Genomic DNA, 57,671 nt, shown 5'->3' with positions numbered 1-57,671 from the left:
CGTTCCGCCCAACTGTCCGGCAGCAATCTGATCGTTCTGCACTTTCAACTGGTTAATTACATCAACCGGTGTCAGCTTATATTTGTTCAGCAGATCGGCGTCCAGCCAGATACGCATCGCATACTGTGCGCCAAAGAGTTGCACGTCACCAACGCCATTCAGGCGGCTAAGCGTATCTTTAACGTTAGAGGCCACATAGTCCGAGATATCGTCCTGTGTGGTGTCTGGGTTATCAGAGACAAAGCCCGCCACCATGAGATAGCTGCTACTGGACTTTTCAACGCTGATCCCCTGCTGTTGAACTTCCTGCGGCAGCAACGGCGTAGCGAGCTGGAGTTTGTTCTGCACCTGCACTTGCGCGATATCTGGATCGGTTCCGGACTGGAAGGTGAGGGTAATTGTCACGCTACCGGCGGAATCGCTGGTCGAGGACATATACATCAGGTTATCGATACCATTCATATTCTGTTCGATAACCTGCGTCACCGTATCCTGTACGGTCTGCGCATCAGCGCCCGGATAGTTTGCCGAAACAGAAACCGCAGGCGGCGCAATGGTTGGGTACTGGGCGACGGGCAATTGTAGGATCGCCAGTGCGCCCGCCATCATCAGAATAATGGCCAGCACCCATGCAAATATCGGTCGTCGAATAAAAAAGTTTGCCATGTCAGATTGCCTTACTTCGATGCAGTATCTGCGGGGATATCGGTAGTGGCTTTAACCTGCTCTCCCGGGCGCGCTTTTTGCAGGCCGCTGACAATGACTTGATCGCCAGATTTCAGCCCTTCGCTAATCAACCATTTATCGCCAATCGCCTGGCTGGCAACGACAGGACGCGCTTCAACCTGACTTTTATCGTTAACAATCAGCACGGTTGCGTCACCACGCGGTGTGCGGCTAACGCCTTGTTGCGGGATAAGAATGGCATCGGGTTGTACACCTTCATTAATCCGTGCGCGCACAAACATACCCGGCAAAAGCGTATGTTGTGGGTTAGGGAAGACGGCACGTAGGGTTATGGAGCCGGTGCTTTCATCAACGGTCACATCGGAGAATTGCAGTGTGCCTTTCAGGGGATAGGTTTGACCGTTTTCCATGACCAACTCTACGTTGCTGGTGGCGTTTTCCTTATGCAAATTCCCTTGCACTACGGACTGCTTCAGCCTCATAAAATCGTTGCTGGATTGGGTAACATCGACGTAGATAGGATCGAGCTGCTGGACAGTTGCCAGTTCGGTCGTTTGCCCGTTAGTGACGAGCGCACCTTCGGTCACAGTAGATTTGCCGATACGTCCGCTAATTGGCGCAGTCACTTTGGTATAAGCGAGATTGATTCGGGCGCTTTCGACGGTGGCTTTTGCCGCAATCACGGCGGCATCGGCCTGGCGAGCATCAGCAATGGCTTGATCGTACTCCTGCTGACTAATGTATTTCGTTCCCACGAGTGGAACGTAACGTTTTACCGTCAAATGCGCGATGGCGGCGGCGGCTTCACTTTTCGCCAGTTCGCCCTTCGCGCTGTCATAACTTGCCTGATAGGTCGCTGGATCGATCTGGTACAGGGACTGTCCTGCCAGCACATCGCTACCTTCAGTGAAATTACGATTCAGTACGATCCCACTAACCTGTGGGCGAACTTCAGCGATACGGAAAGCGTTGGTGCGGCCTGGTAATTCAGTCTTAACTTCTAGCGGGGCCGTTTTCACAACATGAACGGTAACCTGCGGTTCACCGACGTGAGCTTTCTCTTCTCCCTTATCGTTACAACCTGCGATTAAAGCAGCGGAGAACAGGATAAAGGAGGGCAGGAGGAAAAACCTGGCATGTTTCGTCATTACTATTCCTCAAAAAACCAAAAGCGCGTTATTTACCCGAAAAGGCAACGCGTTAACTCGCAGAAAGAAAAATACAGTTCGCTATCCTACAAATTATCATTCGTCGATGTAAGGAATAGTTATGAATACTGGCGTCTAAGGCACATAAACACAAAAAAAGATTAATATTCTAATGTTTTGTTTTGCCGTTAATTGAAATGAGATGAATTACTTTCACTTAAAATGAAATATGCATTCATTAAATGAATGCATATTGGCTAAATGATAGGTTTGAATTATTTGACGATTTATAGCAACTCAATATTAGCCTCTCGTATAAATATGCGTTAGGTGATAGATTACCCTTCGCTATTTTCTCATCCTGTGTCGAATATATTTATTTTCTGAATAATTAATCATGGCAAAAAGAACCAAAGCCGAAGCCCTGAAGACCCGGCAAGAACTGATTGAAACTGCCATCGCCCAGTTTGCGCAGCATGGTGTAAGCAAGACGACACTCAACGACATTGCCGACGCCGCTAACGTCACACGTGGCGCTATCTACTGGCACTTCGAAAACAAGACCCAACTGTTTAATGAGATATGGCTGCAACAACCATCATTGCGGGAGTTAATCCAGGAGCGACTGGCGGCAGGGTCAGACCATAACCCGTACCAGCAATTGCGTGAAAAACTGATTGTTGGCTTGCAATATATTGCCGAAATTCCCCGCCAACAGGCATTACTACAAATCTTATATCACAAATGTGAATTTAATGATGAGATGCTGGAAGAGGCAGTAATACGCGAGAAGATGGGCTTTAATCCGCAGACTCTGCGCGAAGTATTGCAATCATGTCAGCAACAAGGGTATGTAGCTAAAAGCCTCGACTTAGACGTCGTAATGATTATTATTGATGGTGCCTTCAGCGGTATTGTTCAAAACTGGTTAATGAATATAGCGGGTTACGATCTTTATAAACAAGCACCCGCATTAGTCGATAATGTATTAAGAATGTTTATGCCAGATGAAAACACAACGAAATTAATTCATAAAACAAATGAATTAGGTATCGTATAAAGTTACATTCTATTGTGAAAATCCAGTTCGTCACAGTTAACCAGTTTTAGCGGATTAACCGAGTTCATATTGCGACATTTGTCTGTTTCTGTTGCCAGTAGTTCAATCCACTGCATCAGTAAGGTATCAAACAGAAAAACGGAGACAGCGAAAACGACGAGCCACCAATACTTGCGAATCATTACCTGAGCCTGTGCATGTTTAACCAAGTCTGGCAGGAAATATACACGAAATGAATAATCTGAAAACCAGGCTTACACTTCCTTTACTTTGCAATGAGATCGGGGTCAACTTCGCTGATCCGGCTTCGTTTTGACAGGTTGCCGGTCTTTCTTTTTTTCACTTTCGCCAGATCTTCCACGGAGTAATGTGACACGACATCCAGCCGTCGAAGTCCCATCTTGATGTACTCGCTGTTAATCTCAATACCAATGAATTTTCGCCCGCTGGCGACGGCTACGGCACCGGTAGTAAAGCTACCGGCAAACGGGTCGAGAACGACATCGCCAGGGTTGGAAGAGGCGAGAATAATGCGCTTCAGTAATGCTTCCGGTTTTTGCGTCGGATGGTTTTCATATTCATCCATCAAATAACGCACGCGCGGAAAATCCCAGACATTACCCGGTACTTTTTGGTGATTGTAAGGCTGTGGAGGATTTTTGCGATAATCGATCAACGCGCGTTGCGCACCGGTTTTAGCTTCAACCAGAATAGCATCACCGTTGAACGTGTAGTTCTTTGCATCTTTCACCATCATCAGGATGGGTTCGTACATGGAGCCATAGTGTTTCTTCGCCTGCACCCCAGAACTGTCATATGACCAGACGATGCGACTTTTGATGGTAAAGAACTTGCGGCACTGGATATCGATAAAGGGCATGTTTTCCGTGCTGTTCATGATGTACATACTGCCCTGCTTTTTCAGAACGCGGTGGCACTCTGCAATTACTTCAAACAGCCAGTCGATAAACAGATCATCTTTCCAGGCTTCGATCAGACCATCAAAATTTTTACCGATGTTATAAGGTGGGTCGGCAAAGATCAGATCGATGCTTTCGGTGGGTAGTTTTTTAAGCTCGGCAAGCGCATCACCGTGAATAATGGTCTTAGCTTCATTACCAAACCGGGTCGGTTCACATCCTGTTCTCATGGTCACTCCCTTTGTGACACCTATAAAAAAGGCGCTTCCCCATGCCGAGTAGCGCCTTTTTAATCAAGCATTTAGCTAACCTGGATTAGTTCATGCCGTACTTTTTCAATTTTTTACGCAGCGTACCACGGTTGATGCCCATCATCAGCGCAGCACGGGTCTGGTTACCACGGGTGTATTGCATCACCATGTCCAACAGGGGCTGTTCTACTTCAGCCAGTACCAGCTCATAGAGGTCATTCACATCCTGACCATTCAGTTGAGCAAAATAGTTCTTCAGTGCCTGTTTAACCGAGTCACGCAGGGGTTTTTGGGTTACCTGATCCTGAGAGTTAACGGTAGAAACGGTCAGTACGTCAGAATTTACGCGTTGTTCGAACATAGTTCTGTCAGCTCTTTATTTCTGTTTACGCAAAATTTTCGAAGTATGCCTCCAACGCCTCCAGCTGTTCGCTGGCATCCTCAATGGCGTTGAATGTGCGCCGAAACTGGTCATTTGGAGCGTGTTCCTGGAGATACCAGGAAACGTGTTTACGTGCAATTCGGTATCCTTTTGCCGGACCATAAAAGTCATGCAGTTCCCGAACGTGCGCGCAAAGCAAGCGCTTAACCTCTGCCAAAGGCAGCGGGGGCAGCAACTCCCCAGTGTCCAGATAATGCTGGATTTCCCGAAAGATCCAGGGTCTTCCCTGAGCTGCACGGCCTATCATCAGAGCATCCGCCCCTGTATAGTCGAGCACAGCTCTGGCTTTAAGCGGGTCAGTAATGTCGCCATTCGCGATAACCGGAATGGAAACTTTCTGCTTAACTGCCCGAATACTGTCGTACTCAGCTTCTCCATTGAACAAACAGGCGCGTGTACGGCCATGAATGGTCAGAGCCTGAATGCCACAGTCTTCAGCCAGTTGGGCAATCTCTTCACAGTTACGGTGTTCCGGCGCCCAGCCGGTGCGAATCTTCAGGGTAACAGGAACGTCCACTGCATTGACGACCTCGGTAAGGATCGATTTAACGACATCCGGGTACTGCAAGAGGGCTGAACCTGCGAGCTTGCGATTCACTTTTTTAGCCGGGCAACCCATATTGATATCAATAATCTGGGCACCGCTTTCCACGTTAATACGTGCTGCATCTGCCATTTCTTTCGGATCGCTACCGGCAATTTGCACGGTACGAATACCGGGTTCATCAATGTGCACCATCCGTAAACGAGATTTGTCGCTTTCCCAAACCTGAGGGTTAGAAGACATCATCTCGGATACTGTCAATCCGGCTCCCATCTCGTAGCACAACGTCCGAAAAGGTCTGTCTGTAATGCCAGCCATGGGCGCTGCGATCAGGCGATTTCTGAGCTGATATTGTCCGATGCGCATGAGTTAAGAAATGACCATACTGTGACTGCAAGGCGGCGTATATTACGCATTTTTTGCACGAGATGAAAGGCCAAACTTTGACCAATCCTCTGAGATGGATCAAAGAATTGCATTTAAAATGAGCGTGGCGCGATAATTACTTATAAAAATCATCATATTAGAAAATAGTGACTAAAATTTACACTCCAAGAAATTTGAGTAAGTTCTCAATTTTTCTTTATGAATGAAAATTTTGGCACGCAAAATTGCGTAAATAATCAGCAAATTTACGTGCCTTTTGTGACCTTGCTCGCACTTTGCTCTGCATCACCATGCGGTGATGCGAAGGTTAATTCTTACGACCGGTAATGCGGCACCACTCTTCTTTTTCCACGACCGGGTCCAGTGCGAAGCTGTCAGCATAAGCTTCACAAACGCTCTCTGCCTGGCTTGCCAGAATACCGGAAAGGCCCAGCAAACCGTCTGAAACCGGCAGGACGCTGATTAACGGTGCCAGTTCACGTAATGGGCCTGCAAGGATGTTAGCGACCACCACGTCGGCTTTCATTTCTTCTGGCTGATCTTTCGGTAAGTAGAGTTCCAGACGGTCAGAAACGCCATTACGTTCGGCGTTGTCGCGGCTGGCCTGAATCGCCTGCGGATCGATATCAATACCAATGGCTTTTGCTGCACCTAACTTCAGCGCCGCAATAGCCAGAATGCCGGAACCGCAGCCAAAGTCGATGACCGTTTTACCAGTTAAATCGAGGCTGTCGAGCCATTGCAGGCACAGAGAGGTAGTTGGATGAGTCCCTGTACCAAACGCCAGCCCTGGGTCTAACATCACGTTGACGGCGTTTTCGTCCGGCACATCACGCCAGCTTGGGCAGATCCACAGTCGTTCACCAAAGCGCATCGGGTGGAAATTATCCATCCATTCGCGCTCCCAGTCTTTATCTTCCAGTTGTTCGATTTTATGCGCGAAGCCTGCGCCGAGCAGTGGATGGTTTTCCAGAATCGCCACCACGTCGTTCATATCGGTTTCAGCATCGAACAGACCAATCACATCGGTGTCGCCCCACAGGCGCGTTTCGCCCGGCAGCGGCTCAAATACTGGCGTATCGTGGGTATCCTGAAAAGTGATAGAAACGGCACCCGCTTCCATCAGCGCATCGCTAAGATCTTCCGCGTTCGCGCCGGTGGTGTTCAGTTTCAGTTGGATCCAAGGCATGGCAAAACTCTTTATTTATCAGTAGTCAAAACGGTAGCTTGCGGGACGGATGTACCGAAACGGTTTCCGACCAGGAAAGCCAGCAAACTTAGCAGTAACGAGGGCACGATAGGGTGGAAGCCCAGGTACTGAATATTCAGCGTCGCAAGTACGGCATACAGCACGCCGCTGACGATCATCGCACTTAGCGCGCCTTTGGCGTTGGCGCGTTCCCAATAAAGACCTAGCACCAGCGGCCACAGGAAAACGGCTTCCAGTCCACCGAAGGCCAGCAAATTCAGCCAGATGATCATTTCTGGCGGCTTCCAGGCGGCAAGCAGCAGCAACGCGCCGAGAACTAACGTAATTACTGCCGACATCCGCTTCAGACGCGTCTCATTTTGCATTTGATCCGGACGGATATTCAGATAGAGATCTTTAATGATCGTAGCGGAACTTTGCAGCAATTGGGCGTTGATTGTTGACATGATCGCAGCCATTGGTGCAGCAAGGAAGATCCCGGCAGCAAACGGTGGCAGCACTTTTACCATCAGCGTCGGGATCACCAGATCCGGCACGGTGAGATCGGGGATCACTGCACGACCTAACGCTCCGGCAAGGTGCATTCCAAACATCAGGATCGCCACTACAACCGTACCAATGATGATCCCACGATGTACTGCTTTACTGTCTTTATAAGAGATGCAGCGTACCGCAGTATGTGGCAGACCAATCACGCCAAAGCACACCAGCACCCAGAACGACGTCATAAAGGCAGGTGACAGAATATCGTCAGCACCTTGTGGCGTAACCAGTTGTGGATCGATGGTTTGCAGCGTCTCTACTGCGTTGCTTAAGCCGCCAGCAGCATGAACCACGCCGACCAGCAGCACAATGGTGCCAATCAGCATCACCAGTCCTTGCATGGTGTCGTTCAGCACGCTGGCGCGAAAGCCGCCAAAGGCGGTATACAACGCAATACTAATACCGAAAATCAGCAGCCCGGTTTCATAAGGAATACCCGCAGCGGTTTCCAGCAGGCGCGCACCGCCGATAAACTGCACGGTCATTGCACCAACGAACGCAACCAGCAAACTCAAACTCGCCAGCCACACCAGAAGACGGCTCTGGTAGCGGGCAAACAGCATATCGTTCAGCGTCACCGCATTGTAGCGGCGCGCGAGAATCGCGAACTTTTTGCCAAGAATACCGAGTGAAAGCCATACCGCAGGCAACTGGATCATCGCCAGCAACACCCAGCCCAGCCCGTATTTATAAGCAGCACCTGGCCCGCCGATAAACGAACTGGCACTGATATAGGTTGCGGTGAGCGTCATCGCCAGCACAATACCGCCCATAGAACGGCTGCCGAGGAAATACTCATTAAGGAACGTGCCCGCGCTCCGTTTACGCATCGCGTAGACAGAGATCCCGAACACCACCACCAGATAGGCGACCAGCGGTAGAATTACTTCAAGCTGCATCGTCATCCTCCAGCGGGATATCGCGATAGATAAATTTTACCATTGCCCAGCACAGTCCAATAAACAGCAGCGGCGTCAGGATGCAGGCCATCTCAAACCAGCGCGGAAAGCCGGTAAAACCGGGGGCAACGCCAGGTAAGTAAGCGGCTACTAACCATACTGCCAGATACAAAAGGGTCAGCCCCAGCGCCCAGCGCGCCTCTTTATGGGCCTGAACAAAACGAGTGTCCACGGAAGGGGTCCTCCTCATGGGGGGATACGAGAAACGGGCAATTCTACGGCAAGTCTTCAGGCAGGGAAAACAATCTGACAGAAAATTGCCGTTCAGTGCCGTTGCAAAAAGTCTTCAATGTCAGCCAGTGAGGATATCCCTTCCATCGGGCCTTGCTGCATTACGGCGAGTGCGCCGCTGGCGTTAGCATATTGTAACGCCTTGTGTGCCGGGAAACCCGACAAGAAAAGAGTGACAAAAGTAGCGCCAAAGCAGTCGCCAGCACCGGTTGGATCGATGATTTCGCTATCGTGGCCTGCAATATGCTGGGCGTGTAATGTCCCGTTTTTTAGTTGGTAATAGCTGGCTCCACGCTGGGCGCGTTTTATCGCCACATGTTTTACGCCGCCGTGGAGAAGATCGCTAATAATCTGTTCTTCTGACAGATTTTTGTGACGGGCGAAGAAAGGGAGTTCGCTTTCGCTTGGGATAAAGATATCTGTATATTCAATTAAATAATCGAGAGCCTGCGCCATTTCGGGAATACTCAGCATCTCTTTGCGAATATTGGGGTCGAAAGAGACGGTGCCGCCAGCAGATTTGATCGTTGTTATCGCTTTGCGCATGACATCGATCATACGAAATGAGAACAGTGATGAACCCACAATGTGCAGATGATTACACTGTCTTAGCAAATCCTTATCAATGTGCCCGGCAGTAAACAAACCGCAGGCACTATTAGGAATATTAAAGACGAAATCCCGTTTCTGCGGATTTTGATAACTGACAAACGCTGTGCCTGTTACAGCATTGTTCATTATGTGGATACCATCGGTAATGACACCTTCATGACGCAGGCGTTCAATAATGAGACGGCCAAAATCATCGTTACCAACGCAACCGAAGAAAATAGCCCGCCGGGACAATTTTGCCACCTGTGCAGCAAAGATTGCTGGTGCGCCGCTGGGAAATGGCCCGATAAACTCCCCTGGCTGAGTGAATTTTTGTTGTGGGTTGCGGGACAAAAACTCGGCCAGCAATTCTCCCATAGCGCAGATGGTTATTGTCACAAAACCCCTCTCATTCCTGAAGTCTTTCGCGATTGGACCAGGTAAAGCAGTCATTGCTGGTATAAAGAATAACGAAATCAGCAGACTGCAATTGCTGCTGATATCGTTCGTTCATGCTGCGACTGACAATCACATTTTCTGCCTGATGAAGATGTCCGATAGCAGCCGTCGATGAATCGGTATTGGCAGTGACGATTACTGTCTTATTCTGGGCATTGTCAAAACAGAGTTGCCAGGCGGCGGCAACTCTGGGGGTATTGATATTCAGAGTACCATCTGCATCCAGATGACTGATTTCCAGAATGCTATGGGTAATGGTGAAATGCTGAAGCGCCTGTTCGAGCGGTTTTCCCGCCAGTGCGGTGTCAGGGCGCAGCATTTCACTGCCAGCCAGAATTATTTCGCCATCAATAAACTGATTTGCCAGCAGCGCATGTTCGGGATCGTTAGTGATCAGACGCAGTTTTTTTACTTCGCTGAGTAATGGAATGATCTTGCGGCAGATTGTTCCATGTCCAAGAAATAGCGTGTCACGATCGCTGATAAGGCGGGCACAATGCCGCGCAATTTCCATTTGTTGGGTCAGAGACAATATCGTAATGGGTGGTGCCGATTCAGGTTCAGGGGCGAGTGGTGTCGCAATGGCACCACCAAAAGAACGCTTTAAATACCCCTGTTGCTCCAGATAACTGAGATCGCCACGGATTGTCACGCCAGAGACGCCAAGTTGAGCAGATAAGTCATCAACTTTGATTTCACCCTGGGTAGCAACAATTTCTGCAATTTTTAATCTTCGTTTCAGTAGGTTAGATGATTTTCTCGGCACGTTAACACTCATCATTGGCCTTTAATGCGTAACACTATAGCCCCTTGTATTTTTCTTTGAAAGTTACCCTTCAACGTTATCTACATTTTGAAAACAAAATATTGGATAAAAAAACAGCAACGCAATGTATTTAATTTATTGAAATTAATAAGAAATATTTTTATTGAGATATTTTTGTGATGGTTTCGTTTATAAAGTAAAAACCAACTTTAGTTATATCTTGTAAGTTATTTTGACGATATTCGACATGCATCACGCTTTTTGGCGCTTTTGCTGTGCTACTTTGCTTTCAAAATGAAAGTAATAATTCTCTTTCTTCGTTTTGTAAGAAGAACGCCGAAAAACAGGAGCCGCGATGTACATCATTTCAAGCAAAAATATGCTGAAAAAAGCCCAGTCAGAGGGATATGCCGTCCCCGCTTTCAATATTCATAACCTTGAAACATTACAGGTTGTCGTTGAGAGCGCCGCACAACTTCGCTCTCCCGTTATGCTGGCGGGAACACCCGGTACTTATCGTTATGGCGGAGTGGGAAGTTTAATTTCGTTAGTACAATCTCTGGCTCATGAGTACCGCCTGCCATTAGTCCTGCATCTCGACCACCATGAAGAGCGCGATGATATTTTTAACAAAGTACGCGCAGGGATTCGTTCAGTCATGATTGATGGTTCTCATCTGCCGTTTGAAGAAAATATAGCGCGGGTGAAAGAAGTCACTACGTTTTGCCACAGCCTTGATGTCAGCGTCGAGGCTGAACTGGGCCGCCTTGGCGGGCAGGAGGATGATCTGCTGGTGGATGAAAAAGATTCGGCTTATACCTCACCTGTTGCAGCCGCAGAGTTTGTACAACGCACACAAATTGACTCCCTGGCGGTAGCAATAGGCACTGCACATGGCTTGTATGCGAATGAACCACGTCTGGATTTTGCCCGGCTGGAACAAATTCGTCAGTTAGTGGATGTTCCGTTGGTGTTGCATGGCGCTTCGGGGTTATCGGAACAGGACATTCAGCACTGTATCCGCAGCGGTATCTGCAAAGTGAATGTTGCGACAGAACTGAAAATTGCTTTTGCCGATGCGTTAAAAGGATATTTCTACAACAATCCGGCGGCGAATGATCCTCGCCATTATATGCAGCCAGCAAAAGCCGCTATGAAGGAAGTCGTTACGCGCATTATCGGCGTTTGCGGCAGTGAAGGAAAAATTTAATACGTTGTACCCTACAAAAACAATGAGGACTGTTTATGAAAAATATTAAATTACTTGGCTCGGCAATGTTGGTGAGTCTGGCGTTGTTCTCACAAAGCTCATTAGCAAAAGAGTATAAAATTGGTGCATCATTATTAACGCAACAACATCCTTTTTATATCGATCTTGCGAATGCAATGAAAGAAGAAGCTAAAAAAGATAATGTCAATTTAAGCGTTTCTATTGCCAACCAGGATTTAAATAAGCAACTTTCAGATGTCGAAGATTTTATTACTAAAAAAGTGGATGCCATTATTATATCTCCAGTGGACTCTAAAGGTGTACAGGCTGCGATAATTAAAGCCGACAAAGCTGGTATCCCTGTTATCACTGTTGATGTTGCTGCGGAAGGTGTTCCGGTAGTATCGCATGTTGCGACCGATAACTACGCGGGAGGTGTTGAAGCGGGCAAGTTAATGGGAAAACTATTGAACGGCAAAGGGTCTGTAGCCATTATTTCTTACCCGGCACTGCAATCGGTAGTTGCGCGCGTCGATGGTTTTAAAAAAGGGTTAAGCGATACACCGGAGATTAAAATTGTTGCTGAGCAACCGGGTATTACGCGTGCTGAAGCGTTAACGACGGCACAAAATATTATGCAGGCAAACGCCAACCTGAATGGGCTGTTTGGTTTTGGTGATGATGCCGCACTGGCAGCGGTTATAGCGGCGAAATCTGCGCATAACGACAATATCAAAATTATCGGTTTTGATGGCATGAAAGAAGCGCGCGATGCCGTAGACAGTGAAAAAACCTTTGCCGCAGTGATTCGACAATACCCGGATCAAATGGGCGCTAAAGCGATTGATGCCGCTGTGGATCATCTCAATGGTAAACCGGTAGAAAAAATGATCCCGGTACAACCCGGCGTTTATACAGGTAAATAATAAACATCTTCAACTCACAACAAAACGTCATCGGCGTTTTGTTGTGACACCGATGTCATTATGACGGATGTTATTCTTGATGTTTCGCATATTGCGAAGACATTTGGTCATGTTCAGGCGTTAAAAGATATTACACTCTCCTTACGCAAAGGGCGGGTGCATACTTTATTAGGCGAGAATGGAGCGGGTAAGTCGACATTAATGAAAATACTCGCTGGAGTTTATCCGCCAACTCAGGGAACGATAAAACTACGTGGTGAAACCATCACCATTAATAATCCACAACATTCACGCCAGTTAGGGATTGCTATTATTTTTCAGGAATTAAGCCTGAGCAACAATATGACAGTGGCGGAAAACATTTATGCCAATAATGAACCACGCCGTTTTGGCATTATTAACGATAAAAAAATGCTCGCAGATTGCCAGAGTCTGCTCGCGGAACTGGGCATCCCACTGGATCCGCTGGAAATGGTCGGCAATATGTCGATGGCGCATCGTCAACTGGTAGAAATCGCCAAAGCATTAAGCTACGCGGCGGATGTCGTGATTATGGATGAGCCGACATCTTCGCTCAGTGATAACGAAGCAGAGATTTTGTTTAATATTATTGAAAAGTTAAAACAGCGAGGATGTGCGGTTATTTACATCTCTCACCGCATGGATGAAATTATGCGGATTTCGGATGATATTTCAGTGATCCGCGATGGTGAATATATTGCAACGCATGAAAAGAAAAACAGTGATATCCAGCATTTGATTGCCCAGATGGTTGGGCGGGAAATGAAAAATATCTGGCCAGCACGTCTTGGGGAAAAGCCGGATGAAAATGTTCCTGCAAAACTGGAAGTAAAAAATCTTTCCCATCCTTCGCTCTTTAAGGAGGTTAATTTTGCTGTTCGCCCGGGGGAAGTGCTGGGATTTTTTGGCCTTGTAGGTGCCGGGCGTTCTGATGTTATGAAGGCGCTGTTTGGCCTTATTCCGTACCACGGAACAGTGTTGATTGATGGCAAAGAGGTCAGGATCGCTAATCCCAAACAGGCCATTGATCATGGAATTGCTTTCGTAACGGAAAACCGCAAGGAAGAAGGGTTGGTGCTGATGCACGACGTCAATATGAACACGCACCATGTAGCGTTTCAATATAACGCTTCGCGGATGGGACTCATTAATCACCGGCAAGAAGAGGCGAGAACGGTTAAATCTGTCGCCAGAATGAACACAAAAGTGAGTTCCGTACATCAGGCTGTGGGGGCGCTGAGCGGCGGCAATCAACAAAAAATCGTATTATCGAAATGGCTGGAGAAAACCCCGCGAATTTTATTGCTTGATGAGCCAACGCGCGGTGTGGATGTCGGCGCAAAATTTGAAATTTATAACGTGATACGCCAACTGGCGGCGGCGGGGACGGCCATTATTCTGGTGTCTTCTGAACTGCCAGAGGTTATGGCGCTAAGCGATCGTCTGGTGGTGATGCGTAATAAAACAATTGCCGATATTTATTCATGTGAAAATTTAACGCAGACGCAAGTAATGACCGCTGCAACAGGAGTGCGCTAAATGACAGAGAAAACTCTCTCCAGTCCAAAACGTTCTGAAATTCCCATCGCAAATAGCTTTAAAAAAGTCTTCAGGCAATATGGTGGTATCCTCAGTGGAATGGTGGTGTTAATCATTCTGTTCAGTTTTATTAATGACAGTTTTTTTACCACCAATAACATCACCAACATCATTCTTCAGGTGTCGATAATTGCAATTACCGCCTATGGAATGACTTATGTTCTTTTACTTGGCGATATTGATTTATCGGTCGGTTCAACTATTGCATTGATTGGTACATTTGCTGCTCTTGGGGCTTCATGGGGAATTCCATTTATTTTATTGGTTCCATTATCCATTATTGCAGCACTGGCTCTGGGGATGATAAATGGTGGCTTGACGGCTATAGCGGGTATCCCTTCGTTTATTGTCACCGTTGCTACTATGGGGATCTTCCGTGGGATCGCTTATATAGTGACTGACGGTATGCCTGTCATGATTAAAGATGATGCCTTTCTGGCGCTGGGGAACGGTGAATTTCTCTATATACCTATTCCTATCTGGATATTAATCATCTTATTGCTGGTTAATCATTTTATTCTTACTAAAACAACCTTTGGTCGGAAAATATATATTACCGGCGGTAATAAAGAAGCGGCAATCTATTCGGGTATTAATGTAACTCGCCTAAAAATTAAAGTCTTTATGATTACGGCGGTGTTGGCAGGCATTAGTGGGATGATCCTCGCCTCGCGCCTTTACTCAGGGCAGCCGAATTCCGCACTTAGCTACGAGTTGGATGCCATTGCTGCTGCCGTATTGGGGGGCACCAGTCTCAACGGTGGTTATGGCACGGTGGTGGGTACGGTGATCGGCGCATTAACCATAGGCATTATTAATAATGGTATGAACTTAATGAACGTTCCCTACTTCTACCAGATGGTGGTTAAAGGATTAGTCATTCTGGTAGCCGTTTATTTTGACGTAAGAAATAAAAGAAAACGCAGCTAATCATTTCAAGGAATTAATCATATGAATAAGGTCTTCACAATTGGAGAAATTCTGGTTGAAATTATGGCGAGTAAAATCGGCCAGCCATTTGACCAACCTGGCGTCTGGAACGGCCCTTATCCCAGTGGCGCGCCTGCTATTTTTATTGACCAGGTAACACGTCTGGGGGTTCCATGCGGTATCATTAGCTGTGTGGGGAATGATGGTTTTGGCGATATTAATATTCATCGCCTGGCGGCTGATGGTGTTGATATCCGGGGAATTTCCGTCTTACCTCTGGAAGCTACCGGTAGTGCTTTTGTGACGTATCATAAGTCAGGCGACCGTGATTTTATTTTTAATATTAAGAATGCCGCGTGCGGTAAATTATCAGCGCAACATGTTGATGAAAATATTCTGAAGGACTGTACCCATTTTCATATTATGGGCTCATCACTGTTTTCATTTCATATGGTCGATGCGGTAAAGAAAGCGGTAACTATCGTAAAAGAGAATGGTGGTGTTATTTCTTTCGACCCTAATATTCGGAAAGAGATGCTCGATATTCCAGAAATGCGCGACGCCCTCCACTTTGTTCTTGAGTTAACGGATATCTATATGCCCAGCGAGGGCGAAGTGTTGCTCTTGTCGCCACATTCGACGCCGGAGCGTGCAATCGCTGGTTTTCTTGAAGAAGGTGTTAAAGAGGTGATTGTGAAGCGCGGCAATCAAGGTGCCAGTTACTACTCCGAGAATGAGCAGTTTCATGTTGAGAGCTATCCGGTGGAAGAAGTTGACCCGACCGGTGCGGGAGACTGCTTTGGTGGTGCGTGGATTGCCTGCCGCCAGCTAGGGTTTGATGCCCATCGGGCATTGCAATACGCCAACGCCTGCGGTGCACTGGCGGTAACCCGACGCGGCCCGATGGAAGGGACTTCCCGGTTGGCGGAGATCGAAGCGTTTATCCAGTGCCATAGCATGACTATTCGGGAAGCCGCGCAATGAATAATGAAATATGGCCGTGGATAGGCGATCTCTCGCAGGTTGCCGGGATTAAACACTATGAATTACGTAGTGGCAGAGCAAAGGGCACGGAAGCGTTTGATGTCCGCACAGGTGCGGGGCTGGCGTTTACGGTGGTAAAAGATCGTGCGCTGGACATTGCCTGGGCCAGCTATAAAGACACGGCGCTTTCTTTCATCACCCCCAACGGCATCGTCGCGCCAGCTTTTTTTGAGCCGCATGGCAACGGTTTTTTGCGTAGCTTCTATGCGGGATTATTAACCACCTGCGGGTTAAGCTACATCGGTACGCCCTGTGAGGATAATGGTGAAACGTTAGGATTACATGGGCGCCTGGCTGCGACACCAGCTGAAGAGGTGGGGTATCGCACAGAACGAACTGACGACGGTATTGAATTTATCATCAATGGAAAAGTGCGGGAAACGCGGCTGTTCGGTGAAAATCTGACGCTTGAGAGAACCATTCGCTGCCGCTATGGCGAAAATGTGCTGCGCATTGAAGACAGGGTTACTAATCAAGGTTTCACCCGCCAGCCGCTACAAATTCTCTATCACTTTAATTATGGCTGGCCTTTATTATCGCCACGGGCCGAAATATTGCTGTCAGCGAAAAGCGTGACGCCACGGACTCCGCGCGCGGTGGAAGGGTTAGCCAACCATCTGGAGATTTGTGCTCCGCAGCCAGGTTTTGACGAGCAGGTTTACTATCTCACGTTGAATAGTGACGATGACGGAATGAGTAAGGTTGCGTTGGTGAATGCCGAACTGGGATGGGGAATTTACGAAAAATTCGACACCCGGCAGCTACCCAATTTTATCCAGTGGAAAAATTTAGGCGCGGGTGAATATGTTATGGGACTGGAGGTCAGTAATAGTTTTCCTGACGGGCGTGATAAAGAACGAGCGCAGGGGCGTCTGCCCTTTATTGAGCCAGGGGAAACAAAGACATACAGCTTTGAGCTGGGAATTGTTGATGGCGATGCTGAAATTAGTGCGTTGAAAGCGGAAATTGCAGGCTACCGTTAGCGGCAATAAAAACACCGGGCAGTGTTAACAGGCCCGGTGTGAATGCATTCATTGTTAAACGCGATGAAAGCACCGCGCATCACAATTATTTTTCCTGAAGACCGAGTTTTTTCTCCAGATAGTGGATGTTAGTGCCACCATGCTGGAAGTTCTCGTCGTTCATGATGCGGATCTGCAGATCAACGTTGGTTTTGATACCGTCGATGATCAGCTCCTGCAGCGCATTCTTCATGCGAGCAATCGCCACGTCACGGTTTTCACCGTAGCAAATCAGTTTACCGATCATTGAGTCATAGTACGGCGGCACGGTGTAGCCAGCGTAGATATGAGACTCCCAACGCACGCCAAAACCGCCAGGTGCGTGGAAACGGGTGATTTTGCCCGGGCTTGGCAGGAAGGTATTCGGATCTTCGGCGTTGATACGGCATTCCACCGCATGGCCGCGAACGTGAACTTCTTCTTGCTTGATCGACAGCGGTTGACCTGCCGCGATACGCAGCTGTTCTTTGATCAGGTCAACGCCGGTGATCATTTCAGTAACCGGGTGTTCTACCTGAATACGGGTGTTCATTTCGATGAAATAGAACTCGCCGTTTTCGAACAGGAACTCGAAAGTACCTGCACCGCGATAGCCGATATCAACACACGCTTTAGCGCAACGTTCGCCGATGTAACGACGCAGTTCTGGGGTAATGCCCGGTGCTGGTGCTTCTTCGACCACTTTCTGGTGGCGGCGCTGCATGGAGCAGTCACGTTCCGCCAGATAGATAGCGTTGCCCTGACCGTCCGCCAGTACCTGGATCTCGACGTGGCGAGGATTTTCCAGGTATTTCTCCATGTAAACCATATCATTGCTAAAAGCAGCTTTTGCTTCCGCACGGGTCATGGAGATAGACTGCGCCAGTTCAGCGTCGCTGCGCACAACGCGCATACCGCGACCGCCGCCGCCACCGGAGGCTTTGATAATCACCGGATAACCAATGCGTTTTGCAATGGCGCGGTTTTTATCCATATCGTCGCCCAGCGGGCCGTCAGAACCCGGTACGCAAGGAACGCCAGCTTTTTTCATTGCTGCAATTGCAGACACTTTGTCGCCCATCAGGCGAATAGTGTCTGCTTTCGGGCCGATGAAGATAAAGCCAGAGCGTTCAACCTGCTCGGCAAAATTGGCGTTTTCGGAAAGGAAGCCGTAACCCGGATGGATTGCTACTGCGCCGGTGATTTCAGCGGCGCTGATGATAGCCGGGATGTTCAGATAACTTTTTACTGACGGAGCCGGGCCAATACAGACCGTTTCATCTGCCAGTAATACGTGTTTTAAATCGCGATCCGCGCTGGAGTGCACAGCGACAGTCTTAATGCCCAGTTCTTTACAGGCACGAAGAATACGCAATGCAATCTCGCCACGGTTGGCAATAACAATTTTATCCAGCATGTTCGCCTCGTTACTCGATGACGACCAGCGGCTCGTCAAATTCTACCGGTTGTCCACTTTCGACCAGAATTGCTTTCACAGTACCGGATTTGTCTGCTTCGATCTGGTTCATCATTTTCATGGCTTCAACGATGCACAGGGTATCGCCCACGTTCACTTTCTGACCCACTTCGATGAACGCTTTCGCGTCCGGGCTTGGGGTGCGATAGAAAGTACCAACCATTGGGGAACGTACGATGTGACCACTGATTTCCGCTGCTGCTGGCGCTTCCATGGAAGGAACGGTCGCCGGAGCGGCTGCGTTAGATTGAGCTGGCTGCTGCATCATCGGTGCAGCGTAAGCTTGTTGCATCATCGGGAAACTAGCGGCAGGTGCTGCACGGCTGATGCGTACTGACTCTTCGCCTTCAGAAATTTCCAGTTCAGAGATGCCTGATTCTTCAACCAGCTCGATCAGTTTTTTAATCTTACGAATATCCATGAGTGGGTTCCGTACTCTTTGTTTAGTGTGATTGTGACAGGCGTTTCACCGCCGTCTGTAAAGCGTATGCCCCGACAGCTGTATGCATAGCGATAAATTCCAGCTGACCGGGACGCCGGTCTATTTTGCCCCAGAGCGTCAATGTGAGACTTGACGGACATTGTGCAGCGATCTGCTGCTATCCTCCGGCAAAAAACAAAATATACCTTCGTTGCGCCATTGTCACCTTTTCCGCAGCTTAAAAACCGCGTTAGGGAGAACGAAGTCGCACATTATAACGATTTCGTAGCAATTGGCAGCTAAATACTGGTCTTATCAGGGAAGATAATCAACAGCTAACATGTAAATAACTTTCAACGCCGCGCATTTTGCAACAAGCCGCACAGTTCATGAAATTAGCGCCACCATTGACGGAACTTCTTAAAACGTAAGGCTAAAAGTAATAAAGCCAGCCCGGCGTAGATAACCGGCTGTGGTGAGATAATCTTCACTGACCACAGATAATGTATGGGAGCCAGGATCGCGACCAGATAGACGAAGTTATGCAACTGTTGCCAGCGTTTGCCTAATTTTCGCTGCATCGCCTGCGTGGAAGTCAATGCTAAAGCCAGTAAAATCAGCCAACTGACAATTCCGAGCGTTAAATAAGGTCGGGTGATTAATTCCTGACCGAATAACGTCAGATTATTCACGCCCAGTTCCAGTAAGGCATAACTGGTTAAGTGCAGCGTTGCCCAGACGAAACACCATAAACCCAGCAGGCGGCGGGTGCGTATCAATAAGGGCTGTTTAGCATAGCGCGCTAGTGGCGTAATTAATAAGGTCGCCAGCAAGAATTTCAGCGCAGTCCGACCGGTAAAATGTTGAATATCTTTCACCGGGTCGGCGCTTAATCCGCCATGATTAATTGCCCATACCAGCCAGACAAACGGCAAAAATCCGGCAAGATGCAGGCAAACTTTCAACCATGTCACTTGTTTTGCTGTCAGTCGCACTTAAAAATTCTCCCGTAAATCCAGGCCACGATAGAGCGACGCCACTTGATCGGCGTATCCGTTAAACAGCAGCGTTGGCTGGCGTTGTACATCCAGAATGCCGCCTGAACCAATCAAACGTTCGGTAGCCTGCGACCAGCGGGGATGATCAACATGCGGATTGACGTTGGCGTAAAAGCCATATTCATTGGGCGCTGCCAGATTCCAGGTGGTTGGCGGACGTTCACGGGTCAGCTTAATACTGACAATCGATTTAATCCCTTTAAAGCCATATTTCCACGGCACAATCAGCCGCACCGGCGCACCATTTTGTGGCGACAACGCCTTGCCATAGACACCGACGGTCATCAGCGTGAGTGGATGCATCGCTTCGTCGAGACGTAATCCTTCTATATAAGGATATTTCAGGCCACCGCCAATAAACCGATCCTGCTGGCCTGGCATCTGTTCCGGCGCATAAATGGTTTCGAAGGCGACGTATTTCGCGTTACTGGTTGGTTCCGCCAGTGCCAGTAATTTGTGCAGCGGGAAACCAATCCACGGTACTACCATCGACCACGCTTCCACACAGCGCATACGGTAAATCCGCTCTTCCAGCGGGAAACGATGGGTTAAGGCGTCATGGTCGAGCGTTAATGGTTTGGCGACTTCACCACTGATGTTCAACGTCCACGGATCGGTTTTCAGGCTGCCGGCATTTGCCGCTGGATCCGCTTTATCCAGCCCGAACTCATAGTAGTTGTTATAGCCGGAAACTTTATCTTCCGGCGTGAGCGGCAGGTTATTTTGCCAGGCGGCAGGTTTACTAAACTCCAGCGGCTTCCCGGCTGGCGCGGGCGGACGATCGTTGCCCTTAAACCAGCTAAGCAGGTCGGCATGTGTAGTGGTTGGCAGAGAAAGTGCAGCTGCGCTGATGCCTAACGTTTTCAGAATCTGCCGACGTTGCATAAAAAAAGCCGATTCGGCAGTGACATCGGCTTCTGTAAATTGACGAATTTTTTTCATAACAGACTCCCGGTATGCTCCTGATTACTATGGCAGGGAGAATGTCAAAGTGCTGCTAAAATTCGTTAGTTATATGTAAATTATTTTGTACGAAATCTTAACTTATTTTTACCAGAGTGCGCCCCTGCACCTGGTTATTAATAATGGCTTCGGCAAACTTCGGTGCCTCTGTCAGTGAGATTTCTTTTGCTGCTTGTGAATAGAATGATTCCGGTAGATCGGCGACCAGACGCTGCCAGGCCTGCGCCCGACGAGCTGGTGGCGTCATGACTGAATCCACTCCTTGCAGACGAACGTTGCGCAGAATAAACGGCATTACCGTGGTTGGCAGAGCAAAGCCACCCGCCAGACCACAAGCCGCCACGCAGCCGCCGTAGTTCATTTGTGCCAGCACTTTCGCCAGTACTTTGTCACCAACAGTGTCAATTGCGCCTGCCCAGAGTTGTTTTTCCAGGGGACGGGACTCAGCAAACTCATCGCGGGGCAGAATACGGCTGGCTCCTAAACTTTTCAGATATTCATGGGTACTTTCGCGACCAGATACAGCAACGACCTGATAACCCAACTTATGCAGCAGCGCCACAGCCGTACTGCCGACGCCGCCGCTGGCGCCCGTCACCACAATCTCGCCATCCTGCGGACGAATACCGGCATCTTCCAGTGCCAGTACGCACAGCATGGCGGTAAACCCGGCAGTACCGATAATCATCGCTTTACGCGCGTCCAGACCTTGCGGCATCGCAACCAGCCAGTCACCTTTTACGCGCGCCTGTTGTGCCAGCCCGCCCCAGTGGTTTTCACCGACGCCCCAACCCGTCAGTAACACTTCCTGACCGGCATGAAAACGAGGATCTTCACTGGCGCGTACAGTTCCGGCAAAGTCAATACCAGGAATCATCGGAAAATTACGGATGATTTTTCCTTTACCGGTAATCGCCAGCGCATCTTTATAATTCAGACTCGACCAGTGGACATCGACCGTCACATCGCCTTCCGGCAGGCGACTTGCGTCCAGAGTCTGTACAGATGCGAGGGTTTTACCGTCCTGCTGTTCTAAAAGTAACGCCTGCATAAGAGATCCTCATGTGCATGATGGATTGGAAAATAATTTCTGAAGACTATACTCGCTAATGGAAAAGCAAAGCCGATGAAGCGCAATAAATTGCGAGATAAATCTGATTTGCTAGTATGCCCGCGTCCTCACTATCGGAGTTAACACAAGGATGAGATTAACGACGAAATTTTCGGCCTTTGTCACGCTGCTCACCGGGTTAACAATTTTTGTGACCCTGCTGGGCTGCTCGCTTAGTTTCTATAACGCCATTCAGTATAAGTTTAGTCATCGTGTTCAGGCAGTGGCGACGGCGATCGATACTCACCTTGTATCGAATGACTTCAGCACATTGAGGCCACAAATCAGCGAACTGATGATGTCTGCGGATATCGTTCGCGTGGATCTTTTGCACGATAAAAAACAGGTTTATACCCAGTCCCGCAATGGTAGTTACCGTCCGGTGGGAACCAGCGATCTGTTTCGCGAACTGACTGTGCCGTTGATTAAACATCCGGGGATGTCGCTGCGTTTGGTTTATCAGGACCCGATGGGCAACTATTTCCACTCGTTGATGACCACCGCACCGCTCACCGGTGCGATTGGATTTATCATTATTATGCTCTTCCTGGCAGTACGCTGGTTACAGCGGCAACTTGCCGGGCAAGAATTGCTGGAAACCCGCGCCACACGTATTTTAAATGGCGAGCGTGGCTCGAATGTGTTGGGAACCATCTATGAATGGCCGCCCAGAACCAGCAGTGCGCTGGATACGCTGCTTTGTGAAATTCAGAACGCACGCGAACAGCACAGTCGTCTTGATACACTGATCCGCTCCTATGCTGCTCAGGACATCAAAACCGGCCTCAATAACCGACTCTTTTTCGATAATCAGTTAGCAACGTTACTGGAAGATCAGGAGAAAGTGGGGACTCACGGGATCGTGATGATGATCCGCCTGCCGGATTTCAATATGTTGAGCGACACTTGGGGGCACAGCCAGGTTGAAGAACAGCTCTTTACCCTGACAAATCTGTTATCGACATTTATGATGCGTTATCCCGGGGCGCTATTGGCGCGTTATCACCGTAGCGATTTCGCCGTGCTGTTGCCACATCGGACATTAAAAGAGGCGGAGAGCATTGCCGGGCAATTGATCAAGGCGGTCGATACCTTACCGACGAATAAAATGCTCGATCGTGATGATATGATTCACATCGGCATCTGTGCCTGGCGTAGCGGGCAGGATACCGAACAGGTGATGGAACATGCGGAATCCGCCACGCGCAATGCGGGATTACAGGGCGGCAATAGCTGGGCTATTTACGATGACTCGTTACCTGAAAAAGGACGCGGTAACGTTCGCTGGCGGACGCTCATCGAGCAAATGCTGAGTCGCGGAGGCCCGCGTCTTTATCAAAAACCGGCGGTTACTCGTGAAGGGCTGGTTCATCATCGCGAACTGATGTGTCGTATCTTTGATGGTAACGAAGAGGTCAGTTCGGCGGAATATATGCCGATGGTGTTGCAGTTTGGCTTATCGGAAGAGTATGACCGTCTGCAAGTCAGTCGCCTCATCCCGCTGTTACGCTATTGGCCACAAGAAAATCTGGCGATTCAGGTCACCGTTGAGTCGTTGATTCGCCCGCGTTTCCAGCGTTGGCTACGTGATACGCTGATGCAGTGTGAAAAATCACAGCGAAAACGCATAATTATTGAACTTGCAGAGGCTGATGTTGGTCAACATATCGGTCGCTTGCAACCAGTCATTCGTTTGATGAATGCTTTAGGGGCTCGGGTCGCCGTCAACCAGGCTGGTTTGACGCTGGTAAGTACCCGTTGGATCAAAGAACTTAATGTTGAATTACTCAAGCTCCATCCGGGGCTGGTAAGAAACATTGAGAAGCGAACAGAGAATCAATTGTTGGTTCAGAGCATGGTAGAAGCGTGTTCCGGGACCAACACCCAGGTTTACGCTACTGGTGTACGTTCGCGAAGCGAGTGGCAGACCCTGATTCAGCGTGGGGTTTTGGGTGGGCAGGGAGATTTTTTTGCGTCCTCACAGCCACTTGATACTAACGTGAAAAAATATTCACAAAGATACTCGGTTTAACCTGCCGTTTGATCCGTTTTCACGTAGAATAACGCGCGCTGCGTTTCACGGGAGCGTGCTTGTCTGTTCGCCAGATTGTTGCAGCACATATGCAGATTAATGACCTTACGCAGTTGCAAACAGGCGAGGAATGCATGCTGATGCATTTAGCCTCTCTGGACTCAGGTAGAGATTTGTAACAAAGGAAACAAACTGCACTAATTTTCACCGTAGCAGATGATTTTTGCGCCTTGTCGCTGCTGCGTGTGGTTGGTAAAGTAAGCGGATTTTCTTTTCCGCCCCAGCTTTCAGGATTATCCCTTAGTATGTTGAAAAAATTTCGTGGCATGTTTTCCAATGACTTGTCCATTGACCTGGGTACTGCGAATACCCTCATTTATGTAAAAGGACAAGGCATCGTATTGAATGAGCCTTCTGTGGTGGCTATTCGTCAGGATCGTGCCGGTTCACCGAAAAGCGTAGCTGCAGTAGGTCATGACGCGAAGCAGATGCTGGGCCGTACGCCGGGCAATATTGCTGCCATTCGCCCAATGAAAGATGGCGTTATCGCTGATTTCTTCGTGACTGAAAAGATGCTCCAGCACTTTATCAAACAAGTGCACAGCAACAGCTTTATGCGTCCAAGCCCGCGAGTTCTGGTTTGTGTGCCGGTTGGCGCTACCCAGGTTGAGCGTCGTGCTATTCGTGAATCCGCGCAGGGCGCAGGCGCCCGCGAAGTATTCCTGATTGAAGAACCGATGGCAGCAGCAATCGGTGCCGGCTTGCCGGTATCTGAAGCAACCGGCTCCATGGTGGTTGATATCGGTGGTGGTACTACTGAAGTTGCTGTTATCTCTCTGAACGGTGTAGTTTACTCCTCTTCTGTACGTATTGGCGGTGACCGCTTCGACGAAGCGATCATCAACTACGTTCGTCGTAACTACGGTTCTCTGATCGGTGAAGCGACTGCAGAACGTATCAAACACGAAATCGGTTCTGCTTATCCGGGCGATGAAGTCCGTGAAATCGAAGTTCGTGGCCGTAACCTGGCAGAAGGCGTGCCACGCGGCTTTACATTGAATTCCAACGAAATCCTCGAAGCGCTGCAAGAACCGCTGACCGGCATCGTTAGCGCGGTGATGGTTGCGCTGGAGCAGTGCCCGCCGGAACTCGCTTCCGACATTTCCGAGCGCGGAATGGTGCTCACTGGCGGTGGTGCGCTGCTGCGTAACCTTGACCGTTTGTTAATGGAAGAAACCGGCATTCCAGTTGTTGTTGCTGAAGACCCGCTGACCTGTGTGGCACGCGGTGGCGGCAAAGCACTGGAAATGATCGACATGCACGGCGGCGACCTGTTCAGCGAAGAGTAATCGGATGCAGGCAGGGGGAACATCTGTTTGCCCTGCCTGGTCTGATACGAGAATACGCATAACTTATGAAGCCAATTTTTAGCCGTGGCCCGTCGCTACAGATTCGCCTTATTCTGGCGGTGCTGGTGGCGCTCGGCGTTATTATTGCCGACAGTCGCCTGGGGATGTTTAGTCAAATCCGTACCTATATGGATACCGCCGTCAGTCCTTTCTACTTTGTTTCCAATGCTCCTCGAGAATTGCTGGATGGCGTATCACAGACGCTGGCCTCGCGTGATCAACTAGAACTTGAAAACCGGGCGTTACGTCAGGAATTGCTGTTGAAAAACAGCGAACTGCTGATGCTTGGACAATACAAACAGGAGAACGCGCGCCTGCGCGAGCTGCTGGGTTCTCCGTTGCGCCAGGATGAGCAAAAGATGGTGACCCAGGTTATCTCTACGGTTAACGATCCGTATAGCGATCAAGTCGTTATCGACAAAGGCAGCGTTAACGGAGTTTATGAAGGCCAGCCGGTCATCAGCGACAAAGGTGTTGTTGGCCAGGTGGTGGCGGTCGCCAAACTGACCAGCCGCGTGTTGCTGATTTGCGACGCGACCCATGCACTGCCAATTCAGGTACTCCGTAATGATATCCGCGTAATTGCTGCGGGTAACGGTTGTACTGATGATTTACAACTTGAGCACCTGCCAGCGAATACTGATATTCGTGTTGGCGATGTATTGGTGACATCTGGTCTTGGTGGACGCTTCCCGGAAGGTTATCCGGTGGCGGTCGTCTCTTCTGTGAAACTCGATACCCAGCGCGCTTATACCGTGATCCAGGCGCGTCCGACTGCGGGACTGCAACGTTTGCGTTATCTGCTGCTGCTGTGGGGCGCAGATCGTAACGGCGCTAACCCGATGACGCCGGAAGAGGTGCATCGCGTTGCTAATGAACGTCTGATGCAGATGATGCCGCAGGTATTGCCTTCGCCAGACGCGATGGGGCCAAAGTTACCTGAACCGGCAACGGGGATCGCTCAGCCGACTCCGCAGCAACCGACGACAGGAAATGCAGCTACTGCGCCTGCTGCGCCGACACAGCCCGCTGCTAACCGCTCTCCACAAAGGGCTACGCCGCCGCAAAGTGGTGCTCAACCGCCTGCACGTGCGCCAGGAGGGCAATAGTGGCGAGATATCGTAGCCAGGGGCGCTGGGTTATCTGGCTCTCTTTCCTCATCGCCTTGTTACTACAAATTATGCCCTGGCCGGATAATCTCATCGTTTTCCGGCCAAACTGGGTATTGCTCATCTTGCTGTATTGGATCCTGGCCTTGCCCCATCGCGTAAATGTGGGCACAGGTTTTGTGATGGGTGCCATACTGGATCTGATCAGTGGCTCTACGCTCGGTGTCCGGGCGTTGTCGATGAGTATCATTGCTTATCTGGTAGCACTGAAATTCCAGCTTTTCCGCAACCTGGCATTATGGCAGCAGGCGCTGGTCGTCATGTTGCTTTCGCTGGTAGTGGATATTATTGTTTTCTGGGCAGAGTTTTTAGTGATCAACGTCTCTTTCAGACCCGAAGTGTTCTGGAGTAGTGTAGTCAATGGTGTGCTCTGGCCGTGGATTTTCTTGCTGATGCGCAAAATCCGTCAGCAGTTTGCAGTGCAATAAAGGTTTCTATGACTTCTCTGTATTTAGCTTCCGGTTCTCCGCGTCGTCAGGAGTTACTTGCGCAACTTGGCGTGACCTTTGAACGTATTGTTACGGGCATTGAGGAACAGCGCCATCCGCAGGAGAGCGCGCAGCAGTATGTTATGCGTCTGGCGCGTGAGAAAGCGCAAGCAGGTGTTGCTCATACTGCGCAGGATCTCCCGGTACTGGGAGCGGATACCATTGTTGTCCTGAATGGGGAAGTGTTAGAGAAACCGCGCGATGCAGAACATGCGGCGCAGATGTTGCGCAAATTATCGGGACAGACTCATCAGGTAATGACGGCGGTGGCGCTGGCAGACAGCCAGTACATTCTCGATTGTCTGGTGGTCACCGATGTGACGTTCAGAACGTTAACAGACGAAGACATCGCGGGCTATGTTGCCAGCGGTGAACCGTTAGATAAAGCAGGTGCATACGGTATTCAGGGGCTGGGTGGTTGTTTTGTCAGGAAGATAAATGGCAGCTATCACGCCGTAGTCGGCTTACCGCTGGTTGAAACGTATGAATTATTAAGTAATTTTAACGCACTGCGTGACAAAAGGGATAAACATGACGGCTGAATTGTTGGTAAACGTAACGCCTTCGGAAACACGAGTGGCGTATATTGATGGCGGTATTCTGCAGGAAATTCATATTGAACGTGAGGCGCGACGCGGAATAGTAGGCAATATCTACAAGGGTCGTGTAAGTCGTGTACTTCCGGGTATGCAGGCGGCTTTTGTAGATATTGGGCTGGATAAAGCCGCGTTTCTTCATGCATCCGACATCATGCCACACACCGAATGTGTGGCGGGTGAAGAACAAAAGCAGTTCACGGTGCGCGATATTTCGGAGCTGGTGCGTCAGGGACAAGATCTGATGGTGCAGGTGGTGAAAGATCCGCTTGGCACCAAAGGTGCGCGTCTGACCACCGATATCACGCTGCCGTCTCGCTATCTGGTGTTTATGCCAGGGGCTTCTCACGTTGGGGTTTCCCAACGCATTGAAAGTGAATCTGAACGTGAACGCCTGAAAAAAGTGGTCGCAGAGTATTGCGACGAGCAGGGCGGATTTATCATCCGTACTGCGGCGGAAGGGGTTGGCGAAGCGGAGCTGGCCTCCGATGCTGCCTACCTGAAACGCGTCTGGACCAAAGTGATGGAACGTAAAAAGCGTCCACAGACCCGTTATCAACTGTACGGCGAACTGGCGCTGGCGCAGCGTGTTCTGCGTGATTTCGCCGACGCTGAGCTGGATCGTATTCGCGTTGACTCGCGCCTGACTTACGAAGCGTTGCTTGAGTTCACTTCGGAATACATTCCCGAGATGACCAGTAAGCTGGAACATTACACCGGACGCCAGCCAATTTTCGATCTCTTTGATGTCGAAAACGAAATCCAGCGGGCGCTGGAACGCAAAGTAGAACTGAAGTCCGGCGGCTATTTGATTATCGACCAGACCGAAGCAATGACCACCGTGGACATCAATACCGGGGCGTTTGTTGGTCATCGCAATCTGGACGACACCATCTTCAATACCAATATTGAAGCGACGCAGGCTATCGCTCGCCAGTTACGGTTGCGTAATCTGGGCGGGATTATCATTATTGATTTCATCGACATGAATAATGAAGATCACCGTCGCCGCGTACTGCATTCGCTGGAACAGGCGTTGAGCAAAGACCGGGTGAAAACCAGCGTTAATGGTTTTTCGGCGCTGGGGCTGGTGGAGATGACGCGTAAACGCACCCGCGAAAGCATTGAGCACGTACTGTGTAATGAATGCCCAACCTGTCACGGTCGCGGAACGGTTAAAACCGTGGAAACCGTATGCTATGAAATCATGCGCGAGATTGTTCGTGTCCACCATGCTTACGACTCCGACCGTTTCCTGGTCTATGCTTCTCCGGCAGTAGCTGAAGCCTTGAAAGGCGAAGAGTCACACTCGCTGGCGGAAGTGGAAATTTTCGTTGGCAAACAGGTTAAAGTACAAATTGAACCGCTCTATAACCAGGAGCAGTTTGACGTCGTAATGATGTAAACAGATGCTGGGCCGCCATCCGGCAAAGGGTTTTTGAGTCACATTTTTAGCAGACAAGGAGTGACGGGTGAGGCGATTGCCGGGGATTTTACTGCTTACTGGAGCCGCGTTCGTTGTGATCGCTGCCCTGCTGGTTAGCGGCCTGCGTATTGCTTTACCGCATCTTGACGCCTGGCGTCCGGAAATCCTCAACAAAATAGAATCCGCGACTGGCATGCCGGTAGAAGCCAGTCAGCTCTCAGCCAGCTGGCAGAATTTTGGCCCGACGCTTGAAGCACACGACATCCGTGCAGAACTAAAAGATGGCGGCGAATTTTCGGTTAAACGCGTTACTCTGGCGCTGGATGTCTGGCAGAGCCTGTTACATATGCGCTGGCAGTTTCGCGACCTCACTTTCTGGCAGCTGCGTTTTCGCACCAACACTCCTATCACCAGCGGTGGTAGTGATGACAGTCTGGAAGCCAGTCACATCAGCGATCTGTTTCTTCGTCAATTTGACCATTTCGATCTCCGCGACAGTGAAGTCAGTTTCCTGACGCCATCCGGTCAGCGCGCCGAGCTGGCGATCCCACAACTCACCTGGCTGAACGATCCACGTCGACACCGTGCGGAAGGTCTGGTAAGCCTCTCCAGCCTTACCGGACAGCACGGCGTGATGCAGGTGCGCATGGATTTGCGCGATGATGAGGGGTTGTTAAGCAATGGTCGCGTCTGGCTCCAGGCGGATGACATCGACCTGAAGCCGTGGCTCGGTAAATGGATGCAGGACAATATTGCGCTGGAAACGGCACAGTTCTCCCTTGAAGGCTGGATGACGATCGACAAAGGCGATGTAACCGGCGGTGACGTCTGGCTGAAACAGGGCGGTGCCAGCTGGTTGGGCGAGAAGCAAACGCATACGCTGTCGGTGGATAATCTGACCGCGCATATTACGCGTGAAAATCCGGGCTGGCAGTTCTCTATTCCCGATACACGGATCACGATGGACGGCAAACCCTGGCCGAGCGGAGCATTGACGCTGGCCTGGATACCGGAACAGGACGTTGGCGGCAAAGACAATAAACGCAGTGACGAACTCCGGATTCGCGCCAGTAATCTGGAGCTGGCAGGCCTGGAGGGCATACGCCCGCTGGCCGCGAAACTTTCACCTGCACTGGGTGATGTTTGGCGCTCCACACAACCGAGCGGCAAGATTAACACTCTGGCGCTGGATATCCCGCTTCAGGCGGCAGACAAGACCCGTTTTCAGGCATCGTGGAGCGATCTGGCCTGGAAGCAATGGAAATTATTACCGGGTGCGGAACACTTCTCCGGGACGCTTTCCGGCAGCGTTGAAAATGGTTTGCTTACTGCGTCGATGAAGCAGGCAAAGATGCCTTACGAAACGGTATTCCGTGCGCCACTGGAAATCGCCGACGGCCAGGCAACTATAAGCTGGCTGAACAATGACAAAGGTTTCCAGCTGGATGGGCGTAATATTGACGTTAAAGCCAAAGCCGTCCATGCGCGCGGCGGTTTTCGTTACCTGCAACCTGCTAACGATGAACCCTGGCTGGGTATTCTGGCTGGCATCAGTACCGATGATGGTTCACAAGCCTGGCGCTATTTCCCGGAAAACTTGATGGGTAAAGACCTGGTTGATTACTTAAGTGGCGCGATTCAGGGCGGTGAAGCGGATAACGCGACGCTGGTTTATGGTGGCAATCCGCAACTCTTCCCCTATAAACACAACGAAGGTCAGTTTGAAGTGCTGGTGCCGCTGCGCAACGCGAAGTTTGCCTTCCAGCCGGACTGGCCTGCATTAACTAACCTTGATATTGAACTGGACTTTATTAACGACGGTTTATGGATGAAAACCGATGGCGTTAATCTGGGCGGCGTGCGCGCGAGTAATCTCACAGCAGTGATCCCTGACTACTCAAAAGAAAAACTGCTGATTGACGCTGACATTAAAGGTCCGGGTAAAGCCGTTGGCCCTTACTTTGATGAGACACCGCTGAAAGATTCTCTGGGTGCGACCCTGCAAGAACTCCAGCTCGACGGCGATGTGAATGCTCGCTTACATCTTGATATCCCGCTGAACGGCGAGCTGGTAACCGCGAAAGGTGAAGTGACGCTGCGTAATAACAGTCTGTTTATCAAACCACTCGACAGCACCCTGAAAAATTTGAGCGGTAAATTCAGCTTTATCAATGGCGATCTGCAAAGTGAACCACTGACAGCAAGCTGGTTTAATCAGCCGTTGAACGTGGATTTTTCCACCAAAGAAGGGGCAAAAGCCTACCAGGTAGCGGTAAACCTCAACGGTAACTGGCAACCGGCGAAAACCGGCGTTCTGCCTGAAGCGGTGAACGAAGCATTAAGTGGCAGCGTGGCGTGGGATGGTAAAGTGGGCATTGATCTGCCTTATCATGCTGGCGCGACCTATAACGTAGAGCTGAACGGCGATCTGAAGAATGTGAGCAGTCACTTACCTTCACCGTTAGCCAAACCTGCGGGTGAACCACTAGCGGTAAACGTTAAGGTTGATGGCAATCTCAACAGCTTTGAGTTAACCGGACAGGCTGGTGCGGATAACCATTTCAATAGCCGCTGGTTGCTTGGTCAAAAGCTGACGCTCGATCGTGCTATTTGGGCGGCAGACAGTAAAACGCTCCCGCCGTTGCCGGAACAAAGTGGCGTTGAACTCAATATGCCGCCGATGAATGGTGCCGAGTGGCTGGCCCTGTTCCAGAAAGGCGCGGCGGAGAGTGTCGGTGGTGCAGCGAGTTTCCCACAACACATAACGTTACGTACGCCTATGTTGTCACTGGGAAATCAGCAATGGAATAACCTGAGTATTGTTTCGCAACCGACGGCAAATGGCACCCAGGTGGAGGCGCAAGGGCGTGAAATCAACGCCACGCTAGCGATGCGTAATAACGCGCCGTGGCTGGCGAATATCAAATATCTTTATTACAACCCGAGCGTGGCGAAAACTCGTGGTGATTCAACGCCGTCATCACCTTTCCCGACAACGGAGCGCATTAACTTCCGTGGCTGGCCGGACGCACAAATACGATGCACAGAGTGCTGGTTCTGGGGGCAAAAATTCGGTCGCATTGACAGTGATATCACCATTTCTGGCGATACGTTAACGCTGACCAATGGACTGATTGATACTGGTTTCTCGCGACTCACTGCCGATGGTGAATGGGTTAACAATCCGGGGAATGAACGCACCTCGCTGAAAGGAAAACTGCGCGGTCAGAAAATTGATGCCGCCGCAGAATTTTTTGGTGTCACGACGCCAATACGCCAGTCGTCATTTAATGTGGATTACGATTTACACTGGCGTAAAGCACCGTGGCTGCCGGATGAAGCGACGTTGAATGGCATCATTCATACCCAACTGGGCAAAGGCGAAATTACCGAAATCAGCACCGGACATGCCGGGCAATTGCTGCGCTTATTGAGCGTTGATGCCCTGATGCGTAAGCTGCGTTTTGATTTCAGAGACACTTTTGGCGAAGGGTTCTATTTTGACTCCATTCGCAGCACCGCGTGGATTAAAGACGGCGTTATGCACACCGATGACACGCTGGTGGATGGCCTGGAAGCGGATATCGCCATGAAAGGGTCGGTAAATCTGGTGCGTCGCGATCTGAATATGGAAGCGGTTGTCGCACCAGAGATTTCTGCGACAGTGGGCGTGGCTGCGGCCTTTGCGGTTAACCCCATTGTCGGCGCGGCAGTATTTGCCGCCAGTAAAGTGCTGGGGCCGCTGTGGAGCAAAGTTTCCATTTTGCGTTATCACATTTCGGGTCCGCTGGACGATCCGCAAATCAACGAAGTGTTGCGCCAACCGCGTAAAGAAAAAGCGCAATGATTTGACGAGGGCGCGTAATTGCCCCAATCTCATATGATAATCGTTGCCAAAGGCCAACGAGCCGGAACATAACCGTAGGCCGGATAAGGCGTTCACGCCGCATCCGGCAGCCGTAAAAAATCCTCTACCGCAGTAACTAACGAGTAGCAAAAACGATGAGTCTGAACCTGGTAAGTGAACAATTGCTAGCGGCGAACGGCCTGAAACATCAGGACTTGTTCGCGATCCTCGGTCAACTGACCGAACGTCGCCTTGATTATGGCGATCTCTATTTTCAGTCGAGCTATCACGAATCCTGGGTTTTAGAAGACCGCATTATTAAAGATGGTTCTTACAACATCGATCAGGGCGTTGGCGTGCGTGCAATCAGCGGTGAAAAAACCGGATTTGCTTACGCTGACCAAATCAGCCTGCTGGCGCTGGAACAGAGTGCGCAAGCGGCGCGTACCATTGTGCGTGACAACGGCGATGGCAAAGTACAGACGCTGGGCGCGGTAGAGCATAGCCCGCTGTATACCTCGGTTGACCCGCTGCAAAGCATGAGCCGTGAAGAGAAGCTGGATATCCTGCGTCGTGTCGATAAGGTTGCTCGCGAAGCGGACAAGCGCGTACAGGAAGTGACTGCCAGCCTCAGTGGCGTCTATGAATTAATTCTGGTTGCGGCAACTGACGGCACGCTGGCGGCAGACGTCCGTCCGCTGGTGCGTCTTTCTGTGAGCGTTCTGGTCGAAGAAGATGGCAAACGCGAACGCGGCGCCAGTGGCGGCGGCGGTCGTTTTGGTTATGAGTTCTTCCTTGCCGATCTCGATGGCGAAGTCCGTGCGGATGCATGGGCAAAAGAAGCCGTGCGTATGGCGCTGGTCAATCTTTCTGCTGTTGCCGCACCTGCGGGCACCATGCCGGTAGTTCTCGGCGCTGGCTGGCCCGGCGTGCTGTTGCATGAAGCGGTCGGTCATGGCCTGGAAGGCGACTTCAACCGCCGTGGTACTTCAGTCTTTAGTGGACAGGTCGGGGAGCTGGTGGCTTCTGAACTGTGTACCGTGGTTGATGACGGCACGATGGTTGATCGCCGTGGTTCGGTAGCGATTGATGATGAAGGTACGCCAGGTCAGTACAATGTGCTGATTGAGAACGGCATCCTGAAAGGTTACATGCAGGATAAACTCAACGCGCGCTTAATGGGTATGAAGCCGACTGGCAATGGTCGCCGTGAATCGTACGCTCACCTGCCAATGCCGCGTATGACCAACACTTACATGCTGCCGGGTAAATCGACCCCGCAGGAAATTATTGAATCCGTTGAGTACGGCATCTATGCGCCGAATTTTGGTGGCGGTCAGGTGGATATCACCTCCGGCAAATTCGTTTTCTCCACTTCAGAAGCATATCTGATTGAAAACGGTAAAGTAACGAAGCCGGTGAAAGGCGCAACGTTGATTGGTTCCGGTATCGAAACCATGCAGCAGATTTCGATGGTTGGCAACGACCTGAAACTGGATAACGGCGTGGGTGTCTGCGGCAAAGAAGGGCAGAGTTTGCCGGTTGGCGTGGGTCAGCCGACGCTTAAAGTCGATAACCTGACCGTTGGCGGTACTGCGTAATCTATCCAGGCCGGTAAGCGTCGCATCAGGTATTGGTTGCCGGATGTGGTGCTTACCGACTTACGCACATAAATTACTTTTCTTTCCCGCGCCCGTGCATCTCCTGAAACAGCTTACCGACCTCAACAAAATAATCTGTCAGTGAGTTGATCACGACCTGCACCTTCAGTGGCAGCTTATCTTTTTCGGTATATAACGCATAAACCGGGCGTGGATCTGACTGGTAACGCGGCAGCAGGATCTCCAGTTCCCCGCGATTGATCTCGTTGATCACCCACATCAGCGGCACGTAGGCGATGCCGGCGCCTGCCGTCAGCCAGCGCACCAGCGTCATCGGATCATTTGTGACAAACCGTCCTTGCGGGATCAGTCGTGTTGAGATCCCTTCCGGTGCGATCAGTTCAAATTCATTGTCGGGTCGTACGCTGTATTCAAGCCATGAATGACTACTTAAATCGGCGGGTTTTTCCGGTATGCCGTATTGTGTGAGATAGCTTTTAGCTGCGCACACCACCATTGGCATCGCGCCCAGACGGCGGGAAAACAGGCTGGAATCCTGCAACGCGCCGACGCGGATCACCACATCCAGACCGTCGGCAATCAGGTCGGGGGCAGGAATTCCGGTAACCAGATTGACGCTCAAACCTGGGTATTCTTTCAGCATTTTTGCTGTCAGCCCGGCGAGAACATTTTGTGCCATAGTTGAAGAACAGCCAATGCGCAGCGTCCCGATGGGGGTGTTATTGAAGGCATACAGTTGCTCATGAACATCCTGCACTTCATGAAGCATCCGACGGCAGCCCTGGTAGTAAATTCTACCGGCTTCGGTCAGGCCAATGCTGCGTGTGCTACGGTTTAACAGCTTTACCTGCAACTCATCTTCCAGTTTTGACACTGTCTGACTGATGGACGAAACGCTCATCTGTAACTGTCTGGCGGCGGCGGTAAAAGAGCCAAATTCAACTACTTTGGCAAACACCGACATGCGTTTTAGTCGTTCCATTATTCACTCTGACTTAAAAGTGATTTAGATCACATAATATAGATAACAGCATAACAGTTACGCTAATATATTAAATATCAATCTACAGCAATGTTGCTCTCGCCCGGCTTTCCATGCCCTTCTCTGCGGCGACAGATGCTGAAAATAATAACGCCTGCTCTCTCTATACAACCAAGGTCAACATGAGTCTGTTTCCCGTTATCGTGGTATTTGGGCTGTCCTTCCCACCGATATTTTTCGAATTGCTTTTATCACTGGCGATTTTCTGGCTGGTGCGCCGGGTACTTGTGCCAACAGGTATCTACGACTTTGTCTGGCATCCGGCGTTGTTCAACACCGCGCTCTATTGCTGCTTGTTTTATTTGATATCGCGACTGTTCGTTTGAGGTTGAAGTGAAAACACTAATAAGAAAATTCTCCCGTACGGCCATCACGGTCGTATTAGTCATTCTGGCCTTCATCGCAATTTTTAATGCCTGGGTCTATTACACCGAATCCCCGTGGACGCGTGACGCACGCTTTAGCGCCGACGTCGTTGCGATCGCGCCGGACGTATCCGGACTCATTACTCAGGTAAATGTTCATGATAACCAGCTGGTGAAAAAAGGACAGGTACTGTTCACCATCGACCAGCCACGCTATCAAAAGGCGCTCGAGGAAGCGCAAGCCGATGTTGCTTATTATCAGGTGCTGGCACAGGAGAAACGCCAGGAGGCCGGACGTCGTAACCGTCTCGGCATACAGGCGATGTCACGCGAAGAGATAGACCAGGCCAACAACGTACTACAAACGGTTCTGCATCAGTTAGCGAAAGCGCAGGCGACCCGCGATCTGGCAAAACTGGATCTTGAACGCACAGTGATCCGCGCACCGGCGGATGGCTGGGTGACCAATCTCAACGTCTATACCGGTGAGTTTATTACCCGTGGCTCAACGGCGGTTGCGCTGGTGAAACAGAACTCCTTCTATGTGCTGGCCTATATGGAAGAAACCAAGCTGGAAGGGGTGCGCCCTGGGTATCGCGCAGAGATCACGCCGCTTGGCAGCAACAAAGTGCTGAAAGGTACGGTTGATAGCGTCGCTGCCGGGGTCACCAACGCCAGCAGTACGCGCGATGATAAAGGAATGGCGACTATCGACTCTAACCTGGAGTGGGTGCGTCTGGCGCAACGAGTTCCGGTACGTATTCGTCTCGATAATCAGCAAGAGAACATCTGGCCTGCGGGCACCACCGCGACGGTGGTGGTCACTGGCAAACAGGATCGTGACGAAAGCCAGGATTCGTTCTTCCGTAAAATGGCTCATCGCCTGCGTGAGTTTGGTTAATCACGATGGGTATTTTCTCCATTGCTAACCAACATATTCGCTTTGCGGTAAAACTGGCGACCGCCATTGTGCTGGCGCTGTTTGTTGGCTTTCACTTTCAGCTGGAAACGCCACGCTGGGCGGTACTGACAGCGGCGATTGTTGCCGCCGGCCCGGCCTTTGCAGCAGGTGGCGAACCGTATTCTGGCGCGATACGCTATCGTGGCTTTTTACGCATCATCGGCACATTTATCGGCTGTATTGCCGGGCTGGTGATCATTATTGCGATGATCCGCGCCCCTTTGCTGATGATTCTGGTGTGCTGTATCTGGGCCGGTTTTTGTACCTGGATTTCTTCACTGGTACGAATAGAAAACTCCTATGCGTGGGGACTGGCTGGTTATACCGCGCTGATCATTGTGATCACCATTCAGCCGGAACCGTTGCTGACGCCGCAGTTTGCCGTCGAACGTTGTAGTGAGATCGTTATCGGTATTGTGTGTGCGATTATGGCGGATCTGCTCTTTTCTCCGCGATCGATCAAACAAGAAGTGGATCGAGAGCTGGAAAGTTTGTTGGTCGCGCAATATCAATTAATGCAACTCTGTATCAAGCATGGCGATGGTGAAGTTGTCGATAAGGCCTGGGGCGACCTGGTTCGACGCACCACGGCGCTACAAGGTATGCGCAGCAACCTGAATATGGAATCTTCCCGTTGGGCGCGAGCTAATCGACGTTTAAAAGCGATTAATACGCTATCGCTGACGCTGATTACCCAGTCCTGCGAAACCTATTTGATTCAGAATTCGCGCCCGGAATTGATCACTGATACTTTCCGCGAATTTTTTGACACGCCGGTAGAAACCGCGCAGGACGTCCACAAGCAGCTCAAACGCCTGCGAAGAGTTATTGCCTGGACCGGGGAACGGGAAACACCTGTCACCATTTATAGCTGGGTCGCGGCGGCAACACGTTATCAATTGCTCAAACGCGGTGTTATCAGTAATACAAAAATCAACGCCACCGAAGAAGAGATCCTGCAAGGCGAGCCGGAAGTAAAAGTTGAGTCAGCCGAACGTCATCATGCGATGGTTAACTTCTGGCGAACCACACTTTCCTGCATTCTGGGCACGCTTTTCTGGCTGTGGACGGGTTGGACTTCCGGCAGTGGCGCAATGGTGATGATTGCGGTAGTGACGTCACTGGCGATGCGTTTGCCGAATCCACGCATGGTGGCGATCGACTTTATCTACGGGACGCTGGCGGCGTTGCCGTTAGGGCTGCTCTACTTTTTGGTGATTATCCCAAATACCCAACAGAGTATGTTACTGCTGTGTATCAGCCTTGCCGTGCTGGGATTCTTCCTTGGCATTGAAGTACAGAAACGGCGACTAGGCTCAATGGGGGCGCTGGCCAGCACCATCAATATTATCGTGCTGGATAACCCGATGACGTTCCATTTCAGTCAGTTTCTCGACAGCGCATTAGGGCAAATCGTTGGCTGTGTATTGGCGTTTATTGTTATTCTGTTAGTGCGGGATAAATCACGCGACAGAACCGGACGCGTATTGCTTAATCAATTTGTTTCAGCAGCTGTTTCCGCGATGACCACCAATGTCGCGCGTCGTAAAGAGAACCATCTTCCGGCACTTTATCAGCAGTTGTTTTTGCTGATGAATAAATTTCCCGGAGATTTGCCGAAATTTCGCCTGGCGCTGACGATGATTATCGCGCACCAGCGCCTGCGTGATGCGCCGATCCCGGTTAACGAGGATTTATCGGCGTTTCACCGACAAATGCGCCGCACAGCAGACCATGTGATATCTGCCCGTAGCGATGATAAACGTCGTCGGTACTTTGGGCAGTTGCTGGAAGAACTGGAAATCTACCAGGAAAAGCTACGCATCTGGCAAGCGCCACCGCAGGTGACGGAACCGGTGCATCGGCTTACCGGTATGCTCCATAAGTATCAACTGCGCTGACCGATAGTTAAGTTAAAACCGACGCCAAAAGCGTCGGTTTTTTCATGTCTATACTTAGCGATGAACGGCAGAACTCGCCGCGAAACGTGACGGTGGCAACAGATGAATATCTATACATTTGATTTTGATGAGATTGAGAGTCAGGAGGATTTTTATCGCGACTTTAGCCAAACCTTTGGCCTGGCGAAAGATAAGGTACGCGATCTCGACTCTCTATGGGATGTGTTAATGAATGATGTCCTGCCGCTACCGCTGGAGATCGAATTCGTTCATCTGGGAGAGAAAATGCGTCGCCGTTTTGGCGCGTTAATATTGCTGTTTGATGAGGCAGAGGAAGAGCTGGAAGGGCATTTGCGTTTTAATGTTCGTCATTAGCGCAAAAAAAAGCCCCCGAACCGGGGGCAATATCGTCGGACAAGACGATGAGGGTTTATTTGTACAGTTCAGCCGTAGCGTGCCAGGTGTCACCGCTACGAGCTTCAGTAATCTGGTAGGCCGTTGCGCCTTTTTCTTCCGCTTTTTTATTCAACATTTCACGCATATCCATCGGTGAAGACGCCACCCCGCTGACGGACACTGTACCGATAGCTTCACGGTTTTGCGCTTGTGCAGCATTAATGGAATCGGCAGCGAAGGCACCGAAAGAGAGAACAGAAAGTACGCTTAATACAGCAACAGTGGTTTTGATTTTCATGATTTTTACCTCGACATAATCTTTTAGCTGGGCCTTTGTTTCGTGACCCATATCACAAAATCAAGTATACACTAATTATTTAGCTAATTAATACCACGCTAACTGTTTCTATTGGATTTAAAGTGTTAAAAATATTAATTTTTATAACAAATTGGAATTAAAAACATAGGGCACCATTATAAATGTCATTAATTTCAATATGATATCGTTTTTTGCATAATGTGCGATTATTACCCTATGTATTCGATATGTGAATGTTTTGTCGCAGCAAAGCGCACTATTCGTTAATAGATGACAGGGGAAAGCAGGGGGATAAGAGGCAAATGCAGCATTTTTCCCGCCGCCAGAAGCGGCGGGGTAGAGATTAAAGCTCCTGGTCGAACAGCTCTAAAATCGCTTCGTACAGGTCTTTGACGGTAAAACCTTTAGCAGGGGTGGTAAAGATGGTGTCATCACCGGCAATGGTGCCAAGAATACCTTCTGCTTTGCCCAGAGAGTCCAGCAGACGCGCAATTAATTGTGCCGCGCCAGGGCTGGTATGAATCACCACAACAGCGTCATTGTAGTCGATATCCAGCACCAGATTTTTCAGCGGACTGGAGGTGGTTGGTACGCCCAGTTCAGCTGGCAGGCAGTAAACCATTTCCATCTTGGCATTGCGGGTACGTACAGCACCAAACTTGGTTAACATCCGCGAGACTTTAGACTGGTTAATATTGTCAAAGCCTTGCTCCTGCAATGCGGCGACAATTTCGCCCTGGGAGCTAAATTTCTCTTCTTTAAGTAACGCTTTAAACGCTTTAACTAATTCTTCTTGCTTAGCCGAGCTTCGCATAAGTCACCCGATATGGTGGTTGATACAACATTATTGTGCATACAGATGAATTTTTATGCAAACAGTCTGCCCTGGAGAAGGCTGAAATAATGTTATGAAAGAGCGGGATTTTATCAAATTTCGTTATTGAGAAACATGCCTGCGTCACGGCATGTAAATTTCGCTTAAAAGTAAATTAATTGTTATCAAAATGATGTTGTTTTGGCTGAACGGTAGGGTATATTGTCACCACCTGTTGGAATGTTGCCCTAATGCATAAGCGACTGTTAATTACGTAAGTTAGCTCCCTGATTACGTCAATTAAATGCATAAACGCCAAATTTGCGTGACTACACATTCTTGAGAAGTGGTCATTGTAAACAGGGAATTTGTGGATTAAGGTCGCGGCAGCGGAGCAACATATCTTAGTTTATCAATATAATAAGGAGTTTAGGATGAAAGTCGCAGTCCTCGGCGCTGCTGGTGGTATCGGCCAGGCGCTTGCACTACTGTTAAAAACCCAACTGCCTTCAGGTTCAGAACTCTCCCTGTATGATATCGCTCCAGTCACTCCCGGTGTGGCCGTCGACCTGAGCCATATCCCTACTGCTGTGAAAATCAAAGGTTTTTCTGGTGAAGATGCGACCCCTGCTCTGGAAGGCGCAGATGTCGTTCTTATTTCTGCAGGTGTTGCGCGTAAACCGGGTATGGATCGTTCTGACCTGTTTAACGTTAACGCCGGTATCGTGAAAAACCTGGTACAGCAAGTTGCGAAAACTTGCCCGAAAGCGTGCATTGGTATTATCACTAACCCGGTGAACACCACTGTGGCTATCGCTGCAGAAGTGCTGAAAAAAGCCGGTGTTTATGACAAAAACAAACTGTTCGGCGTTACCACGCTGGATATCATTCGTTCCAACACCTTTGTTGCGGAACTGAAAGGCAAACAGCCGGGCGAAGTTGAAGTGCCGGTTATTGGCGGTCACTCTGGTGTTACCATTCTGCCGCTGCTGTCTCAGGTTCCTGGCGTAAGCTTCACCGAACAAGAAGTGGCTGATTTGACCAAACGTATCCAGAACGCGGGTACTGAAGTGGTTGAAGCGAAAGCCGGTGGCGGGTCTGCAACCCTGTCTATGGGCCAGGCCGCTGCACGTTTTGGTCTGTCTCTGGTTCGCGCACTGCAGGGCGAACAAGGCGTTGTAGAATGTGCCTACGTTGAAGGCGATGGTCAGTACGCACGTTTCTTCTCTCAACCGCTGCTGCTGGGTAAAAACGGCGTGGAAGAGCGTAAATCTATCGGCACCCTGAGCGCATTTGAACAGAACGCGCTGGAAGGTATGCTGGATACGCTGAAGAAAGATATCGCCCTGGGCGAAGAATTCGTTAATAAGTAATTGATTAGCGGATAATAAAAAACCGGAGCACAGACTCCGGTTTTTTGTTTTGAGCGCACGACTTAATTAGTCGCTGGATATTCCTGAATGGTGACCTGCAACGTTAGCTGTTTATCGTCACGCATCACTACAACTGGGATCACTGAGCCAGGTCGGATTTCCGCAACCTGATCCATCGTCTCCAGTGCGGAGATGGCTGGTTTGTTATCCACCGAGATAATCAGATCGTTGACCTGGATACCCGCGTTAGCCGCCGGACCATCAGGTGACACTTCGTTAACCACAATCCCTTGCAGTTGATCGATGCCGCCGCCCTGCGCGTGCAAAGGTGCGATTTCTCGTCCACCAATGCCAATGTATCCACGGATCACGCGACCATCGCGGATCAGCTTATCCATAATTTTGGTTGCTAACTGGAAAGGAATCGCAAAGCCGATACCTTCCGGCGTTTCGCCATCGTTACTCTTATCAAACGACAGCGTGTTGATACCCATCAGTTCTCCCAGCGAGTTCACCAGCGCGCCGCCGGAGTTACCGTGGTTAATGGAAGCATCGGTTTGCAGGAAGTTTTGCCGCCCGGTCGGGTTCAGGCCGATTCGACCTGTGGCACTGATAATGCCCTGGGTAATGGTCTGCCCAAGGTTATACGGGTTACCGATCGCCAGCACCACATCGCCAATGTGCGGTACGCGTCGTGAATTGATAGGAATAGTGGGTAAACCACCAGTGGCATTAATTTTAAGCACCGCCAGATCGGTTAGAGAGTCAGATCCCACCAGTAATGCTTCAAAAACACGACCATCCTGTAAGGCGACGATGATCTGATCGGCGTCGTTGATCACGTGTTTATTGGTGATGATATAACCGCGTTGATCCATGATCACGCCAGATCCCAGTGTACGGATCTCAAGCTGGTTGTGTGAGGCGGTGTTCAAACCACGGTTATAAACGTTGACTACCGCTGGCGCGGCGCGGCGAACCGCCAGATTATAGCTGGCAGGCGTCTCATCGGTACTGTCGAATTGCGGTGTGGAAAGCGGGTTAATGCTGCGCAGCGAAGGCATGGCAACCAGCAGAATAGCGCCGACAATTAATCCAATCGCAACGGAACGTAAGAGCTTCACAAACATGATGGAGGCGTCATTAAAAAAGGGAACGGCAGCAGCATACCACGAGTTAACCGGACATCACACGTCAGCCTGATGCCCGGTTTACGACATTAACGCATTAGCAGGTAAATGCTCTCATTGCCACGTACGATCTGCAGGGCGATGATGGCCGGTTTTGTCGCCAGCACTTTGCGCATTTCAGCGATCGAATTCACCCGATCGCGGTTGACGCCAATGATCACATCATCTTTTTGCAAGCCAGCCTGAGCGGCGGGGCTTCCTTTGACAACCTCATCGATCTTAATACCTTTGCCGCCATCTTTTAGCTGACCGTCACTCAACGTCGCGCCTTCCAGCGCAGGTGTGATCATCTCGGCACTGGCTGACGATGAGGTGCTGGTATCGAGCGTCACTTCTACTTCCAGCGGTTTGCCGTTACGCAGCAGGCCGAGTTTCACTTTCGTGCCCGGCTCGGTGGTCGCGATACGAGAACGCAACTCAGCAAAGCTATTCAGCGGTTTGCCGTTGAGACTGGTAATAATATCGCCTGCTTTCACGCCTGCTTTTGCCGAGCCAGAACCTGGCAGCACTTCGCTGACAAACGCGCCGCGCTGAACGTCTAAATTAAATGCTTTGGCGATATCGGCACTCATTTCGGTGCCTTTAATGCCTAACAGGCCGCGTTTGATTTCACCAAAGTCGATAAGTTGCTGCGCCAGGGTACGCGCCATATTACTCGGAATGGCAAAACCAATTCCTACGCTACCGCCGCCCGGGGCAAGGATTGCGGTGTTGATGCCAATTAATTCACCATTAAGGTTTAACAGTGCACCGCCGGAGTTACCACGGTTAATAGAGGCATCGGTCTGAATAAAGTTTTCCAGACCTTCGAGATTTAACCCGCTGCGGCCTAATGCGGAAACAATCCCGGAGGTGGCGGTTTGCCCAAGACCAAACGGGTTGCCGACCGCGACGGCAAAATCACCGACGCGCAGTTTATCGGAGTCGGCAATGGCAATTTGCGTTAATTTGCCGGGATTCTGAATTTGCAACAGGGCAATATCGCTCTGCTCATCACCGCCAATCAGCTTCGCATCAAACTCACGCCCGTCATTGAGTTGAATACTGATTTTCTGTGCCTGATTAATGACGTGATTGTTGGTCAGCACATAACCTTTATTGGCATTGATTATGACGCCGGAACCTAAACCTTCGAAGGGTTGCGCTGGCTGATCCGGTAAATCATCACCAAAAAACTTTTTGAATTCTTCCGGAATTTTCTGCTCCTGGCTGGCGGTTCCTTCGACTCGAACACTGACCACTGCGGGAAGCACTTTTTCCAGCATCGGCGCAAGACTGGGCAGTGGCGCTTGACCGGCAACCTGGCCGGGAATCGATGCGATGGCCTGAAACGGCGCCGAGAGAGTTAACCCGACACTTAACGCTAATGCACTCAACAGCTGGGTTTGCTTTTTCATTATTCCTGCTCTCGTACCTGAATGATAAGAAAAAGAGATTCAAAACAGTTTGATGTTATTGAATTTTCAGATGGTAAACAATGAGACACCAGATTAAATGATAGTCGGGGGAAGAAGAGAAGAGGAGGGCGCAATGGCTGCGCCCGCAAAATAAATTAGTCGCGCTTCGCGCCGGTACGTAACAGGCCGGATGCGCCTTCAGAATAGTCACGCGGCATCTGCACCGGAGCCTGATCGTTGCTGGCTTCAGATTCTGCCAGACGATTGCGGAACGGGTTGGCTTCAGCAGACAGTTCCGGCAGCAGGCTGCTGGAGCTTTTCGCCATGTGTTGATACAGCTGGCGATAGTCGTGCGCCATAGTATCCAGTAATTCCGCGCTGCGGGCAAAGTGGTTAACCAGCTCTTCGCGATACTCGTCCAGTTCAGCTTTATTTTTTTCAAGTTCGTACTGCAACGCCTGTTGCTGGCGCAGTTTACGATTACCAAAACGCATGGCCACAGCACCAATAATGATGCCGACGACTAACCCAATTAGCGCATATTCCCAGGTCATGAACATCTCCCGTTGTCTTTTGTTTCCGTAGGGTGTTGGCTTCAGGCTCCATGCCTGCGGCTGATTATGCCACTATAACCGTTAATTCCACAGAAGTGGAATCCCGACTGCATATCGCGTAGTGTAGAACGGCCTTTTTTTCGTCAACCGTGAACAACGGCACACCGATTATTCAAGGAATAACAAGAACATCATGCAAAGCGTTACCCCAACATCGCAATACCTGAAGGCGCTCAATGAAGGCAGCCATCAACCCGACGACGTACAAAAAGAGGCCGTCAGTCGGCTGGAGATTATCTACCAGGAATTAATCAACAGCACGCCGCCAGTCGCCAGGGCTAGCGGGCTAATGGCACGGGTCGGTAAGCTGTGGGGTAAGCGCGAAGATACAAGCAACGCGCCGGTGCGTGGCTTATATATGTGGGGCGGTGTAGGGCGTGGAAAAACCTGGTTGATGGATCTTTTCTATCAAAGCTTGCCGGGAGAGCGAAAACAGCGGCTGCATTTTCACCGTTTTATGCTGCGGGTGCATGAAGAATTAACCGCATTGCAAGGGCAGAGCGATCCGCTGGAAATTATTGCCGATCGCTTTAAAGCCGAAACTGACGTGCTCTGTTTTGACGAATTTTTTGTTTCTGATATTACCGACGCCATGCTGCTGGGTGGCCTGATGAAAGCATTGTTTGCTCGCGGCATAACGCTGGTGGCGACGTCAAATATTCCACCGGATGAGCTTTATCGCAATGGCCTGCAACGTGCGCGTTTTCTTCCTGCAATTGATGCCATTAAACAGTATTGTGATGTTATGAACGTGGACGCCGGTGTTGATTATCGGCTGCGTACCCTTACTCAGGCGCATCTGTGGCTGTCGCCGCTTAATGATGAAACGCGTGAGCAGATGGATAAGCTGTGGCTGGCGCTGGCAGGTGCAAAACGAGAACAAGCCCCTACGCTGGAAATCAATCATCGACCGCTGGCGACGATGGGCGTAGAAAACCAGACGCTGGCGGTGTCATTTACCACGCTGTGCGTTGATGCCCGCAGCCAGCATGACTATATTGCGCTCTCACGTCTGTTTCACACGGTGATGTTGTTTGATGTGCCCGTCATGACGCGGTTGATGGAGAGTGAAGCGCGGCGTTTCATTGCGCTGGTGGATGAATTTTACGAGCGCCATGTCAAGCTGGTGGTGAGCGCGGAAGTACCTTTGTATGAGATTTATCAGGGCGAGCGGCTGAAGTTTGAGTTCCAGCGTTGCCTGTCACGTCTGCAAGAGATGCAAAGCGAAGAGTATTTGCAGCGCGAGCATTTGGCGGGTTAAAACCTGTCACAAATCACAAAAAGGGGTCGATCTTTGACCCCGACTTCTCTATAATCTTGCGACCCCACGTTACAAGAAAGTTTTTTTCCCAAAACTTTTTGTGTGCTGGCATAGGCTATTCGAAGGGGTAGGTTTGCCGGACTTTGTCGTGTGAACCTCAACAATTGAAGACGTTTGGGTGTTCACCAACGTGTAACTATTTATTGGGTAAGCTTTTAATGAAAACTTTTACAGCTAAACCAGAAACCGTAAAACGCGACTGGTATGTTGTTGACGCGACCGGTAAAACTCTGGGCCGTCTGGCTTCCGAACTGGCTCTGCGCCTGCGCGGTAAGCATAAAGCGGAATACACTCCGCACGTAGATACTGGTGATTACATCATCGTTCTGAACGCTGACAAAGTTGCTGTAACCGGCAACAAGCGTACTGACAAAGTGTACTATCATCACACCGGTCACATCGGTGGTATCAAACAAGCGACCTTTGAAGAGATGATTGCTCGCCGTCCTGAGCGTGTGATTGAAATCGCGGTTAAAGGCATGTTGCCAAAAGGCCCGCTGGGTCGTGCTATGTTCCGTAAACTGAAAGTTTACGCGGGTAACGAGCACAACCACGCGGCACAGCAACCGCAAGTTCTTGACATCTAATCGGGATTATAGGCAATGGCTGAAAATCAATACTACGGCACTGGTCGCCGCAAAAGTTCCGCAGCTCGCGTTTTCATCAAACCGGGCAACGGCAAAATCGTTATCAACCAACGTTCTCTGGAACAGTACTTCGGTCGTGAAACTGCCCGCATGGTAGTTCGTCAGCCGCTGGAACTGGTCGACATGGTTGAGAAACTGGATCTGTACATCACCGTTAAAGGTGGTGGTATCTCTGGTCAGGCTGGTGCGATCCGTCACGGTATCACCCGCGCTCTGATGGAGTACGACGAGTCCCTGCGTTCTGAACTGCGTAAAGCTGGCTTCGTTACTCGTGACGCTCGTCAGGTTGAACGTAAGAAAGTCGGTCTGCGTAAAGCACGTCGTCGTCCGCAGTTCTCCAAACGTTAATTGCTTTCTGCTCCGGCAGAATACAATTTGCGAAAAAAACCCGCTTCGGCGGGTTTTTTTATGGCTAAAATCTGAATCAGCGTAAAAATGGAAAGGTGCTTTTTGCTACCGCCTGACAGGCAGGTAAAACAAAAACAACATCGCCGATAAGGGATTAAGTCAACCATTTCAGACTAAAGCGCATCTCTTTTTCCCCATTTCTGGTATCGACTTACCACAAAGGTCGCAAAATCTGGTAAACTATCATCCAATTTTCTGCCCAAATGTCGGGTATTGCTCATTTTTTGTTTGATTTTCGAACAAAGAGAGTCGTTCCTTACTGGGTAACATAACTTCTGACTGGCCACCTGGTGGCTGGTAGCAGTAAAAATTCTGACTATACCTGGAGGTTTTCATGGCTGTCGCTGCCAACAAACGTTCGGTAATGACGCTGTTTTCCGGTCCTACTGACATCTATAGCCATCAGGTCCGCATTGTGCTGGCTGAGAAAGGTGTAAGTTTCGAGATCGAACACGTGGAAAAGGACAATCCGCCTCAGGATCTGATTGACCTCAACCCGAATCAGAGCGTTCCGACCCTGGTGGATCGTGAACTGACCCTGTGGGAATCTCGCATCATTATGGAATATCTGGATGAGCGTTTCCCGCATCCGCCACTGATGCCTGTTTACCCGGTAGCTCGCGGTGAAAGCCGTCTGTACATGCACCGTATCGAAAAAGACTGGTACACGCTGATGAACACCATCATCAACGGTTCAGCCTCTGAAGCCGATGCCGCACGTAAGCAACTGCGCGAAGAACTGCTGGCGATTGCGCCGGTCTTCGGTCAGAAGCCGTACTTCCTGAGCGATGAGTTCAGCCTGGTCGATTGCTACCTTGCTCCGCTGCTGTGGCGTCTGCCGCAACTGGGCATCGAGTTTAGCGGCCCGGGTGCGAAAGAGCTGAAAGGCTATATGACCCGCGTCTTTGAGCGTGACTCTTTCCTTGCTTCTTTAACTGAAGCAGAACGTGAAATGCGTCTGGGCCGGAGTTAATCTGTATGGATTTGTCACAGCTAACACCACGTCGTCCCTATCTGCTGCGTGCATTCTATGAGTGGTTGCTGGATAACCAGCTCACGCCGCACCTGGTGGTGGATGTGACGCTCCCTGGCGTGCAGGTTCCTATGGAATATGCACGTGATGGGCAAATCGTACTCAACATTGCGCCGCGTGCGGTTGGCAATCTGGAACTGGCGAATGATGAAGTGCGTTTTAACGCGCGCTTTGGTGGCATTCCGCGTCAGGTTTCAGTACCGCTGGCTGCCGTGCTGGCTATCTACGCCCGCGAAAATGGCGCAGGAACAATGTTCGAGCCTGAAGCTGCCTACGATGAAGATGCCAGTATCATGAATGATGATGAAGCGTCGGCAGATAATGAAACCGTTATGTCGGTCATTGACGGCGATAAGCCCGATCACGATGATGACCATCATCCTGACGATGAACCGCCACAGCCTCCACGCGGTGGACGCCCGGCATTGCGGGTTGTGAAATAAATGATAAACAGGCCCATGTGGCCTGTTTTGCTATCTACCTTCTTTTCGCCTGATTTTAATACTGTGTTACGATAACTTCGCTATTATCCGTCAACATATTTTCCCAGAAAGAGCTCTATGAACGCATTTGATCCGCAAGCAGAAGATTCTCCGGCTACTATCGGTCGTAACTTGCGTCGTCGTCCACTGGCGCGCAAAAAACTCTCCGAAATGGTGGAGGAAGAGCTGGAGCAGATGATCCGCCGTCGTGAATTTGGCGAAGGTGAGCAACTGCCATCTGAACGCGAACTTATGGCGTTCTTTAACGTTGGGCGTCCTTCGGTACGTGAAGCGTTGGCGGCGTTAAAGCGCAAAGGTCTGGTACAAATTAATAATGGTGAACGCGCTCGTGTCTCGCGTCCTTCTGCGGACACCATCATCGGCGAGCTTTCCGGCATGGCAAAAGATTTTCTTTCCCATCCTGGTGGGATAGCCCATTTCGAACAGTTACGTCTGTTCTTTGAGTCCAGCCTGGTGCGCTATGCGGCTGAATATGCCACCGATGAACAAATTGATTTGCTGGCCAAAGCACTGGAAATCAACAGTCAGTCGCTGGATAACAACGCCGCGTTTATTCGTTCAGATGTTGATTTCCACCGTGTGCTGGCAGAGATCCCTGGGAACCCGATCTTTATGGCGATCCACGTTGCTCTGCTCGACTGGCTGATCGCCGCCCGTCCGACAGTCGCCGATCAGGCGCTGCACGAGCATAACAACGTTAGTTATCAGCAGCATATTGCGATCGTTGATGCGATCCGTCGTCACGATCCCGATGAAGCCGATCGCGCATTGCAATCGCACCTCAACAGCGTTTCTGCCACCTGGCACGCCTTCGGTCAAACCACTAACAAAAAAAAATAATGCCACTTTAGTGAAGCAGATCGCATTATAAGCGTTCTGTATGATGTGTTGCTTATTTGATCTGGTATAACAGGTATAAAGGTATATCGTTTTTAACAGGCAAGCATCACTTCAGAGGTATTTATGGCAACAAATTTACGTGGCGTAATGGCCGCACTCCTGACTCCTTTTGACCAACAACAAGCACTGGATAAAGCGAGTCTGCGCCGCCTGGTTCAGTTCAATATTCAGCAGGGCATCGACGGTTTATACGTAGGTGGTTCAACCGGCGAAGCCTTTGTGCAGAGCCTTTCCGAGCGTGAACAGGTACTGGAAATCGTCGCGGAAGAGGCGAAAGGCAAGATTAAATTAATCGCTCACGTAGGTTGCGTCAGCACTGCTGAAAGCCAACAACTTGCGGCATCCGCTAAACGTTATGGCTTTGATGCCGTCTCTGCCGTTACGCCGTTCTACTATCCTTTCAGCTTTGAAGAACACTGCGATCACTATCGGGCAATCATTGATTCAGCGGATGGTTTGCCGATGGTGGTGTACAACATTCCGGCGTTAAGCGGCGTTAAACTGACCCTGGATCAGATCAACACTCTGGTTACGTTGCCGGGTGTCGGGGCGCTGAAACAGACCTCTGGCGATCTCTATCAGATGGAGCAGATCCGTCGTGAACATCCTGATCTGGTGCTCTACAACGGTTACGACGAAATCTTTGCTTCCGGCCTGCTGGCGGGCGCTGATGGTGGTATCGGTAGTACCTACAACATCATGGGCTGGCGTTATCAGGGCATCGTTAAGGCGTTGAAAGAGGGCGATATTCAAACCGCGCAGAAACTGCAAACCGAGTGCAACAAAGTCATTGATTTGCTGATTAAAACAGGCGTATTCCGTGGCCTGAAAACAGTTCTTCACTATATGGATGTGGTGTCCGTTCCGCTGTGCCGCAAACCGTTTGGTCCGGTGGATGAAAAATATCTGCCAGAACTGAAGGCGCTGGCTCAGCAGTTGATGCAAGAGCGCGGGTGAGTTTTTCCCCTCACTCGCCCCTACCGGGTGAGGGGAAATAAACGCATCTGTACCCTACAACTTTCATACCAAAGCGTGTGGGCAACGCCCATCGCGGGAGACTCACAATGAGTACTACAACCCAGAATATCCCGTGGTATCGCCATCTCAACCGCGCACAATGGCGAGCATTTTCCGCTGCCTGGTTGGGATATCTACTTGATGGTTTTGATTTCGTTTTAATTGCCCTGGTACTCACCGAAGTACAAGGTGAATTTGGGCTGACGACGGTGCAGGCGGCAAGTCTGATCTCCGCAGCCTTTATCTCACGCTGGTTCGGCGGCTTGATGCTTGGGGCTATGGGGGATCGTTACGGGCGTCGTCTGGCAATGGTCACCAGTATCGTTCTCTTCTCGGTCGGGACGCTGGCTTGTGGCTTTGCGCCAGGCTACATCACTATGTTTATCGCTCGTCTGGTGATCGGCATGGGGATGGCAGGAGAATACGGTTCCAGCGCCACCTATGTCATTGAAAGCTGGCCAAAACACCTACGTAACAAAGCCAGTGGTTTTCTGATTTCCGGCTTCTCTGTGGGTGCTGTCGTTGCCGCTCAGGTTTACAGCCTGGTGGTTCCGATCTGGGGCTGGCGTGCACTGTTCTTTATCGGCATCTTACCGATCATCTTTGCTCTCTGGCTGCGTAAAAATATCCCGGAAGCGGAAGACTGGAAAGAGAAACACGGGGGTAAAGCACCGGTACGCACAATGGTGGATATTCTTTACCGTGGTGAACATCGCATCGCCAATATCGTGATGACACTGGCGGCAGCTACTGCGCTGTGGTTCTGCTTTGCCGGCAACCTGCAAAATGCCGCAATCGTCGCTGTTCTTGGGCTGTTATGCGCCGCAATTTTTATCAGCTTTATGGTACAGAGTACGGGCAAACGCTGGCCAACCGGTGTGATGCTGATGGTGGTTGTGTTGTTTGCTTTCCTCTACTCATGGCCGATTCAGGCGCTGCTGCCGACGTATCTGAAAACTGAGCTGGCTTATAACCCACATACGGTCGCCAATGTGTTGTTCTTTAGTGGTTTTGGTGCGGCGGTGGGTTGCTGCGTCGGTGGCTTCCTCGGTGACTGGCTGGGAACGCGCAAAGCCTACGTTTGTAGCCTGTTAGCTTCACAATTGCTGATTATTCCGGTATTTGCGATTGGCGGCGCAAACGTCTGGGTACTCGGTCTGTTACTGTTCTTCCAGCAAATGCTTGGTCAGGGCATCTCCGGGATCTTACCGAAACTGATCGGCGGTTATTTCGATACCGACCAGCGTGCAGCGGGGCTGGGCTTTACCTACAACGTCGGCGCACTTGGCGGCGCACTGGCTCCAATCCTCGGCGCGTTGATCGCTCAACGTCTGGATCTGGGCACTGCGCTGGGATCGCTCTCGTTCAGTCTGACGTTCGTGGTGATCTTGCTGATTGGTCTGGATATGCCATCCCGCGTTCAGCGTTGGCTGCGCCCGGAAGCGTTACGTACTCATGACGCTATCGACGGCAAACCATTTAGCGGTGCCGTGCCGTTTGGCAGCGCCAAAAACGATTTAGTCAAAACCAAAAGTTAATTCTGTAACCCGGTCTCTGTACCGGGTCTTTCGCTAAGGGAAGATGTATGTCGTTACTTGCACAACTGGATCAAAAAATCGCAGCTAACGGTGGACTGATTGTCTCCTGCCAGCCGGTTCCGGACAGCCCGCTCGATAAACCCGAAATCGTTGCTGCCATGGCATTAGCGGCAGAGCAGGCAGGTGCGGTTGCTATTCGCATAGAAGGTGTGGCAAACCTGAAAGCCACGCGTGCGGTGGTGAGCGTGCCGATTATCGGGATTGTGAAACGCGATCTGGAGGATTCTCCGGTACGTATCACGGCCTATATTGAAGATGTTGATGCACTGGCGCAGGCAGGCGCGGATATTATCGCCATTGATGGCACCGATCGTCCGCGTCCGGTGCCTGTTGAAACGCTGCTGGCACGTATTCACCATCACGGTTTACTGGCGATGACCGACTGCTCAACGCCGGAAGACGGCCTGGCATGTCAAAAGCTGGGAGCCGAAATTATTGGCACTACGCTTTCTGGCTATACCACGCCTGTAACGCCAGAAGAGCCGGATCTGGCGCTGGTGAAAACGTTGAGCGACGCCGGATGTCGGGTAATTGCCGAAGGACGTTACAACTCGCCAGCGCAGGCGGCGGATGCGATGCGCCACGGCGCATGGGCGGTAACGGTGGGTTCTGCCATTACGCGTCTTGAACACATTTGTCAGTGGTACAACACAGCGATGAAAAAGGCGGTGCTATGACCACACTGGCGATTGATATCGGCGGTACTAAACTTGCCGCCGCGCTGATTGGCGCTGATGGGCAGATCCGCGATCGCCGAGAACTTCCTACGCCTGCCAGCCAGACACCAGAAGCCTTGCGTGAAGCCTTGGCCGCGTTAGTCTCCCCGTTGCAAGCTCATGCGCAGCAGGTTGCCATCGCTTCAACCGGGATCATCCGCGATGGCAGCTTGCTGGCGCTGAATCCGCATAATCTCGGTGGATTGCTACATTTTCCGTTAGTCAAAACTTTGGCACAACTTACCGATTTGCCGACCATTGCCATTAACGATGCGCAGGCCGCAGCGTGGGCGGAGTATCAGGCGCTGGAAGGCGATATAACCGATATGGTGTTTATCACCGTTTCCACCGGTGTTGGCGGCGGCGTAGTGAGCGGCGGCAAACTGCTTACCGGCCCAGGCGGTCTGGCGGGGCACATCGGGCATACGCTTGCCGATCCGCAGGGGCCTGTCTGTGGCTGTGGACGCACAGGTTGCGTGGAAGCGATTGCTTCTGGTCGCGGTATTGCGGCGGCGGCGCAGGGGGAGCTGGCTGGCGCGGATGCGAAAACCATTTTCACGCGCGCCGGACAGGGTGACGAGCAGGCGCAGCAACTGATTCATCGCTCCGCACATGCGCTGGCAAGACTGATTGCCGATGTTAAAGCCACGACTGATTGCCAGTGTGTGGTGCTCGGCGGCAGTGTTGGGCTGGCGGAAGGGTATCTGGCGCTGGTGGAAACGAATCTGGCTAAGGAGCCAGCGGCATTTCATGTTGAGTTACTGGCGGCGCACTACCGCCATGATGCAGGTTTACTTGGGGCTGCGTTGTTGGCTCAGGGAGAAAAATTATGATGATGGGTGAAGTACAGTCGTTACCATCTGCCGGTTTACATCCAGCACTACTGGACGCGTTAACGCTGGCATTAGCCGCCAGGCCGCAGGAAAAAGCGCCGGGTCGTTACGAATTGCAGGGCGACAATATCTTTATGAATGTCATGACGTTTAACACTCAATCGCCCGTTGAGAAAAAAGCCGAATTGCACGAGCAATATATTGATATCCAGTTATTGTTAAGCGGCGAGGAGCGGATTCTTTTTGGTATGGCAGGCACTGCGCGCCAGTGTGAAGAGTTCCACCATGAAGATGATTACCAGCTTTGCAGCGCCATTGAGAACGAGCAAGCCATCATCCTGAAACCGGGAATGTTCGCCGTGTTTATGCCAGGAGAACCGCATAAACCGGGATGTGTTGTTGGTGAGCATGGAGAGATTAAAAAGGTGGTAGTGAAGGTTAAGGCTGAGTTAATGGCTTAAAACTTGGTTCGTTTTAAAGATTCTCCAGACATAGTCTGGAGAATTCGAAACCGCTGAAATTAACGGCGTTTATAGCCTTCCTCTAGCACCGCCTGTGTTCGAACGAGTTCATCCGCGAGTCGTTTCTCATCAGGTAGCTGCATCTTATATTCACTTGCCAGAATGGTGTTAGGCAAACCTGCCAGAGCATAATGTGCTTCTCCGGCTCCTTTCTCTGCACAGAGAACCAGACCGATGGGTGGATTTTCATCCGGTAGTGTCCAGTGCTCTTTGGCATAGTTGAGATACATATTCATCTGTCCGGCATCGCTATAGCTGAATTTGCCCACTTTTAGATCGACGATTAGCAGGCAGCGTAAACGGCGGTGGAAAAACAACAGATCGACCCGAAACCAGTTGTCATCAATGCGTAACCTTCGCTGTCGACCAACAAAGGCAAAATCATCCCCAAGTTCCAGCATGAAATCCATCAGGTGGTTGATCAGAGCCTCCTCAAAATCAGATTCTGAGTATTCATCTTTTAATTCCAGAAATTCGAGCACAAAGGGATCGCGTATCGTCGGTTGCGGCAGAATATGCGTTTCGGCAGGGGCGTGTTGTTGCAGCATGGCTGATTTGTCATGTGATAGTAATGTCCGCTCATAAAACTGGGTCGCAATTTGTCGTTCGAGCTGACGAGCAGACCAGCCACAGCGGAGCGTCTCTTTTTCATAAAAGCTGCGGGTGTCAGCGTTTTTAACAGAAAGCAAACGGACGTAAGTGGACCAGGGTAGGGGGAAGGATTTGGCGAGTTGCGCTAAATGGCAAGATTCTCCAGACACAGTCTGGAGAATTGTGGGGGTGAATTGTGCAGACAGTGTCTGCACAATTTCAATTCGTTGAAAACAAATATAAAAATTCTTAAACTGCCATAAATTCCTGGTGGAGAACCCACGCTTATACCTTAGACTTAAATCCTTTGATAGCCGCTTGATTAACTGCGTACCATACGCGGCCCGTGCCTCACCACCTTGTTCAAATTCGACAATTCGTCGGCCAATTTCCCAGTACGTCGCGGTCATTAACGCGTTAACGCTACGTACCGTTTCTGTCCGGGCGCTATCGACCAGATGAATAATGCCGTCGTGGATTTGCTGGTAGCCTGCTGTGGTTTGAAATGAGAGCGATTCCATTATCTTTCCCTTTATATGGCGCTGTGTTGAATAATGGAATCAGCTATACGCCGGGCATCTGTCGGTAACAATCCAGATATGCGTATTACATTGGTTTTCTTCAGATTATGCGAGGCGCTTTCCAGCAAGAAAGGAGGATTTCAGCGCCGCACTCTTTTCTTAGGAGGCGGCGCTGGGGCAGGGATTAAACTTCCAGCCAGTTCATAATGCCGTCTGCCGCCTTACGACCTTCGGCAATGGCGGTCACCACCAGATCCGAACCACGCACGATGTCACCACCGGCAAAGATTTTCGGATTGCTGGTTTGGAAAGCGTTTTCGTTACCTTCCGGAGCGATAATGCGACCCTGTGAATCCAGCTCAACGCTGTGTTCTGCCAGCCATTCCATGCTGTGCGGGCGGAAACCAAACGCCATGATCACCGCATCTGCCGGAACGATATGTTCGGAACCTGCCACGATCTCCGCGCGGCGACGGCCTTTAGCGTCCGGTTCGCCCATTTCGGTGCGCACCATTTTCACGCCGCTGACTTTACCGTTGCCATTCACTTCAATACCCAGCGGCTGGACGTTGAATTTGAACTCTACGCCTTCTTCCCGCGCGTTTTTCACTTCGCGGCGGGAACCTGGCATGTTCTCTTCATCACGACGATAGGCACAGGTAACGTGCTTAGCACCCTGGCGCACGGAAGTGCGCACGCAGTCCATCGCGGTATCGCCACCGCCAAGTACCACCACGCGTTTGCCTTCCATGCTGACGAACGGTTCGTCGCGGGTTTCGCCAAAGCCCATTAACTGTTTGGTGTTGGCGATGAGGAACGGCAGCGCCGCGTACACGCCATCGGCGTCTTCGTTTTCCAGTCCGCCGCGCATGGACTGATAAGTGCCGACACCGAGGAACACGGCATCGTAATCACTCAGCAGATCGTCAAGCTGTACGTCGCGGCCCACTTCGGTATTGAGTTTGAATTCAATACCCATGCCGGTGAAGATTTCACGGCGGCGCGTCATTACCTCTTTTTCCAACTTGAAAGCCGGAATACCGAAGGTCAGCAGGCCGCCGATTTCCGGGTGACGGTCGAAGACGACAGCTTTGACACCGTTGCGTGTCAGCACATCCGCACACGCCAGACCTGCCGGGCCTGCGCCGATAATCGCCACTTTTTTACCCGTCTGCTTCACGCCGGACATATCCGGACGCCAGCCCATTTCGAACGCTTTATCATTGATATAACGCTCAATATTGCCGATGGTCACTGCGCCAAACTCATCGTTCAGGGTACAGGAACCTTCGCACAGACGATCCTGCGGGCAAACGCGTCCACACACTTCCGGCAGGGTATTGGTTTGATGCGACAGTTCTGCCGCTTCAAAAATACGTCCCTCGTTGGCGAGCTTCAGCCAGTTCGGGATGTAGTTGTGTACCGGGCATTTCCACTCGCAGTATGGGTTGCCACACGACAGGCAGCGGTCAGCCTGCGCTTTGGCCTGGCCTTCGGAAAACGGCTCGTAAATTTCAACAAACTCAATTTTGCGGATCTTCAGCGGTTTCTTTGGCGGATCAACGCGCTGCAGGTCGATAAATTGATAAACATTCTGACTCATTGTTGCTACCCCTTACTGCGCCTGCACGCGCAACTCTGCTGCGCTACGACTACGGTGCCCCAGCAGTGCTTTTACATCACTGGACTTCGGTTTAACCAGCGCAAATTTAGTGGCGAAGATTGACCAGTTCGCCAGAATCTCTTCGCCACGCTGAGAACCGGTATGCTGCACATGCTCAGTGATAAGACCACGCAGATGCTCTTCATGGATCGCCAGAGAGTCAACGTTTAAGACCTCGACCAGTTCCGGGTTAACGCGTTTGCGGAAATCACCACTTTCGTCGAGAACGTAAGCGAAGCCGCCGGTCATGCCCGCGCCGAAGTTAACACCGGTTTTACCCAGAATACAGACGATACCACCCGTCATGTATTCACAGCCGTTGTCGCCAATGCCTTCTACCACGGTAATCGCACCGGAGTTACGCACGCCAAAACGTTCACCCGCGCGGCCAGCGGCATACAGACGACCGCCGGTCGCGCCATACAGGCAAGTGTTGCCGATAATGCTCGCCTCGTGGCTGCGGAAGGCCGAGCCAACCG

The 57,671-nt window shown here is 50.5% G+C and carries 56 protein-coding genes and 1 pseudogene (2 of these 57 running past the window's edge); 31 read left to right on the top strand and 26 right to left on the bottom strand.

The genetic code is table 11. From position 1 onward, the window contains the following. On the bottom strand, positions 1 to 666 hold the beginning of the coding sequence (acrF, locus tag LG381_RS01865) for a multidrug efflux RND transporter permease subunit AcrF (protein ID WP_225761958.1). It extends 2,439 nt beyond the left edge of the window; only the first 666 of its 3,105 coding nucleotides appear in the window; the start codon lies at positions 664 to 666; its stop codon lies beyond the left edge, outside the window. A gap of 11 nt (positions 667 to 677) precedes the next feature. Further along, on the bottom strand, positions 678 to 1,835 hold the full coding sequence (gene acrE / locus LG381_RS01860; RefSeq protein ID WP_225761957.1) for a multidrug efflux RND transporter periplasmic adaptor subunit AcrE: 1,158 nt from the start codon (positions 1,833 to 1,835) through the stop codon (positions 678 to 680). 397 nt (positions 1,836 to 2,232) lie between these two features. Between acrE and envR the strand changes: the two genes are divergently transcribed. Continuing rightward, the gene (envR, locus tag LG381_RS01855; RefSeq protein WP_001129497.1) at positions 2,233 to 2,895 is read left to right on the top strand and encodes an acrEF/envCD operon transcriptional regulator; all 663 of its coding nucleotides are present in this window, start codon (positions 2,233 to 2,235) and stop codon (positions 2,893 to 2,895) included. Positions 2,896 to 2,897: 2 nt separating this feature from the next. On the opposite strand, the gene LG381_RS01850 is transcribed toward envR, so the two are convergent. The 9 genes from LG381_RS01850 to LG381_RS01810 form a co-directional block, all read right to left on the bottom strand. Continuing rightward, a complete protein-coding gene (locus LG381_RS01850) occupies positions 2,898 to 3,077 on the bottom strand; it encodes a DUF2556 family protein (RefSeq protein WP_010345321.1) in 180 nt (59 codons plus the stop codon). 83 nt (positions 3,078 to 3,160) lie between these two features. Further along, positions 3,161 to 4,045, bottom strand: a complete 885-nt coding sequence (gene yhdJ / locus LG381_RS01845) for an adenine-specific DNA-methyltransferase (RefSeq protein WP_225761956.1) — start codon at positions 4,043 to 4,045, stop codon at positions 3,161 to 3,163. Positions 4,046 to 4,130: 85 nt separating this feature from the next. Beyond that, positions 4,131 to 4,427 carry a DNA-binding transcriptional regulator Fis gene (fis, locus tag LG381_RS01840; RefSeq protein WP_000462905.1) on the bottom strand — a complete coding sequence of 99 codons (297 nt, stop codon included), beginning with the start codon at positions 4,425 to 4,427 and terminating at the stop codon, positions 4,131 to 4,133. 25 nt (positions 4,428 to 4,452) lie between these two features. After that, positions 4,453 to 5,418, bottom strand: a complete 966-nt coding sequence (dusB, locus tag LG381_RS01835; protein WP_001219652.1) for a tRNA dihydrouridine synthase DusB — start codon at positions 5,416 to 5,418, stop codon at positions 4,453 to 4,455. Between the two features lie 328 nt (positions 5,419 to 5,746). Further along, entirely contained in the window at positions 5,747 to 6,628 is an 882-nt protein-coding gene (gene prmA, locus LG381_RS01830) for a 50S ribosomal protein L11 methyltransferase (RefSeq protein WP_119178463.1), read from the bottom strand. Between the two features lie 11 nt (positions 6,629 to 6,639). Beyond that, entirely contained in the window at positions 6,640 to 8,091 is a 1,452-nt protein-coding gene (gene panF / locus LG381_RS01825; protein WP_225761955.1) for a sodium/pantothenate symporter, read from the bottom strand. Next, positions 8,081 to 8,323: a YhdT family protein gene (locus tag LG381_RS01820; RefSeq protein ID WP_000381170.1), complete on the bottom strand. Its 243-nt coding sequence runs from the start codon at positions 8,321 to 8,323 to the stop codon at positions 8,081 to 8,083. Before LG381_RS01820 ends, panF begins: the two co-directional genes overlap by 11 nt. Before the next feature lie 92 nt (positions 8,324 to 8,415). Beyond that, entirely contained in the window at positions 8,416 to 9,351 is a 936-nt protein-coding gene (locus LG381_RS01815) for a sugar kinase (protein WP_137325799.1), read from the bottom strand. 31 nt (positions 9,352 to 9,382) lie between these two features. Next, a complete protein-coding gene (locus LG381_RS01810) occupies positions 9,383 to 10,213 on the bottom strand; it encodes a DeoR/GlpR family DNA-binding transcription regulator (protein WP_000987962.1) in 831 nt (276 codons plus the stop codon). Positions 10,214 to 10,553: 340 nt separating this feature from the next. Between LG381_RS01810 and LG381_RS01805 the strand changes: the two genes are divergently transcribed. The 6 genes from LG381_RS01805 to LG381_RS01780 are packed head-to-tail and all read left to right on the top strand — an operon-like array spanning position 10,554 to position 16,911. Next, positions 10,554 to 11,408: a tagatose bisphosphate family class II aldolase gene (locus tag LG381_RS01805; RefSeq protein ID WP_085460260.1), complete on the top strand. Its 855-nt coding sequence runs from the start codon at positions 10,554 to 10,556 to the stop codon at positions 11,406 to 11,408. A gap of 35 nt (positions 11,409 to 11,443) precedes the next feature. Continuing rightward, positions 11,444 to 12,334, top strand: coding sequence for a substrate-binding domain-containing protein (locus LG381_RS01800; protein WP_137325782.1), 891 nt, complete (start codon positions 11,444 to 11,446; stop codon positions 12,332 to 12,334). 60 nt (positions 12,335 to 12,394) lie between these two features. Continuing rightward, on the top strand, positions 12,395 to 13,894 hold the full coding sequence (locus LG381_RS01795) for a sugar ABC transporter ATP-binding protein (RefSeq protein WP_085460261.1): 1,500 nt from the start codon (positions 12,395 to 12,397) through the stop codon (positions 13,892 to 13,894). Then, positions 13,895 to 14,884, top strand: coding sequence for an ABC transporter permease (locus tag LG381_RS01790; RefSeq protein ID WP_137325783.1), 990 nt, complete (start codon positions 13,895 to 13,897; stop codon positions 14,882 to 14,884). Positions 14,885 to 14,905: 21 nt separating this feature from the next. Beyond that, positions 14,906 to 15,868, top strand: coding sequence for a sugar kinase (locus LG381_RS01785; RefSeq protein WP_225761954.1), 963 nt, complete (start codon positions 14,906 to 14,908; stop codon positions 15,866 to 15,868). After that, the gene (locus LG381_RS01780) at positions 15,865 to 16,911 is read left to right on the top strand and encodes an aldose 1-epimerase family protein (protein WP_225761953.1); all 1,047 of its coding nucleotides are present in this window, start codon (positions 15,865 to 15,867) and stop codon (positions 16,909 to 16,911) included. The genes LG381_RS01785 and LG381_RS01780 overlap by 4 nt, the downstream gene beginning before the upstream one ends. A gap of 85 nt (positions 16,912 to 16,996) precedes the next feature. Here LG381_RS01780 and accC read toward each other — a convergent pair whose 3' ends face one another. The 5 genes from accC to LG381_RS01755 form a co-directional block, all read right to left on the bottom strand. Beyond that, positions 16,997 to 18,346 carry an acetyl-CoA carboxylase biotin carboxylase subunit gene (gene accC, locus LG381_RS01775; RefSeq protein WP_000884623.1) on the bottom strand — a complete coding sequence of 450 codons (1,350 nt, stop codon included), beginning with the start codon at positions 18,344 to 18,346 and terminating at the stop codon, positions 16,997 to 16,999. 10 nt (positions 18,347 to 18,356) lie between these two features. After that, a complete protein-coding gene (gene accB, locus LG381_RS01770; protein ID WP_000354618.1) occupies positions 18,357 to 18,827 on the bottom strand; it encodes an acetyl-CoA carboxylase biotin carboxyl carrier protein in 471 nt (156 codons plus the stop codon). Between the two features lie 395 nt (positions 18,828 to 19,222). Next, positions 19,223 to 19,822 (bottom strand): protein-methionine-sulfoxide reductase heme-binding subunit MsrQ, encoded by a 600-nt coding sequence (gene msrQ / locus LG381_RS01765; RefSeq protein ID WP_001240072.1) that lies wholly within the window; start codon positions 19,820 to 19,822, stop codon positions 19,223 to 19,225. Continuing rightward, positions 19,823 to 20,827 carry a protein-methionine-sulfoxide reductase catalytic subunit MsrP gene (gene msrP, locus LG381_RS01760; RefSeq protein WP_225761952.1) on the bottom strand — a complete coding sequence of 335 codons (1,005 nt, stop codon included), beginning with the start codon at positions 20,825 to 20,827 and terminating at the stop codon, positions 19,823 to 19,825. A 97-nt stretch (positions 20,828 to 20,924) separates the two neighbouring features. Further along, positions 20,925 to 21,899 carry an oxidoreductase gene (locus tag LG381_RS01755; protein ID WP_222679562.1) on the bottom strand — a complete coding sequence of 325 codons (975 nt, stop codon included), beginning with the start codon at positions 21,897 to 21,899 and terminating at the stop codon, positions 20,925 to 20,927. 151 nt (positions 21,900 to 22,050) lie between these two features. Between LG381_RS01755 and csrD the strand changes: the two genes are divergently transcribed. Continuing rightward, entirely contained in the window at positions 22,051 to 23,991 is a 1,941-nt protein-coding gene (csrD, locus tag LG381_RS01750; protein WP_001241425.1) for an RNase E specificity factor CsrD, read from the top strand. Here the strand turns inward: csrD and LG381_RS01745 are convergent. Next, positions 23,988 to 24,137 carry a hypothetical protein gene (locus LG381_RS01745; RefSeq protein ID WP_016159494.1) on the bottom strand — a complete coding sequence of 50 codons (150 nt, stop codon included), beginning with the start codon at positions 24,135 to 24,137 and terminating at the stop codon, positions 23,988 to 23,990. The two genes, csrD and LG381_RS01745, sit on opposite strands and share 4 nt — an antisense overlap. A gap of 159 nt (positions 24,138 to 24,296) precedes the next feature. Between LG381_RS01745 and mreB the strand changes: the two genes are divergently transcribed. From mreB to tldD, 7 genes are all read left to right on the top strand, one after another. Further along, on the top strand, positions 24,297 to 25,340 hold the full coding sequence (gene mreB / locus LG381_RS01740; RefSeq protein ID WP_000913396.1) for a rod shape-determining protein MreB: 1,044 nt from the start codon (positions 24,297 to 24,299) through the stop codon (positions 25,338 to 25,340). A gap of 65 nt (positions 25,341 to 25,405) precedes the next feature. Further along, positions 25,406 to 26,509 (top strand): rod shape-determining protein MreC, encoded by a 1,104-nt coding sequence (mreC, locus tag LG381_RS01735; RefSeq protein WP_000802526.1) that lies wholly within the window; start codon positions 25,406 to 25,408, stop codon positions 26,507 to 26,509. Next, a complete protein-coding gene (gene mreD / locus LG381_RS01730; protein ID WP_000135265.1) occupies positions 26,509 to 26,997 on the top strand; it encodes a rod shape-determining protein MreD in 489 nt (162 codons plus the stop codon). The genes mreC and mreD overlap by 1 nt, the downstream gene beginning before the upstream one ends. Before the next feature lie 8 nt (positions 26,998 to 27,005). After that, complete coding sequence (yhdE, locus tag LG381_RS01725; RefSeq protein WP_000203083.1) at positions 27,006 to 27,599, top strand: nucleoside triphosphate pyrophosphatase YhdE; 594 nt, start codon at positions 27,006 to 27,008, stop codon at positions 27,597 to 27,599. Beyond that, positions 27,589 to 29,058 carry a ribonuclease G gene (gene rng, locus LG381_RS01720; protein WP_000123197.1) on the top strand — a complete coding sequence of 490 codons (1,470 nt, stop codon included), beginning with the start codon at positions 27,589 to 27,591 and terminating at the stop codon, positions 29,056 to 29,058. The genes yhdE and rng overlap by 11 nt, the downstream gene beginning before the upstream one ends. Positions 29,059 to 29,125: 67 nt before the next feature. Continuing rightward, complete coding sequence (gene yhdP / locus LG381_RS01715) at positions 29,126 to 32,926, top strand: AsmA2 domain-containing protein YhdP (RefSeq protein ID WP_225761951.1); 3,801 nt, start codon at positions 29,126 to 29,128, stop codon at positions 32,924 to 32,926. Between the two features lie 155 nt (positions 32,927 to 33,081). Continuing rightward, positions 33,082 to 34,527 (top strand): metalloprotease TldD, encoded by a 1,446-nt coding sequence (tldD, locus tag LG381_RS01710; protein WP_000055925.1) that lies wholly within the window; start codon positions 33,082 to 33,084, stop codon positions 34,525 to 34,527. Positions 34,528 to 34,600: 73 nt separating this feature from the next. Here tldD and aaeR read toward each other — a convergent pair whose 3' ends face one another. Continuing rightward, complete coding sequence (aaeR, locus tag LG381_RS01705; RefSeq protein WP_000440317.1) at positions 34,601 to 35,530, bottom strand: HTH-type transcriptional activator AaeR; 930 nt, start codon at positions 35,528 to 35,530, stop codon at positions 34,601 to 34,603. 182 nt (positions 35,531 to 35,712) lie between these two features. On the opposite strand from aaeR, the gene aaeX reads away from it, so the two are divergent. The 4 genes and pseudogenes from aaeX to LG381_RS01685 all read left to right on the top strand — a co-directional run bounded on the left by aaeX (position 35,713) and on the right by LG381_RS01685 (position 39,192). After that, the gene (aaeX, locus tag LG381_RS01700) at positions 35,713 to 35,916 is read left to right on the top strand and encodes a p-hydroxybenzoic acid efflux pump operon protein AaeX (RefSeq protein WP_000051841.1); all 204 of its coding nucleotides are present in this window, start codon (positions 35,713 to 35,715) and stop codon (positions 35,914 to 35,916) included. A 7-nt stretch (positions 35,917 to 35,923) separates the two neighbouring features. Continuing rightward, positions 35,924 to 36,856 carry a p-hydroxybenzoic acid efflux pump subunit AaeA gene (gene aaeA / locus LG381_RS01695; RefSeq protein ID WP_000854026.1) on the top strand — a complete coding sequence of 311 codons (933 nt, stop codon included), beginning with the start codon at positions 35,924 to 35,926 and terminating at the stop codon, positions 36,854 to 36,856. Between the two features lie 5 nt (positions 36,857 to 36,861). After that, positions 36,862 to 38,828, top strand: a pseudogene (gene aaeB, locus LG381_RS01690) (p-hydroxybenzoic acid efflux pump subunit AaeB). Between the two features lie 91 nt (positions 38,829 to 38,919). After that, positions 38,920 to 39,192 carry a barstar family protein gene (locus tag LG381_RS01685; protein ID WP_001029011.1) on the top strand — a complete coding sequence of 91 codons (273 nt, stop codon included), beginning with the start codon at positions 38,920 to 38,922 and terminating at the stop codon, positions 39,190 to 39,192. Positions 39,193 to 39,247: 55 nt separating this feature from the next. Here the strand turns inward: LG381_RS01685 and yhcN are convergent, their stop codons facing one another. Together yhcN and argR are read right to left on the bottom strand one after the other, a co-directional pair. Then, a complete protein-coding gene (gene yhcN, locus LG381_RS01680) occupies positions 39,248 to 39,511 on the bottom strand; it encodes a peroxide/acid stress response protein YhcN (protein ID WP_010345287.1) in 264 nt (87 codons plus the stop codon). A 364-nt stretch (positions 39,512 to 39,875) separates the two neighbouring features. Continuing rightward, positions 39,876 to 40,346: a transcriptional regulator ArgR gene (gene argR / locus LG381_RS01675; protein ID WP_001257843.1), complete on the bottom strand. Its 471-nt coding sequence runs from the start codon at positions 40,344 to 40,346 to the stop codon at positions 39,876 to 39,878. A 434-nt stretch (positions 40,347 to 40,780) separates the two neighbouring features. Between argR and mdh the strand changes: the two genes are divergently transcribed. Continuing rightward, complete coding sequence (gene mdh, locus LG381_RS01670) at positions 40,781 to 41,719, top strand: malate dehydrogenase (RefSeq protein WP_001295272.1); 939 nt, start codon at positions 40,781 to 40,783, stop codon at positions 41,717 to 41,719. 62 nt (positions 41,720 to 41,781) lie between these two features. Here mdh and degS read toward each other — a convergent pair whose 3' ends face one another. From degS to zapG, 3 genes are all read right to left on the bottom strand, one after another. Continuing rightward, positions 41,782 to 42,849, bottom strand: a complete 1,068-nt coding sequence (gene degS, locus LG381_RS01665; RefSeq protein ID WP_000497715.1) for an outer membrane-stress sensor serine endopeptidase DegS — start codon at positions 42,847 to 42,849, stop codon at positions 41,782 to 41,784. An 89-nt stretch (positions 42,850 to 42,938) separates the two neighbouring features. Then, positions 42,939 to 44,306 (bottom strand): serine endoprotease DegQ, encoded by a 1,368-nt coding sequence (gene degQ, locus LG381_RS01660; RefSeq protein WP_000745039.1) that lies wholly within the window; start codon positions 44,304 to 44,306, stop codon positions 42,939 to 42,941. A 155-nt stretch (positions 44,307 to 44,461) separates the two neighbouring features. Next, positions 44,462 to 44,860 carry a Z-ring associated protein ZapG gene (zapG, locus tag LG381_RS01655; protein WP_010345273.1) on the bottom strand — a complete coding sequence of 133 codons (399 nt, stop codon included), beginning with the start codon at positions 44,858 to 44,860 and terminating at the stop codon, positions 44,462 to 44,464. Between the two features lie 193 nt (positions 44,861 to 45,053). On the opposite strand from zapG, the gene zapE reads away from it, so the two are divergent. The 11 genes from zapE to nanQ all read left to right on the top strand — a co-directional run bounded on the left by zapE (position 45,054) and on the right by nanQ (position 54,357). Beyond that, positions 45,054 to 46,181 (top strand): cell division protein ZapE, encoded by a 1,128-nt coding sequence (gene zapE, locus LG381_RS01650; protein ID WP_225761950.1) that lies wholly within the window; start codon positions 45,054 to 45,056, stop codon positions 46,179 to 46,181. Between the two features lie 218 nt (positions 46,182 to 46,399). Next, positions 46,400 to 46,828 carry a 50S ribosomal protein L13 gene (gene rplM / locus LG381_RS01645; protein ID WP_001517180.1) on the top strand — a complete coding sequence of 143 codons (429 nt, stop codon included), beginning with the start codon at positions 46,400 to 46,402 and terminating at the stop codon, positions 46,826 to 46,828. 15 nt (positions 46,829 to 46,843) lie between these two features. Continuing rightward, positions 46,844 to 47,236 carry a 30S ribosomal protein S9 gene (rpsI, locus tag LG381_RS01640; RefSeq protein ID WP_000829818.1) on the top strand — a complete coding sequence of 131 codons (393 nt, stop codon included), beginning with the start codon at positions 46,844 to 46,846 and terminating at the stop codon, positions 47,234 to 47,236. 394 nt (positions 47,237 to 47,630) lie between these two features. Next, complete coding sequence (sspA, locus tag LG381_RS01635) at positions 47,631 to 48,269, top strand: stringent starvation protein SspA (protein WP_000257293.1); 639 nt, start codon at positions 47,631 to 47,633, stop codon at positions 48,267 to 48,269. A gap of 5 nt (positions 48,270 to 48,274) precedes the next feature. Continuing rightward, on the top strand, positions 48,275 to 48,772 hold the full coding sequence (gene sspB, locus LG381_RS01630; RefSeq protein WP_000366123.1) for a ClpXP protease specificity-enhancing factor: 498 nt from the start codon (positions 48,275 to 48,277) through the stop codon (positions 48,770 to 48,772). A 117-nt stretch (positions 48,773 to 48,889) separates the two neighbouring features. Further along, positions 48,890 to 49,672: a transcriptional regulator NanR gene (nanR, locus tag LG381_RS01625; protein WP_225761949.1), complete on the top strand. Its 783-nt coding sequence runs from the start codon at positions 48,890 to 48,892 to the stop codon at positions 49,670 to 49,672. A 123-nt stretch (positions 49,673 to 49,795) separates the two neighbouring features. Further along, on the top strand, positions 49,796 to 50,689 hold the full coding sequence (gene nanA, locus LG381_RS01620; protein ID WP_000224714.1) for an N-acetylneuraminate lyase: 894 nt from the start codon (positions 49,796 to 49,798) through the stop codon (positions 50,687 to 50,689). A gap of 107 nt (positions 50,690 to 50,796) precedes the next feature. Then, positions 50,797 to 52,287, top strand: a complete 1,491-nt coding sequence (gene nanT / locus LG381_RS01615) for a sialic acid transporter NanT (protein WP_000108483.1) — start codon at positions 50,797 to 50,799, stop codon at positions 52,285 to 52,287. 47 nt (positions 52,288 to 52,334) lie between these two features. Then, positions 52,335 to 53,024: an N-acetylmannosamine-6-phosphate 2-epimerase gene (locus LG381_RS01610; RefSeq protein WP_000054234.1), complete on the top strand. Its 690-nt coding sequence runs from the start codon at positions 52,335 to 52,337 to the stop codon at positions 53,022 to 53,024. After that, positions 53,021 to 53,896, top strand: coding sequence for an N-acetylmannosamine kinase (gene nanK / locus LG381_RS01605; RefSeq protein ID WP_225761948.1), 876 nt, complete (start codon positions 53,021 to 53,023; stop codon positions 53,894 to 53,896). Before LG381_RS01610 ends, nanK begins: the two co-directional genes overlap by 4 nt. Next, positions 53,893 to 54,357, top strand: coding sequence for an N-acetylneuraminate anomerase (gene nanQ / locus LG381_RS01600; RefSeq protein ID WP_225761947.1), 465 nt, complete (start codon positions 53,893 to 53,895; stop codon positions 54,355 to 54,357). Before nanK ends, nanQ begins: the two co-directional genes overlap by 4 nt. Positions 54,358 to 54,416: 59 nt before the next feature. Here the strand turns inward: nanQ and LG381_RS01595 are convergent, their stop codons facing one another. The 3 genes from LG381_RS01595 to gltB form a co-directional block, all read right to left on the bottom strand. After that, positions 54,417 to 55,529, bottom strand: a complete 1,113-nt coding sequence (locus LG381_RS01595; protein ID WP_225761946.1) for a PDDEXK nuclease domain-containing protein — start codon at positions 55,527 to 55,529, stop codon at positions 54,417 to 54,419. Positions 55,530 to 55,713: 184 nt separating this feature from the next. Further along, positions 55,714 to 57,132: a glutamate synthase subunit GltD gene (gltD, locus tag LG381_RS01590; protein ID WP_000081675.1), complete on the bottom strand. Its 1,419-nt coding sequence runs from the start codon at positions 57,130 to 57,132 to the stop codon at positions 55,714 to 55,716. Between the two features lie 12 nt (positions 57,133 to 57,144). Then, a protein-coding gene (gene gltB, locus LG381_RS01585; protein WP_032226595.1) for a glutamate synthase large subunit crosses the window boundary here: on the bottom strand, positions 57,145 to 57,671 show its 3' portion. The gene runs 3,934 nt beyond the window's last position; only the last 527 of its 4,461 coding nucleotides appear in the window; its start codon lies off the right edge, out of view; its stop codon occupies positions 57,145 to 57,147.

Origin of the sequence: Escherichia sp. Marseille-Q3837 (assembly GCF_916618735.1) — a bacterium.
Taxonomy (GTDB): Bacteria; Pseudomonadota; Gammaproteobacteria; order Enterobacterales; family Enterobacteriaceae; genus Escherichia; species Escherichia ruysiae.
Note: the sequence above shows the minus strand (reverse complement) of the source record. Positions and strands in the feature narration are given on the sequence as shown.

Bases quoted from the DNA above. Each gene is read 5' to 3' on its own strand.
- acrE (WP_225761957.1), bottom strand. From the start codon at position 1,835: ATGACGAAACATGCCAGGTTTTTCCTCCTGCCCTCCTTTATCCTGTTC.
- envR (WP_001129497.1), top strand. From the start codon at position 2,233: ATGGCAAAAAGAACCAAAGCCGAAGCCCTGAAGACCCGGCAAGAACTG.
- LG381_RS01850 (WP_010345321.1), bottom strand. From the start codon at position 3,077: ATGATTCGCAAGTATTGGTGGCTCGTCGTTTTCGCTGTCTCCGTTTTT.
- yhdJ (WP_225761956.1), bottom strand. From the start codon at position 4,045: ATGAGAACAGGATGTGAACCGACCCGGTTTGGTAATGAAGCTAAGACC.
- fis (WP_000462905.1), bottom strand. From the start codon at position 4,427: ATGTTCGAACAACGCGTAAATTCTGACGTACTGACCGTTTCTACCGTT.
- dusB (WP_001219652.1), bottom strand. From the start codon at position 5,418: ATGCGCATCGGACAATATCAGCTCAGAAATCGCCTGATCGCAGCGCCC.
- prmA (WP_119178463.1), bottom strand. From the start codon at position 6,628: ATGCCTTGGATCCAACTGAAACTGAACACCACCGGCGCGAACGCGGAA.
- panF (WP_225761955.1), bottom strand. From the start codon at position 8,091: ATGCAGCTTGAAGTAATTCTACCGCTGGTCGCCTATCTGGTGGTGGTG.
- LG381_RS01815 (WP_137325799.1), bottom strand. From the start codon at position 9,351: ATGGGAGAATTGCTGGCCGAGTTTTTGTCCCGCAACCCACAACAAAAA.
- LG381_RS01810 (WP_000987962.1), bottom strand. From the start codon at position 10,213: ATGATGAGTGTTAACGTGCCGAGAAAATCATCTAACCTACTGAAACGA.
- LG381_RS01805 (WP_085460260.1), top strand. From the start codon at position 10,554: ATGTACATCATTTCAAGCAAAAATATGCTGAAAAAAGCCCAGTCAGAG.
- LG381_RS01800 (WP_137325782.1), top strand. From the start codon at position 11,444: ATGAAAAATATTAAATTACTTGGCTCGGCAATGTTGGTGAGTCTGGCG.
- LG381_RS01795 (WP_085460261.1), top strand. From the start codon at position 12,395: ATGACGGATGTTATTCTTGATGTTTCGCATATTGCGAAGACATTTGGT.
- LG381_RS01790 (WP_137325783.1), top strand. From the start codon at position 13,895: ATGACAGAGAAAACTCTCTCCAGTCCAAAACGTTCTGAAATTCCCATC.
- LG381_RS01785 (WP_225761954.1), top strand. From the start codon at position 14,906: ATGAATAAGGTCTTCACAATTGGAGAAATTCTGGTTGAAATTATGGCG.
- LG381_RS01780 (WP_225761953.1), top strand. From the start codon at position 15,865: ATGAATAATGAAATATGGCCGTGGATAGGCGATCTCTCGCAGGTTGCC.
- accC (WP_000884623.1), bottom strand. From the start codon at position 18,346: ATGCTGGATAAAATTGTTATTGCCAACCGTGGCGAGATTGCATTGCGT.
- accB (WP_000354618.1), bottom strand. From the start codon at position 18,827: ATGGATATTCGTAAGATTAAAAAACTGATCGAGCTGGTTGAAGAATCA.
- msrP (WP_225761952.1), bottom strand. From the start codon at position 20,827: ATGAAAAAAATTCGTCAATTTACAGAAGCCGATGTCACTGCCGAATCG.
- LG381_RS01755 (WP_222679562.1), bottom strand. From the start codon at position 21,899: ATGCAGGCGTTACTTTTAGAACAGCAGGACGGTAAAACCCTCGCATCT.
- csrD (WP_001241425.1), top strand. From the start codon at position 22,051: ATGAGATTAACGACGAAATTTTCGGCCTTTGTCACGCTGCTCACCGGG.
- LG381_RS01745 (WP_016159494.1), bottom strand. From the start codon at position 24,137: ATGCATCAGCATGCATTCCTCGCCTGTTTGCAACTGCGTAAGGTCATT.
- mreB (WP_000913396.1), top strand. From the start codon at position 24,297: ATGTTGAAAAAATTTCGTGGCATGTTTTCCAATGACTTGTCCATTGAC.
- mreC (WP_000802526.1), top strand. From the start codon at position 25,406: ATGAAGCCAATTTTTAGCCGTGGCCCGTCGCTACAGATTCGCCTTATT.
- yhdE (WP_000203083.1), top strand. From the start codon at position 27,006: ATGACTTCTCTGTATTTAGCTTCCGGTTCTCCGCGTCGTCAGGAGTTA.
- rng (WP_000123197.1), top strand. From the start codon at position 27,589: ATGACGGCTGAATTGTTGGTAAACGTAACGCCTTCGGAAACACGAGTG.
- tldD (WP_000055925.1), top strand. From the start codon at position 33,082: ATGAGTCTGAACCTGGTAAGTGAACAATTGCTAGCGGCGAACGGCCTG.
- aaeR (WP_000440317.1), bottom strand. From the start codon at position 35,530: ATGGAACGACTAAAACGCATGTCGGTGTTTGCCAAAGTAGTTGAATTT.
- aaeX (WP_000051841.1), top strand. From the start codon at position 35,713: ATGAGTCTGTTTCCCGTTATCGTGGTATTTGGGCTGTCCTTCCCACCG.
- LG381_RS01685 (WP_001029011.1), top strand. From the start codon at position 38,920: ATGAATATCTATACATTTGATTTTGATGAGATTGAGAGTCAGGAGGAT.
- yhcN (WP_010345287.1), bottom strand. From the start codon at position 39,511: ATGAAAATCAAAACCACTGTTGCTGTATTAAGCGTACTTTCTGTTCTC.
- argR (WP_001257843.1), bottom strand. From the start codon at position 40,346: ATGCGAAGCTCGGCTAAGCAAGAAGAATTAGTTAAAGCGTTTAAAGCG.
- mdh (WP_001295272.1), top strand. From the start codon at position 40,781: ATGAAAGTCGCAGTCCTCGGCGCTGCTGGTGGTATCGGCCAGGCGCTT.
- degS (WP_000497715.1), bottom strand. From the start codon at position 42,849: ATGTTTGTGAAGCTCTTACGTTCCGTTGCGATTGGATTAATTGTCGGC.
- degQ (WP_000745039.1), bottom strand. From the start codon at position 44,306: ATGAAAAAGCAAACCCAGCTGTTGAGTGCATTAGCGTTAAGTGTCGGG.
- zapG (WP_010345273.1), bottom strand. From the start codon at position 44,860: ATGACCTGGGAATATGCGCTAATTGGGTTAGTCGTCGGCATCATTATT.
- zapE (WP_225761950.1), top strand. From the start codon at position 45,054: ATGCAAAGCGTTACCCCAACATCGCAATACCTGAAGGCGCTCAATGAA.
- rplM (WP_001517180.1), top strand. From the start codon at position 46,400: ATGAAAACTTTTACAGCTAAACCAGAAACCGTAAAACGCGACTGGTAT.
- rpsI (WP_000829818.1), top strand. From the start codon at position 46,844: ATGGCTGAAAATCAATACTACGGCACTGGTCGCCGCAAAAGTTCCGCA.
- sspA (WP_000257293.1), top strand. From the start codon at position 47,631: ATGGCTGTCGCTGCCAACAAACGTTCGGTAATGACGCTGTTTTCCGGT.
- sspB (WP_000366123.1), top strand. From the start codon at position 48,275: ATGGATTTGTCACAGCTAACACCACGTCGTCCCTATCTGCTGCGTGCA.
- nanR (WP_225761949.1), top strand. From the start codon at position 48,890: ATGAACGCATTTGATCCGCAAGCAGAAGATTCTCCGGCTACTATCGGT.
- nanA (WP_000224714.1), top strand. From the start codon at position 49,796: ATGGCAACAAATTTACGTGGCGTAATGGCCGCACTCCTGACTCCTTTT.
- nanT (WP_000108483.1), top strand. From the start codon at position 50,797: ATGAGTACTACAACCCAGAATATCCCGTGGTATCGCCATCTCAACCGC.
- LG381_RS01610 (WP_000054234.1), top strand. From the start codon at position 52,335: ATGTCGTTACTTGCACAACTGGATCAAAAAATCGCAGCTAACGGTGGA.
- nanK (WP_225761948.1), top strand. From the start codon at position 53,021: ATGACCACACTGGCGATTGATATCGGCGGTACTAAACTTGCCGCCGCG.
- nanQ (WP_225761947.1), top strand. From the start codon at position 53,893: ATGATGATGGGTGAAGTACAGTCGTTACCATCTGCCGGTTTACATCCA.
- LG381_RS01595 (WP_225761946.1), bottom strand. From the start codon at position 55,529: ATGGAATCGCTCTCATTTCAAACCACAGCAGGCTACCAGCAAATCCAC.
- gltD (WP_000081675.1), bottom strand. From the start codon at position 57,132: ATGAGTCAGAATGTTTATCAATTTATCGACCTGCAGCGCGTTGATCCG.